Below are 56,397 nucleotides of genomic sequence, written 5' to 3' on the forward strand. Positions count from 1 at the left end.
AGGTCTGCGTGAAGGTGCGCAAGCACCCGGTCGACTGCGGTGACCGGGCCGGGTTCATCGTGAACGCGCTGCTGTTCCCCTACCTCAACAACGCGATCAAGATGGTCGAGGAGCACTACGCGACGCTCGACGACATCGACGCGGCGATGAAGCTGGGCGGCGGCTACCCCATGGGGCCCTTCGAGCTCCTGGACGTCGTCGGCCTGGACGTCTCGCTCGCCATCGAGAAGGTCCTGCACGGCGAGTTCCGCGACCCGGGCCTCGCCCCGGCGCCGCTGCTGGAGCATCTGGTGGCCGCCGGCTGCCTCGGCCGCAAGACGGGGCGTGGCTTCCGCGAATATGCCCGCCGCTGAGCCGGGAGCCGGGTGGGGCAGGTGGGGCGGGCTGCTGGGACCCTCCGGCGACCCGCCCCCACAGGCGCGCCCGCCCGCACCGATGGGTTACGTTCACCTCATGTCCCAACCCGCCAAGTCCCCCCGTTCCTCCGCCTCGACGGACGCCCCGGAGAGTGCCGCCGGCACCCGGGCCGCCGCCCAACGGCTCAAGATGCGCCGCGAACTGGCCGCAGCGGCCATGGAGCTGTTCGCCACGAAGGGGTACGAGGCGACGACGGTCGACGAGATCGCGGGGGCCGCCGGGGTCGCCCGGCGCACCTTCTTCCGGCACTTCCGCTCCAAGGAAGAGGCCATCTTCCCGGACCACGACGACACCCTCGTCAGGGCCGAGGCCGTCCTCAATGCCGCGCCCGCGCACGAGCACCCGCTCGACACCGTGTGCCGCGGCATCAAGGAGGTCATGAAGATGTACGCGGCGAAGCCGGCGGTCTCCGTGGCGCGCTACCAGCTGACCCGTGAGGTGCCCACGCTCCGCGAGGCCGAGATCGCCTCGGTGGCCCGCTACGAGCGGCTTTTCACGCGCTATCTGCTGGGCCATTTCGACGAGCGCGATCACCACGTGGGCAATGACGACCCGCTGCTCGCCGAGGTCGCGGCGTCCGCCGTGGTGACCGCGCACAACCATGTGCTGCGGCGCTGGCTGCGCGCGGACGGGCAGGGCGACGTGGAGTCGCAGCTGGACCACGCGTTCGCGATCGTACGGGAGACCTTCGGCACCGGGATCGGTGCGGGGCGGACCGCCGGGGCCGAGGCCGGGAAGACCCCCGCCGCCTCGGTCTCCAGGGAGGGCGAGGTGCTGGTCACCGTGGCCCGCACCGACGCGCCCCTGGACGAGATCATGCGGACCATCCAGCAGGCGCTGAAGGAGCACTGAGCCCGGCGCCCGGCCCTGCCGACCGCTCAGCCCTCGGCGGGCTGCACAGGGGCTCCCGCGTACCAGGGCGGGGCCGCGGCGCCCTCGCTCCACGCGGTGAGCTCGTCGGGGCCGACGCAGACGATGCCGCACTGCGCGGCGTAGTCGAGGGCGGGCTCGGTGAATTCGCCGGTGCTGACGAGGAGGGCCACCTCGGCCTCGTGCACCGCGTAGCAGGTGCCGCCGAAGCGCTGGAGATCCTGCGAGCCGACCTTGTTGTCACAGGTGTACCTCTTGCACTGTACGACCAGACGGCGGCCGTCCGGGGTGGTGGCCAGCACGTCCGCGCCCAGGTCGCCTGCGCCTCCGACGACTTCGGCGTCCAGACAGCCGTCCCGCCGGCAGAGAGCGGCGACGGCCTCCTCGAAGTCGTACGGATCCATCGCCGCGTAGTCGACCGGCGGCTCCACGGGAGCGGGGAGCGGGGCGGCTTCGGCCCCCGGCATCTCCTGCTCCGGCATCTCCTGTTCCGGCATCTCCTGCAGGGCGGCGTCCACCACCTCGTACGCGGTCTCGACGGCCGCCTCGGCCGCCCTGGCCGCCGCCCTGCGGCTGCGGCGCATGCGCAGGAGTGCCCAGACGCCGGCCGCCAGCAGGACGGCCGAGGCCACGGCGGCCACCGGGTGCCGTTCGGCGCTCTTCAGCGCCGTGCGCACCGCGAGTCCGCCGCCGCAGATCAGGAGCGCGAGCAACGCGAAGCCGAACGCCGTCCGCCGGAGGTCGAAGCCGGGCCGACGGCCCTTCCGGACACCTCTGCGCGTCTGTATCCCCATCGCGTCCCACCCCTTGTCCACTGCCGGAACTTCAAGATCACTTCCATCTGCCCCGCGCCCGCCGGTTGACGCACGGGCCGGGAGAAACCCGGTGGTCGCGCCGGGGCGGAGGTGCTCGGATGCACGGATGGAACCTGACGAGATGCTGGCCCTCTTCGATCACGAGATGCGCGAACACGCCCGCCCCGACGGCCCGGGGGTACGGGTCGAGCGCGAGCCCGACACCGTCCGCCAGGTCGGCTCGGCGGACGACTGGAACGGTGTCGTCTGGACGGCCCCCGACCTCGACGCCGTACGGGCGGAGGCGGCGATCGCGGCGCAGGTGGAGCACTTCACCGCCCTCGGGCACGACGAGTTCGAGTGGAAGCTGTACTCCCACGACCGGCCCGCCGACTTGGGCGCGAGGCTGCTGGCCGCGGGCTTCGTCGCGGAACCGCCGGAGACGCTGTTCGTCGCCCCGGTCGCCGGCCTGACGGCCGAGGTGGAGCTCCCCGAGGGCGTACGCCTGCGGGACGTGACCGACGCGGCGGGAGTGGAACTGATGGTCAGGGCGCACGAGCTGGCCTTCGGGACCGACGGTTCACGGCTGCGCCATCAGTCCCTGGCCCGCCTCGCGGATGCCCCGGACACCTTCGTCGCGGTGGTCGCCACGGCGGGCGGCGATCCGGTGAGTTCGGCCCGGATGGAGCTCCACCCCGGCACCGGCTTCGCGAGCCTCTGGGGCGGGGGCACGGCCGCCCCATGGCGGGGCAGGGGCGTCTACCGGGCCCTGATCGCCCACCGGGCCCGTATCGCCGCCGCGCGCGGCTGCCGCTTCCTCCAGGTCGACGCGGCGGATCGATCCGCCCCGATCCTGCGCCGGCTCGGCTTCACGGCCCTGGGCACGACGACGCCGTACGTGTACCGCACCGCGCCGTAGCACGCAGAAAAGAGGGAGCAACGCGACATACCACCCATGATGTTGCTCATGCGTGCCTACGAGATGACAACTGAGAGAAATTGTTGGCACTGGGTGCCTTGCCAGCTGTCACGCAGTGCCATACGTTGAAGGCGTCCGGGCGGCCGGCGTGCAGAGATCACTCGTACGCCGGCTGTCCCCGCAGACCACGTGTCCGCGCGCCCGGGCGCCTGCGTCACAGGCAACCCCTTCTGCTCCACCGAGCAGGCCGAAAAGCACCACCCGCCGAACCGACGGCACACCTCCACACCGCACCGCTCCCCTGACCACAGGGGTCCTCCGAGCGTTTCCCTCGACGCCGGAGACCCGATCTGCCGGAGGCATCACCGTGAAGGAAATCCTGGACGCGATCCAATCGCAGGACAGCACGGCCGCGGACTTCGCGGCCCTGTCCATCCCCGAGTCGTACCGCGCGGTGACCGTGCACAAGGACGAGGCCGAGATGTTCGCCGGTCTCGCCACACGCGACAAGGACCCCCGCAAGTCGCTGCACCTGGACGAGGTGCCCGTGCCCGAACTCGGGCCCGGCGAGGCGCTCGTCGCCGTCATGGCGAGCTCGGTGAACTACAACTCCGTCTGGACCTCCATCTTCGAGCCGGTGTCGACCTTCGGCTTCCTGGAGCGCTACGGCAAGCTCAGCGACCTCACCAAGCGCCACGACCTGCCGTACCACGTCATCGGATCCGACCTGGCGGGCGTCGTCCTGCGCACCGGCGCCGGGGTGAACGCCTGGAACCCGGGCGACGAGGTCGTCGCACACTGCCTCTCGGTCGAGCTGGAGTCCTCCGACGGCCACAACGACACGATGCTCGACCCCGAGCAGCGCATCTGGGGCTTCGAGACCAACTTCGGCGGCCTGGCGGAGATCGCACTCGTCAAGTCCAACCAGCTGATGCCGAAGCCCAAGCACCTCAGCTGGGAGGAGGCCGCGTCCCCCGGCCTGGTCAACTCGACCGCGTACCGCCAGCTCGTCTCGCGCAACGGCGCCGGCATGAAGCAGGGCGACAACGTGCTGATCTGGGGCGCGAGCGGCGGGCTCGGCTCCTACGCCACCCAGTTCGCGCTGGCCGGCGGGGCCAACCCGATCTGCGTCGTCTCCAGCCCGGAGAAGGCCGAGATCTGCCGGTCCATGGGCGCGGAGGCGGTCATCGACCGCAACGCCGAGGGCTACAAGTTCTGGAAGGACGAGCAGACCCAGGACCCCAAGGAGTGGAAGCGCTTCGGCAAGCGGATCCGCGAGTTCACCGGCGGCGAGGACATCGACATCGTCTTCGAGCACCCGGGCCGCGAGACGTTCGGCGCCTCGGTCTACGTCACCCGCAAGGGCGGCACGATCACCACCTGCGCCTCCACCTCGGGCTACATGCACGAGTACGACAACCGCTACCTGTGGATGTCGCTCAAGCGGATCATCGGCTCCCACTTCGCCAACTACCGCGAGGCGTGGGAGGCCAACCGCCTGATCGCCAAGGGCAAGATCCACCCGACGCTCTCCAAGGTCTACTCCCTGGAGGACACCGGCCAGGCCGCGCACGACGTGCACCGCAACCTGCACCAGGGCAAGGTCGGCATCCTCGCGCTGGCACCGCGCGAGGGTCTGGGCGTGCGCGACACCGAGCTCCGCGAGCAGCACATCGACGCCATCAACCGCTTCCGCAACGTCTGAGGTCCACCATGACCGAACGTCAGAAGGACCGGCCGTGGCTCATGCGGACGTACGCCGGTCACTCGACCGCCGAGGCGTCCAACGAGCTGTACCGGCGCAACCTCGCCAAGGGCCAGACGGGTCTCTCGGTCGCCTTCGATCTGCCCACGCAGACCGGCTACGACCCCGACCACGTCCTGGCCCGTGGCGAGGTGGGCAGGGTCGGCGTGCCCGTGTCGCACCTCGGTGACATGCGGCGGCTGTTCCAGGACATCCCCCTGGAGCAGATGAACACCTCCATGACGATCAACGCGACCGCCATGTGGCTGCTGGCGCTCTACCAGGTGGTCGCGGAGGAGCAGGGCGCCGACCCCGACAAGCTCCAGGGCACGACGCAGAACGACATCGTCAAGGAGTACCTGTCACGGGGGACGCACGTCTTCCCGCCGGTCCCGTCGCTGCGGTTGACGACGGACATGATCACGTACACGGTCAACCGGATCCCGAAGTGGAACCCGATCAACATCTGCAGCTACCACCTGCAGGAGGCGGGGGCCACTCCGGTCCAGGAGATCGCGTACGCCATGTCGACGGCCATCGCGGTGCTCGACGCCGTGCGCGACTCGGGCCAGGTGCCCGAGGAGAAGTTCGGCGACGTGGTCGCCCGTATCTCGTTCTTCGTGAACGCGGGGGTCCGCTTCATCGAGGAGATGTGCAAGATGCGCGCCTTCGGCCGCATCTGGGACCGGGTGACCCGCGAGCGGTACGGCATCGAGAACCCCAAGCAGCGCCGCTTCCGCTACGGCGTACAGGTCAACTCCCTGGGGCTCACCGAGGCGCAGCCGGAGAACAACGTCCAGCGCATCGTGCTGGAGATGCTGGCGGTCACCCTCTCCAAGGACGCCCGCGCCCGCGCGGTGCAGCTGCCCGCGTGGAACGAGGCCCTGGGGCTGCCGCGCCCCTGGGACCAGCAGTGGTCACTGCGCATACAGCAGGTACTCGCGCACGAGAGCGACCTGCTGGAGTACGAGGACATCTTCGCCGGTTCGCATGTCATCGAGGCCAAGGTCGACGAGCTGGTCACGGAGTCCCTGGCCGAGATCGACCGGATCCAGGAGATGGGCGGCGCGATGGCCGCCGTGGAGTCCGGCTACCTGAAGTCGGAGCTCGTCTCCTCGCACGCCGCACGACGGGCGCGGATCGAGGGCGGTGAGGAGAGGATCGTCGGCGTCAACATCTACGAGACGACCGAGCCGAACCCGCTGACCGCCGACCTCGACGCCGCGATCATGACGGTGGATCCCGAGAACGAGGCGCGGGTCGTCGCCGCGCTGCACGAGTGGCGCGACAACCGCGACGAGGCCCGGGCGACCGAGTCCCTGACGGCCCTGAAGAAGGCCGCGGCGGGCACCGCGAACATGATGGAGGCGACCGTCGAGTGCGCACGGGCGGGCGTCACCACCGGTGAGTGGGCCTGGGCCCTGCGCGATGTGTTCGGCGAGTTCCGGGCGCCGACGGGCGTCTCGTCCGCTCCGGTGGCCGTCGCCGCCGAGGCGGGGACCCCGCTCGCGCTGGTCCGTGAGAAGGTCGCCCGCACCGCCGCCGACCTGGGCATCGGACGGCTGCGTCTGCTGGTCGGCAAACCCGGCCTCGACGGGCACTCCAACGGCGCCGAACAGATCGCCGTACGCGCCAGGGACGCCGGCTTCGAGGTGGTCTACCAGGGCATCAGGCTGACGCCCGAGCAGATCACCGACGCGGCGCTGGCCGAGGACGTGCACTGTGTCGGTCTGTCCATCCTGTCCGGCTCGCACGCCGAGCTGGTGCCGGACGTGCTGCACCGGCTGCGTGAGGCCGGCGCCCCTGACATCCCCGTCATCGCCGGCGGCATCATCCCCCCGGCCGACGCGCACACCCTCATCGAGGCCGGCGTCGCCGCCGTCTTCACCCCGAAGGACTTCGGCATCACCGAGATCATCGGCCGTATCGTCGACGAGATCCGGAAAGCGAACAAGCTCGACCCTCTGGAGGTCTCCGCATGACCACGCCCGTGAACCGTCTGCGCCCGCGCCGCTCCTGTCTGGCCGTGCCGGGCTCGAACCCGCGGTTCCTGGAGAAGGCCCAGGGCCTCCCGGCCGACCAGGTGTTCCTGGACCTGGAGGACGCGTGCGCGCCGCTCGCCAAGGAGGGCGCCCGGCACCACATCGTCGACGCGCTCAACAACGGCGACTGGACGGGCAAGACCCGGGTCGTGCGGGTCAACGACTGGACGACCCACTGGACGTACCGCGACGTCATCACGGTCGTCGAGGGCGCGGGGCCGAACCTCGACTGCATCATGCTGCCGAAGGTCCAGGACGCGCAGCAGGTCGTCGCGCTGGACCTGCTGCTGACGCAGATCGAGAAGACGATGGGCTTCGAGGTCGGCCGGATCGGCATCGAGGCGCAGATCGAGAACGCCAAGGGCCTGGTGAACATCGACGACATCGCCGCGGCCTCCCCGCGCCTGGAGACGCTGATCTTCGGCCCGGCCGACTTCATGGCCTCGATCAACATGAAGACGCTGGTCGTCGGCCAGCAGCCGCCCGGCTACCCGGCGGACGCGTACCACTACATCCTGATGCGCATCCTGATGGCGGCGCGTACGCACGACCTCCAGGCCATCGACGGCCCGTTCCTCCAGATCCGCGACGTGGACGCCTACCGCGAGGTCGCGGGCCGTGCGGCGGCTCTGGGCTTCGACGGCAAGTGGGTGCTGCACCCCGGTCAGGTCGACGCGGCGAACGAGGTGTTCTCGCCCTCGCAGGAGGACTACGACCACGCCGAGCTCATCCTCGACGCCTACGACTGGTGCACCTCCGAGGAGGGCGGCAAGAAGGGCTCGGCGATGCTCGGCGACGAGATGATCGACGAGGCCAGCCGCAAGATGGCCCTGGTCATCGCGGGCAAGGGCCGTGCCGCCGGAATGCAGCGCACCTCCAAGTTCGAAGCTCCGGAGGCCTGATATGCAGTTCGGACGCACCTATGAGGAGTTCGAGGTCGGTGCTGTCTACAAGCACTGGCCCGGGAAGACGGTCACGGAATACGACGACCACCTCTTCTGCCTGCTGACCATGAATCACCACCCGCTGCACATGGACAGCAACTACGCCGAGAACACGACGGATTTCAAGAAGAACGTCGTGGTCGGCAACTACATCTATTCGCTGCTGCTCGGCATGTCCGTTCCGGACGTCTCAGGAAAGGCGATCGCGAATCTGGAGGTGGAGTCGCTGAAGCACGTGGCGCCGACCTTCCACGGCGACACGATCTACGGCGAGACGACCGTGCTCGACAAGACTCCGTCGAGGTCCAAGGACGACCGCGGCGTCGTTTACGTGGAGACGAAGGGCTACAAGCAGGACGGAACGCTGGTCTGCGTGTTCCGCCGCAAGGTGATGGTCCCCACCGCGACGTACATCGAGGCACGCGGCGGGGAGCAGCCCGGCCGCCCCGAGATCGATCAGCCGACGAGCAAGAACGTGGAGAAGTAGCCATGAGCCGACTCGCACAGACCGCCGGTCTGACGGACGTCCAGCAGGAAATTCTCTCCACGGTGCGGGATTTCGTGGACAAGGAGATCATTCCTGTCGCGACCCAGCTGGAGCACCGCGACGAATATCCGTCGGACATCGTCGAAGGGCTCAAGGAACTCGGCCTGTTCGGACTGATGATCCCGGAGGAGTACGGCGGTCTGGGCGAGTCGCTCCTCACGTACGCGCTGTGCGTGGAGGAGATCGCCCGTGGCTGGATGAGCGTGTCGGGCATCATCAACACGCATTTCATCGTGGCCTACATGCTGAAGCAGCACGGCACCCAGGAGCAGAAGGACACGTTCCTCCCGCGGATGGCGCTGGGTGAGGTCCGGGGCGCGTTCTCGATGTCCGAGCCGGCGCTGGGCTCCGATGTCTCCGCCATCTCGTCCAAGGGCGTCAAGGACGGCGACGAGTACGTCCTGAACGGCCAGAAGATGTGGCTGACGAACGGCGGATCCTCCACACTCGTCGCGGTTCTGTGCAGGAGTGACGAAGGACACCCCGAGGGCACGGCGCCGCACAAGTCGATGACGACTTTCCTCGTGGAGAAGGAGGCCGGTTTCGGAGAGGTCCGCCCCGGTCTCACCATCCCCGGGAAGATCGACAAGATGGGCTACAAGGGCGTCGACACGACCGAGCTCATCATGGACGGACTGCGCATTCCGGCCAATCGTGTGCTGGGCGGCACCACCGGCCGAGGTTTTTACCAAATGATGGACGGCGTGGAGGTGGGGCGCGTAAATGTCGCCGCGCGTGGCTGTGGCGTCGCACAACGTGCATTCGAGCTGGGCGTGTCGTACGCCCAGCAGCGTCAGACCTTCGGAAAGCCCATCGCTCAGCACCAGGCGATCCAGTTCAAACTGGCCGAAATGGGCACCAAGGTCGAAGCGGCCCATGCGATGATGGTGAATGCGGCCCGCAAAAAGGACTCCGGGGAGCGGAACGACCTGGAGGCAGGGATGGCGAAGTACCTCGCCTCCGAGTACTGCAAGGAAGTCGTCGAGGACGCCTTCCGTATCCACGGCGGTTACGGCTTCTCCAAGGAGTACGAGATCGAGCGCCTCTACCGTGAGGCTCCGATGCTGCTGATCGGTGAAGGTACCGCCGAGATCCAGAAAATGATCATCGGTCGCCGGCTGCTCGAGGAGTACCGGTTCCAGGGCTGATATGTCCCTTACGAGGTGATTTGGTGGCGAAGAACATCACACCCGGTCAACCCCGTCGGGAGCCTTTCAGCTGTCCGACTCGGCTGCTGGCTTGCCCAGTTGCCGCTCGCACCCGATAGCATCGCCGGAAAGCCGCCGTCCCCCCGTTGCCAGCGCGGCATCATCCGCTACGAAGGTCATCCATGCCCGACAGCCAAATCTCTGCATCCCGCGGCGGGGTCCGCCTTGCGCGCGGAGCATCGCCGTGGCTCCTCCCGACCGTCGCCACCGCCGCCCTCAGCCTCGCCCGGGCCCGCAGGTCCGGACGCTGGGCGGCCGTGGCCGTGCCCACCACCGCGCTCGCGGCGGGCATGCTGTGGTTCTTCCGCGACCCCGAGCGCGAGATCACCCAGGGCCGCGTCATCTCGCCGGCCGACGGCGTGGTGCAGAGCATCATGCCGTGGAAGGACGGGCGCACCCGCGTCGCGATCTTCATGAGCCCGCTGAACGTTCACGTCAACCGGGCTCCGCTGGCCGGCACCGTGACCTCCGTGGAGCACATCCCGGGTGGGTTCGTCCCGGCGTTCAACAAGGAGAGCGAGAACAACGAGCGCGTTGTCTGGCACTTCGACACCGAGCTCGGCGACATCGAGATGGTGCAGATCGCGGGAGCGGTCGCCCGTCGTATCGTGCCCTACATCCCGCAGGGCACGAAGGTGGAGCAGGGCGAACGCATCGGTCTGATCCGCTTCGGCTCGCGCGTGGACATCTACCTTCCGGAAGGTGTCGATGTCGCGGTCGAGGTCGGCCAGGCCACGACCGCGGGGGTGACTCGAATTGACCGTGATTGATCCTGATACCCAGGCGAGCTGGGTGCCCGAGGCGGAGGAGCAGGACGACGCCGAGGACATGCCGCTCTCGATGCGGCTGTCGATAGCGGACACGCTCACCCTCGGTAACGCCACGTGCGGTTTCATGGCGGTGTACTTCACCACCACCGGGATCCTCATCCCGCACCTCACGGGCAGCGACGAGTCGGGCATGGCCAGGCACTCCGCGGCGACCGCGGTGATCCTCATGCTCATGGCGGCCGTCTTCGACCTGTTCGACGGGCTCGTGGCGCGCAAGCTGCGCTCCTCGCCGATGGGCGCGGAGCTGGACAACCTCTCGGACCTGATCAGCTTCGGCCTCGCACCGGCGTACTTCGTCCTGGTGTACGGGATGGTCGCGGACGACGCGCACCAGCGGGTGTCGGCGCTCGCGGCGATCGTGGTGCTGCTGGCGGTGGTGCTCAGGCTTGCGCGGTTCTCGTGCGTGACCTTGAAGGACGGCATGTTCCAGGGCATGCCGAGCCCCTTCGGAGCGCTCACGGTCGTCTCGATCGTGCTGCTGGAGCTGCCCTTCGTGCCGACGCTGCTCGCGATCATCGGAGTGGCGTGGCTGATGGTCAGCCGGGTCGAGTACCCGAAGCCGCGGGGTGTCCTCGCGGTGGCGATGCTCAGCTGGATCGTGGCCGCGATGGGGCTCCTCGCCGCATGGGCGTTCGACGCCCCCGGCGGCCAGCTGCTCCTCCAGACCGGCTGCGCGCTGCAGGTCGTCCTGGGGGCGGTGATCCCGCTCTTCGCCACGGCACGGCGGGTGAACACCTTCCGTGACAACCGGCGCGAGGCCCGGGCGGCGCAGCTCCCGTAAGCACGCGGTACACGGTACGACGAGGGCCCCGGATGCTCCCCGGCATCCGGGGCCCTCGCGCGTGCGGTGGCCGGGCCGTCCGCAGCCGGCGGCGAGTACGTACGTACCCGATGCGGCAGCGGGTGCGCGGCCGCGCCTCACGGGGGACGCTGGGGAGCATGCAGGACCACGCAGCCTCTGTCGCCGCCACGGGTTCGGGCACGGAGTCGCTCGGCAGTGCCGTGACGCACGTCGTGCAGGAGACCGGCGCGTCCGTGGCGATGCTGTACCTGCTCCCCCAGGACGACACCACCCTGCACCTGACGGTGCTGTCGGGGGTGCCCGGCCAGCTGGCCGTGCCGTGGACCCGGGTGCCGCTGTCCGCCCCGATCCCGGTGGCCGACGCCGTACGCCTGAGGTGCCTGATCTGGCTCGGCAGCCAGGAGGAGCTGGCCCTGCGGTATCCGCGTCCGGCCCTCGTCCTGCCGTACCGGTTCGCGCTGGGCGCCGCCCCGATCCGCACCGGCACCGTCGACCGGGGCGGGCTGGTGCTGCTGTGGCCCGGCTCCCACCCCCCTCAGCTGGCACCCGAGGAGCGGGAGGCCGTCGTCAGGGGCTGCCACGGCATCGGCATGCTCCTCCAGCAGGCCGAGAGCAGCGGCTATCCGATCTCGCCCGGCGCCCAGCCGCACGTGCTGCCGCCGCCGGAGCCGCCCACCCCCGGGCCGGACGAGGCCAGGATCATCGCGGAGTTCGTGCGGCGGCTGCCGGGCGGGAGCTGCGCGCTGTCGATCGAGGGAAGGGTGGTCTTCCTCGACGCCGCCGCCGCCGATCTGCTGGGGACGCGGGCCGAGGACATCCTGGGCACCCTGCCCTGGGAGTCGCTGCCCTGGCTGGACAACCCCGCCGTCGAGGACCACTACCGGGCAGCGGTCATCGGCCGTCAGCGGACGTCCTTCACCGTGGTGCGGCCACCGGACCGCTGGCTGTCCTTCCACCTGTTCCCCAGCTCCACCGGCATCAACGTCCGGATCGTGCCCACCGCGCGGCCGGGCCCGCAGGACGTCCCGGCGCCCTCCCTGCCCAACGACTCCGCCGCACCCAGCCGGGCCACCGCGCTGTACCACCTGATGCACCTGGCGGCGACGCTCACCGAGGCCGTCGGCACCCAGGACGTGATCGGCCTGGCGGGCGACCAGCTGATGCCGGCCTTCCGCGTCCAGACGCTCATCCTGATGACGTCCGTCGAGGGGCGGCTGCGGATCGACGGACGCCGCGGAACCCATCCCGCACTCATGGACCGCTTCGACGGCGCTCCCCTGACCTCGCCCACGCCTGCCGCGCACGTGCTGACGACGGGCATCCCCGACTTCTACTCCACCTTCTCCGAGCTGGAGCGCGCCTACCCCTCGGCGGGCCTGCGCAACGCGGTGGAGGCCTGCGCCTTCCTCCCGCTGATCGTGTCGGGGCACCCGGTGGGCTCGCTGGTCCTCGCCTACGACCGGCCGCACCCCTTCGAGGCCGAGGAACGCGCCCTGCTGACCTCGATCGCGGGGCTGCTCGCCCAGGCCCTGGACCGCGCCCGCCTCTACGACACCAAGGACCGGCTCGCGCACAGCCTGCAGGCCCACCTGCTGCCCCACAGCCTGCCCAGGATCCCCGGCCTGGACGTGGCGGCCCGCTACCTGCCCTCCACCCGGGGCATGGGCATCGGCGGCGACTTCTACGACCTGATCCGGCTCGACGACACGACGGCCGCCGCGGCCATCGGCGACGTACAGGGCCACAACGAGAACGCCGCCGCGCTCATGGGGCAGGTCCGTACCGCCGTGCACGCCTCCGCGGGCGCGCCGCCCGACGAGGTGCTCGCGCGTACCAACCGTCTGCTCACCGATCTCGACCCGGGCCTGTTCACCAGCTGCCTCTACATCCATCTCGACCTCGCCCGGCACGTCGCCCGCCTGGCCACCGCCGGGCATCCGGCCCCGCTGCTGCGGCAGCCGGACGGGCAGACCGACGTCCTCAAGCTGCCGCCCGGGCTCCTCCTCGGCATCGACCCCGCGTCCTCCTACCCGACGGCCGAGGTGCCGCTGCCGCCGGGCGCGGCGCTCGCCCTGTACACCGACGGGCTGGTGGAGGCTCCGGGCGTGGACTTCGACGACGCCGCCGCCGAGCTGGCCGCGAACTTCGCCCTCGCGCTCGACCAGGACATGGAGTCCGTCGCCGGCGCGCTGGTGCGGTACGCGAAGCGGGCCACGCCCGGCACCGACGACATCGCGCTGCTGCTCATCAACGCGCTGCTGACGGACGGCTGAGGACGGGCCGGGGTCCGGGGAGGGTGGAGAGCCCTGGGGCGCCGAGGCGGTGGGGTGTCATCGGCGCCCCAGGGCGGTCGGGGGGCGGTGGTCCCGGGGCTCGGGATCAGCCGCCGTACAGGTCGTTCAGGCTGATGCCGGTGGTGCTGCCCTCGCCGCCGAGCCGGACCTCGTGGTCGAGGCCGACGAACTTCCCGCCGGACTGCCAGAGGGCGGGCTTGAGCACGGCGTACTTGGCCTCGTCCCAGGTCGCCCAGTCGTAGCCCAGCAGGCCCCCGGTGTCACCGGAGTTGGGATTCAGGCACCAGAAGGTGTGGTGGATGCCGTTCTCCACCATCAGATCGCGCAGGGCGGTCATCCACTTCTGGTTCGGGCCGCCGTCGAGGTGACCGCCCCACTCCCCGACGAAGAGCGGCGCGGTGCCGTCCTTGTGCAGGTAGAGCCAGTTGGGGTCCCAGACGTCGCGCTCCAGCGTGGTGCGGTCCCACTCCCCCTCGAACCAGGGCTGCTGGTACACCAGTGGCCCGTAGTCGTGCGGGGAGTAGACGAGCTGGTCCTGCTGCGCGCCGAGGTCGACCGGGTGGTCCTTCGCCCCGCGCAGGTTCCCGCCCCACCACATGCCGTGGTAGTCGGCCGCCGAGGTGGAGGACCAGTCGGTCCCGTCCTTGGGGTAGATCTCGATGCCCTCGCACATGACGAGGACGTGCGGGTTGATCGCGAGGATGCGTTTCCCGGCGGTCTCGCAGGTGTACTTGAAGTTGTCCTGGTCGGTGGAGCCGTCCCACTTGGCCCGCGGGCTGTCGGACTGCTTGCCGTGGGGCTCGTTCTTGACGTCCATCGCCACCAGGGTGTCGTTCTCCCTGTAGCGGGCGGTCACCCATTCCCAGGCGGAGTAGAACTGCTCGGTGGTGATCGTGCCTTTCCACCACACGGGGTGGATGTGGCCGGAGTTGTCGGCCTCCGCGCTGTGGACGTCGAGCATCACCTTGATGCCGTACTTCTCCGCCACCCCCAGGAAGGCGTCGAAGACCCCGAGGGTCGTGAGCCCCTCCAACTCCGGGTTGGCCCAGGTGTTGACGGCGCTGGAGGGCGCCGCCCGGCCGTCCTTCCACTCCAGCAGGAGCTGGGTGGAGATCGGCACCCGGACGATGTTGATGCCGCGCTCCGCCATCTGCCGGGTGACCGTGTCCAGGTTGGCGGACCACAGGCCGTGGAAGACCCGCTCGGTCGCGTTGAAGCCGAACCAGTTGGCACCGGTGAGCCAGACCCGGTCGCCCCGGTCGTCGACGATCCGGTTGCCCTCGGTGTGCAGCCAGTCCGTGCCGGTGCCGGCGGCGGGTGCCGTCGCGGACTCGGCGCGGGCCGCCCGGGGGCCGTCCGGCGCCCCCGCGGCCTGCGCGGAGCCCGTGCCGGACAGCGTCATCAGGAGGGCGGTCGCGGTGACGGCGGCGGCCGTCGCCCTGGCCAGCCGTTTTCTCATCCGTGGCTTCATCCGTTGTCGCCTTTCATGGGGGTGAGGCGGGCAGCGGAGGTGGGAGCGCTCCCATTCCGTTGGTCACATGAAGCCAGCGCGACGGAACGCCTGTCAATGGGCATGACAAGCTTCACCTCTTGAAGACGTATGCCCTCCCGGGACGCTCGGCATTCCCGCCGCTGAGTCACTTATTTGAGCGATGAAGACGAAATCTTGCGCAGCACCGTGGACTTCTTTACGGCGATGCTCCTAGCCTGTGGGACGTCCGAAGAGCCCCACGAGCCGCAAGGACGACCCACACGTGACCCCACCACTCGCTGGACCACGTCTGCTCAGACGCTCCCTGTCCGCCTCCCTCTCCCTCGCACTCGTCGCCGCGGGCACCGCCGCGGCGGTGGTGCTGGCCGGCGCTCCGCCCGCGCAGGCCGCCGCCGTCCCCGCGCCGTCGCCGGTCGGGATATCCGGCCGGGGCGCCACCGTCCCGTTCAAGGAACAGGAAGCCGAGTACGCCGCCACCAACGGCACCCTGATCGGCCCCGACCGCCTGTACGGGGCCCTGCCGTCCGAGGCGTCCGGCCGACAGGCGGTGACCCTCGACGCCGTCGGTGAGTACGTCGAGTTCACGCTCACCGCCCCGGCGAACGCCATGACCTTCCGCTACTCGCTGCCGGACGACGCGGCCGGGGCGGGCCGGGACGCCTCGCTCGACCTGCGGGTCGGCGGCACCTCGCTCAAGAGCGTGCCGGTGACCTCGAAATACGGCTGGTACTACGGGGGTTACCCGTTCAACAACAACCCGGGCGACAGCAACCCGCACCACTTCTACGACGAGACCCGGACCCTGTTCGGATCGACCCTGGCGGCCGGTACGAAGGTCAGGCTCCAGGTCACCTCCACCGCCGGCTCACCGTCGTTCACCATCGACCTGGCCGACTTCGAGCAGGTCGGCGCCCCGGTCGGCAAGCCCTCCGGCGCGCTGGACGTGGTGGGCGACTTCGGCGCCGACCCGACGGGGGCCGCCGACTCCACCGCGAAGATCCAGGCCGCGGTGGACGCGGGACGCTCCCAGGGCAAGGAGGTGTACATCCCGCAGGGCACGTTCAAGGTCCAGGACCACATCGTCGTCGACAAGGTGACCCTGCGCGGCGCCGGACCCTGGTACAGCGTGCTGACCGGACGCCACCCCACGGACCGCAGCAAGGCGGTCGGCGTGTACGGGAAGTACGCGGCGCAGGGCGGCAGCAGCAATGTCACGCTGAAGGACTTCGCCATCATCGGCGACATCCGTGAGCGGGTGGACAACGACCAGGTCAACGCCATCGGCGGGGCCATGTCCCACTCGGTCGTCGACAACGTCTGGATGCAGCACACCAAGTGCGGTGCCTGGATGGACGGCCCGATGGACGACTTCACCATCCGGAACAGCCGCATCCTGGACCAGACGGCCGACGGGGTGAACTTCCACTACGGCGTCACGAACTCCACGGTGACCAACACCTTCGTCCGCAACACCGGGGACGACGGTCTGGCCATGTGGGCGGAGAACGTCCCGAACGTGAAGAACAAGTTCACCTTCAACACGGTGATCCTGCCGATCCTCGCCAACAACATCGTGACGTACGGCGGCAAGGACATCACGATCTCCGACAACGTCATGTCGGACACCGTCACCAACGGCGGCGGGCTGCACATCGCCAACCGCTATCCGGGCGTCAACTCCGGCCAGGGCACGGCTGTCTCCGGTACGCACACCGCCGCCCGCAACACCCTGATCCGTACCGGGAACAACGACTTCAACTGGCGCTTCGGCGTCGGCGCGATCTGGTTCAGCGGGCTCAACGAACCGATCAGCGGCGCCACCATCAACATCACCGACAGCGAGATCCTGGACAGCTCCTACGCCGCGATCCATCTGATCGAGGGCGCGAGCAACGGGCTGCACTTCGAGAACATCAAGATCGACGGTGCCGGTACGTACGCGTTGCAGATCCAGGCCCCGGGCACGGCCTCGTTCGAGAAGGTCGTCGCCACCCACATCGCCCAGTCCAACCCGATCCACAACTGCGTGGGCAGCGGCTTCCAGATCACCCGGGGGGCCGGGAACTCGGGGTGGTACGCCGATCCGCCCGCCTGCACCGGTGTCTGGCCCGACCCGGTGTGGACCAACGGCGGGGTCCCGGGCGGCGGCGGCCCCACCGACCCGACGGATCCGACCGATCCGACGGACCCGACCGATCCGCCCGAGGAGACGGGCAACCTCGCTCAGGGGCGTCCGGTCACCGAGACGAGCCACGCCGATGTGTACGGCGCCGGCAACGTGGTGGACGGCAACGCGAGCAGCTACTGGGAGAGCCGTAACAACGCGTTCCCGCAGTCCGTCACCGTGGACCTCGGTGCCGCCAAGGCGGTCAAGCGCCTGGTGCTGAAGCTGCCCCCGGCCGCCGCCTGGGCGAAGCGCACCCAGACCGTCGGCGTCACGGGCAGCACCGACAACTCGGCGTACAACACGCTGAAGTCGCCCGCCGGGTACACCTTCGACCCGTCGAGCGGCAACACGGCGACGGTGACACTGACCGGGACGCCGGTCCGCTATCTGCGGCTGACGTTCACCGCCAACACCGGCTGGCCGGCGGGCCAGTTGTCCGAGCTGGAGGCCTACACCGGCTGACCGCGCACACGGACGGGCCCGGCCCCCACGGCCGGGCCCGTCGCTGTGCGGGGAGGGTCAGGGCTTGAGCGCGAACGACTCGGCGGCCGGGGCCACCTCGGCCGGGCGGACCACCTTGAGGCCGCCCGGGGTCTTGGCGTCCGGCTTCATGACGACGGTCTGCCGGGTGGAGGGCGCCGCGGGGTCGGTGAAGTCGTGCGCGATCCCGAAGTCGGCGCCGAAGTCCTTGACGGTGAGCAGGGCCTTGTCGACACCCTCGCGGGTGAGGTCCTTGGACGCGCAGGCCTTCTTCAGCGCCTCGCCGAACACGGACGCGGCGTTGTACCCGGCGATGACGCCGTTGTCGAGGCCGTCCTCGGGGTACTGCGCCGCGTACGCCTCGGCGAGCTTCGCCGGGCCTTCCGCCGCGTCCCCGATGGGCAGGGTGGAGGCGCCGATGTAGTAGTCCTTCTGCAGCGCCGCGCCCGCCTGGGTCGCCAGGAGCTGCGGGGCGTACGCCGAGTTGTTGCCGACGACCGGGACCTTGAAGCCGGTGGCCGCGGCGACGCCGACCAGGGAGGCCGCCTGGCGCGGTCCCGCGCTGATGACGACCGCCTTCACGCCGGCCTGCTTGAGGGCGGAGACCTGGGCGGTCATGTCGTTGTCGGTCGGCTTGATCTTCTGCTCGACGACGGTCAGGCCCGCCTCCTTCGCCGCGTGCTTGGAGCCGGCCAGGGCGTTCTCGCCGTAGTCGCCCTCGAAGTAGACGTGCCCGATCTTGTCGCCCTTGGCGATGCGCTTCCCGTCGAGCAGGAAGTCGATCAGGTTGATCGTCTCGACGTCGTACGTGGCGCCGATGACACGGACGTACTTGGAGCCGACCAGGTTCGCCGACCAGGCCTGGGGCAGGACGATGCCCTTGTCCTGGCCGTCGATGCGCGACTCGACGGCGGAGACGAACGGGGAGCCGATGAACTGGGTGAAGCCCAGCACCTCCGGTTCGAGCTCGGTGTAGGCGCTGATCGCCTTCTGCGGGTCGTATCCGTGGTCGCGGACGGACAGTTCGACCTTCCGGTCGCAGATGCCGCCGGCCTTGTTGGTCTCCTTCACCCAGAGCTGCTGGGCCTGGGTGACGCTCTTGCCGAGCGAGGCGTACACCCCGGTCATGTCGGTCAGCGCCCCGAGGGTGATCTTCGAGTCGGTGACGCCCTGCCCGGTCTTCACCCCGCTCCCGTCCGCGGCGCCGTCGTCGGAGGACTTCGCCTTCCCGCTGCATCCCGCGAGAGTGAGGGTGAGGGTGAGAGCCGCGACGACGGCTCCGGCAACACGTGGCTTCATTTCTTCTTCTCCCCTGGATTCTTCGGACGTGCAAGGCCGCCGGGCAGGAACAGGACGACCGCGACGACCGCGGCGCCGTACAGATAGCGGGACGCCTCGCCCGGTGCGACGCCGCCCGTACCGGGGGCGGACACCAGGGGGAGGGAGTCGCTGTAGTGGGTGAGCACCTGCGGGAGCAGCGAGACGAACGCGGCGCCGATGACGGCTCCCGCGACGCTGCCGAGCCCGCCTATGACGATCATGGCGAGGTATTCGAGGGACAGGATCATGCCGAAGTACTCGGGTACGGTCCGCTGGAAGACCAGGGCGAGCAGGACGCCCGCGAGGCCCGCGTACATCGAGGACAGGACGAAGACGCCGGCCCGGTACCTGGCGACCGGGACGCCCATCACGCCGGCGGCGATCCGGTGGTCCCGGATGGCGTTGAGCGCCCGGCCGGGCCTGCCGCGCAGCACCCCGCGGGCGAAGAGACCGCCGGCCAGCAGGGCCGCAAGACCCAGGTACCAGAGCTTCTCGGACGAGTGGAAGGGCACGGCGGCGACGACCACCTCGGTGTCGTCGAAGGTGAGGCCGAAGAGCGAGAGGGGCGGCACCGGGCGGCCGTTGAAGCCGCCGGTCAGCGAGTCCGCGTTGAACAGCACGTGCTGGCCGATGAAGATCAGCGCGAGTGTGGCGATGCCGAGGTAGGCGCCGCTCAGCCGCCCCGCGATGGGGCTGAAGAGTCCGCCCGCCGCGCCCGCCAGGAGCACGGCGAGGACGGCCGCGAGCCAGGTGGGCAGGCCGAGGCCGGTGAGGGCGTGGCCGTTCTCCGTACCGCTCTCCCCCGCCAGGACGCAGTAGCCGTACGCGCCGACCGCGAGGAAGAAGGCGTGGCCCATGGAGAGCTGGCCGGTGGAGCCGGTGAGGAGGTTGAGGCCGATGGCCCCGATCGCGGCGGCCATGGCGAACAGTCCGGCCTGGAGCCAGAACCGGTCCAGGTAGAAGGGGAAGAGGAGGAGCAGCACCGAGCAGGTGAGCCAGAGGTAGGGGGCGGGCCGGCGCAGCCGGCCGGTGAGGGCTGCCGCCGGGGTGACGTCCTTGATGGCTTCAGACACGGGACAGCTCCTTCGTGCCGAGGAGTCCCGCCGGCCGGACGAGCAGGACGACCACCATCACCAGGTACGGGGCGAGGTCGCCGATGCCGCGTCCGAGGAAGGAGAGGTCGCTCTGGTAGCCGGTGGCGAGCGACTCGGTCACTCCGACGACGAGCCCTCCGACGAGTGCCCCGGTGGTCGAGTCCAGGCCGCCGAGTATCGCGGCGGGGAAGGCCTTGAGCGCGGCGAGCGAGGTGGCGCGTTCCAGGCCGGGGGTCGGGAACACGGTGAGGAAGAGCGCGGCGACGGCGGCGAGCGCCCCGGCGACCGCCCAGGCGGAGAGCGAGACCCGGCCGAGCCGGATGCCCATGAGTGCGGCGGTCCGCGGATTCTCGGCGGCGGCCCGCATGGAGACGCCCCACGAGGTGAAGCGGAAGGCGAGCAGGAACACCGTGATGAGCAGTCCCGCGACGAGGAACGCCGCGATGCGGGTCTCGGCGAGGGTGACGCCCCCGACGGTGACGACGTCGTCGCCCCACGGGTCGCCCAGCGACAGGACGTCCGTGCCCATGCGGCGGGTGAGTTCGATGGTGAGGAGGATGTCGACGCCGATGGTGACGATGGCCAGGACGCTCTGGTCGCTGCCCCGGTAGCGGCGCATGACGAGGAACTCGACCGCCGAGCCGACGACGGCGGCGCCCGCGATCCCGACGCCGAGCGCGGGCCAGAAGCCGATGTCGTCGTGGAGTACGGCGGTGACGTAACCGCCGGCCAGGAGCAGCGAGGCATGGGCGAAGTTGACGACCTCGGTCGCCTTGAAGATGACGACGAAGCCCAGGGCGATCAGTGCGTAGACCGAGCCGATGGACAGGCCGCCGAGGAGGAGTTCGATGAAGGTGGTCATTCCTGTGCCCCCAGGTAGGCCTGCACGACGGCCGGGTCGTTCTGCACCTCGGCGGGTGTGCCGGCCGCGATCCTGCGTCCGAAGTCGAGGACGGTCACGGCGTCCGCGAGCCGCATCACCACCCCCATGTCGTGTTCGACCATGACGATCGAGATGCCGAGGCTGTCGCGCACTCCGGCGACGACGGCGGCGGTGCGCCGCCGCTCGTCGGCGGTCATGCCGGCGATGGGCTCGTCCAGGAGGAGGACCTCGGGTTCCATGCAGAGGGCGCGGCCGAGCTCGACGAGCTTCTGCTTCCCGTACGGGAGGGCCGCCGCGGGGAAGTCGAGTTCCTCGTCCAGGCCGATGAACTCGGCTATCTCCCGCACCCGTTCGCGATGGAGCGCGGCCTCCCGGGTCGCGGAGGGGAGCCGCAGCCCGGAGGCCAGGAACCCGGCGCGGGTGAGCCGGTGCCGTCCGAGCATGAGGCTCTCGGCGACGGTGGCGTGCGGGGGCAGGGCCAGGTTCTGGAAGGTGCGGGCGACGCCGTGGCCGGCGATGGTGTGCGGGGCGAGGCCGGTGAGTTCGGTGTCGCCCAGGTGCACGCTGCCCGAGGTGGCGCGGTAGACGCCGGAGAGCACGTTGAACGTGGTGGACTTGCCCGCGCCGTTGGGCCCGATGACGGCGTGCACGCTGCCCGGTTCGACGGTGAAGGAGACCGCGTCGAGGGCGGTGAGTCCGGCGAAGCGCACGGTCACGTCGCGCACGGTGAGCGGGGCCGGGGCGGTCGTCACGCGGACCACCTGCTCAGGGTGCGGGTGACGTCCTCGGCCCGGGCCGCGTCCTCGGCGGCCGTCTCGTCGACGACGCCGAGATAGCGCCGGCGTACCTCGTCGGAGGCGGCGAGTTCGCCGGCCGGGCCGTGCAGGGCGACCTCGCCGACGTCCAGGACGTACGCGGTGGAGGCGAGCCGCAGCGCGATGGCCGCGTTCTGCTCGACGAGCATGACGGAGGTGCCGCCCGCGTTGATCTCCTGGACGGTCTCGGCGATCCGGGCCGCCATCAGCGGGGCGAGTCCGAGGGACGGCTCGTCGAGCAGCAGCAGGCGGGGTCCGGCCATCAGGGCGCGGCCCATCGCCAGCATCTGCTGCTCGCCGCCGGACAGCAGTCCGGCCCGCTGGTGCGCGCGGTCGGCGAGCACGGGGAACAGTTCGTGCACCCGCCGGAGGGCCGTGGCGGCGGCCTTGCGCCCGCCGCGCGCCCCGAGTGCGCCCGCCCGCAGATTGTCCGCCACCGTCATACGGGCGAACACCTGCCGCCCTTCCGGTACCTGGATCACTCCCGCCGCCACCACCTGGGCGGGGCGGAGCCCGTCCAGGGGGCGGCCGTCGAAGCGGATGGTGCCCGTGCCCGTGCCGCGGTGGAAGCCGAGGGTCCGCGACACGGCCCGCAGCAGCGTGGTCTTGCCGGCGCCGTTGCCGCCGAGTACGGCGGTGATCGCGCCGGCCGGCACGTCGAAGGAGACGTCGCGCAGTGCCCGTACCGGGCCGTAGCCCACGGACAGTTCGCGGATCTCGAGCGTTGCCATGCGTCCTCCTCCTTCCGACTGGTCGTCGTGGTGCCACAGACCAGCAGCGGGCGCGGCGTGCGTCCACGGTCCCGGGCCCGATCGCTGCGGGTGACCAGTCTTCGGGCGCGCGGGTTGTGCCGGTGCACAGCGGCGGGTGGTCCGCCGTCGTGCCCGGTGCGGCCGGTGGCATCCTCACCAGCCATGAGCGGACCGGCTGCGGAAAACGGCGGGGACATGCGGCGGCGCGGTGGCGCGCGGGGCCGGGCGCTGCTCGACGCCCTGCTGGAGGGCCGGTCGGACCCGGGGCTCGCGGCGCGCGCGGCGAGCGGTCTCGGTCTGCCGGAGCGGGGCCGTTACGTGGTGGCGGCGCTGACGGCGGGCGGATGCGGGCCGGCGGCCGGGGCGTTGGAGGCGGACGGTCTGCCGTTCGTCCTGCGGAGGCTGAGGGGCCGGGAGGTCCTCGTCGTCGCTCTGGGTGACCGGGATCCGGCGGCGCTCGCCGCGTTGCTGGCGCGGTGGTGCCGGGGCCCGGGCGGGATCGGTCCGGTGGCCGAAGGGCTGGCGGGGCTGGGGGCCGCCCGCCGGCTGGCCGAGGTGGCGCTGCTGACCTGTCCGCCCGGCACGTCGGAGGTCGTACGGCTGGAGGAGCGGCTGCCCGCGGCGCTGGTGGTGAGCCAGCCCCAGCTGTCGGCGCGACTGGTCGAGGACGTCCTGGGCCCGCTGCTGGCGGTGGCCCCGGCGGACCGGACGCTGCTGCTGCGGACGTTCGAGGCGTGGCTGGAGTGCGGGGGGTCGGCGGGCCGGGCGGCGGGGCGGCTGTACTGCCACCGCAACACCGTGCTCAACCGGTTGCGGCGGCTGGAGCGGCTGACCTCACGGTCGCTGGCGCGGCCTCGGGAACTGATCGAGATGACGCTGGCGCTGGACGCGTTCAGACTGACCGCGCCGCGGCCATGAGGGGGTGCGGGGCATCCCCCACACCCCCTCCTGACGGCGCGTCAGGACAGGAAGTCGCGGGCGATCGCCTCGGCCGCGCCTTCCAGCAGGGGTCCGGCCTGCGCCATGCAGACGGCGGGGTCCGGCTCCAGGTCCGTCAGGGCGTAGGCCCGGCTGATGCCCGCGTCGGCCAGTGCCTCCGGCGGCAGGGCGAGACGTCCGCACACCGCGACGGTCCGCACGCCCGCGGCGCGTGCCGCGGCGGCGACACCCGCCGGGGCCTTGCCGTGCAGGGTCTGCTCGTCGAGCGATCCCTCACCGGTGACGACGAGCGTGGCCCGGGCCAGCGCGGGGGCGAAGCCGAGGACATCGAGCATGACGTCGATCCCGGGGCGGAAGCGCGCGCCCAGCGCGACCAGGGCGCCGTAGCCGATGCCGCCGGCGGCGCCCGCTCCGGGCAGCTCGGCGGTCTCGGGTCCCAGCACGGACGCGTAGTGGGCGAGCGCCGCGTCGAGGACCGCGATGTCGTCCTCGGTGGCGCCCTTCTGCCGCCCGTAGACCTCGGGGGCGCCCTTCGGGCCGGTCAGCGGGTTGTCCACGTCGCTGGCCAGGATCAGGTCGACGTCCGCGAGCCGGGGGTCGAGCCCCGACAGGTCGGCCTCGGCCAGCGCGGCGAGCGCGGCGCCGCCGGGGCCGACGGGCTTGCCGTCGGCGTCCAGGAAGCGCGCCCCGAGGGCGGCGAGCATGCCCGCGCCGCCGTCGTTCGTGGCACTGCCGCCGACGCCGAACACGATCGTCCGGGCGCCCGCGTCGAGCGCCGCCGCCAGCAGTTCCCCGGAGCCGTACGTGGTCGCCGTGAGCGGGGCGAACTCCCCCGCCGGCAGGTGCTGGAGGCCCGAGGCCTCCGCCATCTCCACCACGGCGGTGGTGTCCCGCACCGCGTACGCCGCCGTGACCGGGGTCCCCAGCGGTCCGGTGACCCGCGCCTCGCGGCGCTCGAACCCGGCGGCCACCGCCGCCGCGACCGTGCCGTCGCCGCCGTCCGCGACGGGCAGGGTCTCGACCCGCACCCCGGGGACGACGCGCCGAAGCCCGGCCGTCACCCGCTCCGCGACCTGTACGGCCGTGAGCGATCCCTTGAACTTGTCAGCCGCCACGAGCACGTGGGCGGTCTCCATCGCTGCTCCGTCCGTCACCTTGCATCCCTTGCTTTCGAACAGGCAGTCGCGCCGCCCCGACCCTATCCGGACCACCCCTGATCTGCCCATGGCTGTCCGAAACCGCGTGACCGGGCCCTACGCTGCCTCCGTGACCACCTCTGACTACGCCACCTACATCGCAGGCCTCCCCCGCGTGCTGGCCGGGGCCGCCACCCTGTTCAGGGACGAACGGGACCGGGTCCTGCTCGTCGAGCCGAACTACCGCGAGGGCTGGGCACTGCCCGGAGGCACCGTCGAGTCGGACGAGGGGGAGACTCCGCGCCAGGGCGCGCGCCGGGAGACGGCGGAGGAGATCGGCCTCGACGTCGCTCCCGGCCGGCTCCTCGCGGTCGACTGGGTGCGCGGCGTGGGCCGCCCGCCGATCGTCGCCTATCTCTACGACGGCGGGGTCCTGGCGCGGGAGCGGTTCGACGCCATCCGGATCCAGGAGGACGAGCTCCTCTCCTGGCGGCTGGTGGACCGCGCCGACCTCGCCGCGTACCTGCCGGACCGGCTCGCACAGCGGGTCATGGCGGCGCTGGAGGTGCTGGACTCCGGCGCGGGAGCGGCCGAGCTGGAGGACGGTGCGCCGGTCACGGCGTGAGCGGGCGCGCGGGCCCGCCGTAATGCCGTCGCGGACGCGGGGGTGCCGTCCGTAGGCTCGGGGCCATGACTCTCGTCGCGATCCTCAGCGGCGCCGGCATCTCCACGGACTCCGGCATCCCCGACTACCGCGGTCCGCAGGGCCTCTGGCGCAAGGACCCGGAGGCGGAGAAGCTCGTCACGTACGACTTCTACATGGCCGATCCGGAGATCCGCCGCCGCTCCTGGCAGATGCGCCGCACCAGTGCCGCGTGGAACGCCGAGCCGACCCCGTACGACGAGCTGGCCGAGGAGACGGTCCGCGAGCCCATCGGGACGGCGCTGCCCGCGCTGCTGGAGCGGCTGGCCTCGGACCGGGGATGAGCCGCCCTCCGGCGGACCGTCAGGCGTGGCCGGTGCCGTAGAAGCGCACGTGGTCGACCGTCATCGACGCGGGGGACGGGGTCGAGGAGTCGGGAGGGCCGGGCCAGTCGCCCCCGACGGCGACGTTCAGCACCAGGTGCATGTCCTGTTCGAAGACCCAGTCACGCGGGGAGGGCAGCTCCGCCGGGGTCAGCACGAAGTACGGCTCCCCGTCGACGGACCAGGTGATACGGCGCGGCTGCTTGTCGACGGCGTAGGTGTGGAACCCCTCCGAGGCGTCGGCCGCGAGGGTGGTGGAGCCGCCGACGCCGTTCTCGTTGAAGTACGTCGGCCCGTGCGCGGTGCCGTACACCGTGCGCGGTTCCCCGCCGACCACCTCGCAGATGTCGATCTCTCCCTGTCCGGGCCACTCGACCCCGTTGTCGCCCAGCATCCAGATCGCCGGCAGCAGTCCGGTGCCGACGGGCAGCTTCGCGCGGACCTCCACGCGTCCGTGCGTGAGCGCGACCTTGCCCGCGGTGGTCAGCCGGGCCGATGTCCAGGTGCAGAACTCCTGCGTGTAGCAGGGCAGATCGGACCCCGTGGGGGCGGGCCTGGCCGAGATCACGAGGTGGCCGGCGCCGTCGAGGGCGGAGTTGGCCGCGTCGTCCGTGTAGTACTGCAGCTCGTTGTTGCCCCAGCCCTCGGCGTCCCGGTTCCCGGTCTCGGTCGTCCAGGCCCCTTCCGGGGGCCGGGTGCCCGCGGCCCCGTCGAATTCGGCCTGCCAGAACGGCTCGTCCCCGGCCGTGGCGGGACCGGCGGGCCCGGGCGCGGATCCGCATCCGCCCAGCAGTCCGCCCAGCAGTCCGGCGAGCGCCGGCACGAGTGCCGCGCGGGTCCACCGGCAGGCCGTCCGGCTCCCGCCGGGTGACCGGTCCGTCACGCCCCCTCGCCGTCCAGTCCGGCGCGGATCCGGCGGGAGGGGCTGAAGGTGTAGAGGTCCAGGATCTCCGGCGGGTCCGCGAGGCCGGGGCCGCCCTCCCCCGCCCAGGTGGCGATGTCGGCGACGGCGTGCGGATCGTTGACCAGGCCGAGCCAGACGGGGCGGCCGCCGGCGCGGCGCCCTTCGGCGGACGGCTGTACGACGATGACGTTGCCCTGTTCGCAGGCGTCCAGGCACTCCACGGCGCGCACGGTGGCGGCCCCGTCGAGGGACCGGCGCAGGTGGGCGAGCTGGCCCGCGTGGTCCACTCCCGGGATCTTCGGGGTGCCGCAGCAGCAGCCACGGCAGACGCTCACCGTGGGCCGGGACGGGCCGGCACCGGCGGCGGTCTTGCGCGGTCGGTGGCTCATGCGGGGGCACTCCCGGGGGCATCGTCGCTGATCACCGTAGGACTGTACCGAGCCGCGCCTCCGCCGCTCGGGTGAGGTAGTGTGGACGGCTGCGAAGGGGAGTAGCCCCGCAAACCGGTCGTCGACACACTGGAACCTCCGGGTTCCCGGTGGCCGGGCCCGTGGATCCTTACGGGCGGGCGAGACCTTCGGTCAGGTATGACACACCCGCGTCCTGCGGGTGCTGCGGTCATGCCGGGCCGAGTGGTCCTCCGAAAAGCCCGAGCGGCACTTCGCGGAGATCCGGGGCCCGGCTCTCACAGAAAGCCACCCGGAATGCATCTCGACCCCCTGGCGATCGTCACCGCCTTCGGGCTGATCTTCCTCGCGGAGCTCCCCGACAAGACGATGTTCGCCTCGCTGGCCATGGGCACCCGCATGCGCCCGCTCTACGTCTGGTTCGGTACGTCGTCCGCGTTCATCGTGCACGTCGCCATCGCGGTCGGGGCGGGCGGGCTGATCGGTCTGCTGCCCGACTGGATCGTCAAGGTGGTCTCGGCCTCCCTCTTCGCCTTCGGCGCGTTCATGCTGCTGCGCAGTGGCGGCGGGGACGACGACGAGGACGAGGAGGTCAGGACCGTCACCGGCTTCTGGCCGGTCTACTCGACCGCCTTCATGGCGGTGTTCATCAGCGAGTGGGGCGACCTGACCCAGATCACCACCGCGAATCTCGCCGCGAGCAACGGCGCCTGGCCCACGGCCATCGGGTCGGCCATCGCCCTGATGTCGGTGTCCGCGCTGGCGCTGCTGGCGGGGCGGTTCATCGCCAAGCGGGTGCCGCTGAAGACGGTGCAGCGCATCGGCGGTCTCTGCATGCTCGGTCTGGCGATCTGGACGGTGGCCGAGATCTTCGTCGGCTGACCCGGCACCTCCCGCCCGTCACGCGGCACCGGCTCGCCGGCCCCCGCACCTCCCACGCCGTACCGGCTCTCAGAACAGCGCCGGTACGGCGTCGTGCGTCCCCCGCTCGAAGGAGAGCAGCCGCTGCTTGCGCTCCAGCCCGCCGCCGTAGCCGGTGAGGCCGCCGGAGGCCCCGATCACGCGGTGGCAGGGGACGATGATGCCGACCGGGTTCTTGCCGTTGGCGAGGCCCACCGCGCGGGAGGCGCCGGGCTTGCCGAGGTTTTCGGCCAGTTCGCCGTAGGAGCGGGTCTCGCCGTACGGGATGCGCCGGAGCTCGGCCCAGACGCTGCGCTGGAAGGGCGTGCCGTGCAGGTGCAGCGGCAGGTCGAACTCGGTGAGCTCGCCGGCGAAGTAGGCGTCCAGCTGGCGGAGAACCTCCGGGAAGGGCCCGGGGTCCGGGGGGCCGAAGGTCTCCTCCGGCGGGCGGTGCCGCTGCCCGGTCATGTAGAGGCCGGCCAGGACGCCGTCGGTGGCGACCAGGGTGAGGGGCCCGTACGGGCTGTCGGCGACCGTGTGCTGCCGGGCCGGGGCGGGTGAGGCGGTCATCGTGCGTCCTTCGGGGTTGTGTCCGGTCGGACGGGCAGGTGGTTGATGGGATGGTCGTCGACCGTCCACAGGTACTGCACGGCGTACGCGCGCCAGGGGCGCCAGCGCTCGGCACGGGCGGTGAGCGCCGCGGGGGTCGCCGGGAGGCCGAGGTGCCCGGCCGCTCTGCGGATCCCGAGGTCGGTGGGGAGGAAGGCGTCCGGGTCGCCGAGGGCGCGCATCGCGATGACCTCGACGGTCCAGGGGCCGAAGCCCGGCAGCGCGGCCAGTTCCGCGCGGGCCCTCTCCCAGTCGGTGCCCTCGTCCAGGCGCAGGGACCCGTCGGCGAGCGCGGCCACCAGGGTGGTGAGGGTGGTGCGCCGGCTGCGTGGCAGGGCGAGGGTCGCGGGGTCGAGTCCGGCCAGTGCCTCGGGGCCCGGGAAGAGGTGGGTCAGGCCGCCTTCGGGGTCCTCGACCGGGGTCCCGTGGGCGGCGGCCAGGCGGGCCGCGTGGGTGCGGGCGGCGGCGGTGGAGACCTGCTGGCCGAGGACCGCGCGTACGGCGAACTCCGCGGCGTCGACCGTACGCGGCACCCGGCGCCCCGGACCGGCGTCGACCAGGGGGGCGAGCAGCGGGTCCGCGCGCAGCTGGTCGTCGACGGCGACCGGGTCGGCGTCCAGGTCGAGGAGTCTGCGGCAGCGGCTGATGGCCTGGGTGAGGTCGCGCGGGTCGCTGAGGGAGAGCCGGCAGTCGATGTGGCCCGCCCCGGGGGACAGCGCCACGATGCCGTGGCCGTGCGGGAGGGTGAGCGTGCGGCGGTAGGCACCGTCGCGCCACTCCTCGACCCCGGGGACGGCGGTCGCGGCGAGGTGCCCGAAGAGGTTGCTCGGGTTGAGCGGGGCGCGGTACGGGAGCCGGAGCGCGATGACACCCGGGGGTGCCGGTGTGCGGGCGCCGCGTTCCGCCCGGGCGCGCAGTTCGCCCGGGGTGAGCGCGTAGACCTCGCGGACGGTGTCGTTGAACGTACGGATCGAGGCGAACCCGGCCGCGAAGGCCACCTCGGCCATGGGGAGCGCGGTCGTCTCGATGAGAACCCGGGCGGTCCTGGCGCGCTGGGACCTGGCCAGCGCCAGCGGTCCCGCGCCGAGCTCGGCGAGGAGCTGGCGCTCCACCTGCCGCGCGGAGTATCCGAGCCGGGCGGCGAGCCCCGGCACGCCTTCGCGGTCGACGACGCCGTCCTGGATGAGGCGCATGGCCCGGGCGACGGAGTCCGCGCGGGCGTTCCACTCCGGGGAGCCGGGGCTGGTGTCGGGCCGGCACCTTTTGCAGGCCCGGAATCCGGCCTGCTGACAGGCGGCGGCGCTCGGGTAGAAGGTCATGTTCCGGACCTTCGGCGGCACGACGGGGCAGCTGGGACGGCAGTAGATCCGGGTGGTCAGGACCGCGGTGAAGAACCAGCCGTCGAAGCGGGCGTCCTTCGACTGGACGGCCCGCACGCAGCGCTCGGTGTCGGTGTGCATGCTCCAAGCATCGGGCACGCGAGGGCCGGAAGGCTGGCGGAAATCCGACATCGACGTCGTACGGACAGCCCGGCTCGACCGCTCGCTCGCGTTCATACTTTTGAACATCTATCACGTACACGCATATTGACGCGGTCACGACAGACACCTACGGTCGCAGAAAGCGCTTGCTCCCCCCTCATCATGGTGTCCGCCACACCCGCCGTTCACACATCAGAACTCCCGGGCGGACCGGACGCCGAACCGATCTGGAGAGAACGATGCAGAAGAAGAAGCTCTTACTCGCGTCCGTCGGCCTGCTCACCGGCTCGCTTCTCGCCCTGCCCGGCACCATGGCGCAGGCCACCTCCGCCCCCACTGCCGCCGTCGGCTCCCGTACCGTCGGCGCCCTGGCCGCCGACGCCCTGTACGTGGCACCGGACGGCGACGACGACGCGGCCGGTACGGAGTCGGACCCGACGACGCTCTCCTCGGCGATCAGCCGTGTCACGCCGGGCGGGACGATCTATCTGCGCGGCGGCACCTACGCTCACTCCCGGACGGTCACCATCCCGCCGGGCAACGACGGCTCGGCGAGTGCCCGCACGACGCTGGCCGCCTACCCGGACGAGACCCCGGTCCTGAACTTCTCGGCCATGAGCGAGGACCCGGCCAACCGCGGGCTCGCCGTGAACGGCGCGTACTGGCACATCGACGGCCTCGTCGTCGAGCACGCCGGGGACAACGGGATCTTCGTCGGCGGCAGCCACAACGTCGTCGAGCACGTCGTCACACGCTTCAACCACGACTCGGGCCTGCAGATCTCGCGGATCGCCTCCGACACCCCCGACGACGAGTGGCCCTCCGACAACCTCATCCTGAGCTCGGAGTCCCACGACAACGCCGACTCCGACGGCGAGGACGCCGACGGCTTCGCCTCCAAGCTCACCTCGGGCCCCGGGAACGTCTTCCGCTACACCGTGTCCCACAACAACATCGACGACGGCTGGGACCTCTACACCAAGTCGGAGACGGGTCCCATCGGCCCGATGACCATCGAGGACTCCCTCTCCTACGACAACGGGACCCTCTCCGACGGGACCGTGAACTCCGACGGCGACCGCAACGGCTACAAGCTGGGCGGTGACGGCATCGAGGTCGACCACGTCGTCCGGCGCAACATCGCCTACAACAACGGGCACCACGGGTTCACGTACAACAGCAACCCGGGCTCGATGAGCGTGTCGGGCAACGTCAGCGTCGACAACGCCGAGCGCAACTTCTCCTTCGACAAAGGCACTTCGGTGTTCCGCGACAACGTGTCCTGCCGCAGCGGCGACGGCTCCAACGACAAGACGGTGGGCGACGCCGACAGCTCCAACCAGTTCTGGACCGGCTCGAACGGTTCGGCCTGCTCCGCCTACGCCGGCGCGATGGACTGGTCGTTCGCGGCGGACGGCTCCCTCGTCGTGACCTTCGGCGGCAAGAAGGTGACGCCGTAGTCCCACGCCTGGTCCTCACCGCGGAGGGGCGCACCCGGCACAGGCCGGTGCGCCCCTCCGCGCCGGTGCGGACCCCGCTCGGTACGATCACGCGGTCCGGGTCCCGAAGAGCTCTCCACGGCTCGCGGCCCCTTCCCGCGCGTCCGTCACCGCGGCCCCACGGCCCCTGTGCCACCACCGAGTTCGGAGTTCAGGCAGTGCTTTTCGACATCACCCGCGGCGGGCTCGCCGACACCTTCGGCGAGGGCCGGCTCGCGACGCTGCCCGCGACCTCCTTCCCGCCCTCCGCCGCGGCCACCGAGGGCGCCCGGCTCCTGCGGACCGTCGGAGCACCCACCGGGACGCTCCTGCTGCGTACGCCCGACGAGCGCACCGGCCGGCTGCACCTCGTCCAGGACCTCGTCCACCCCGAGGACTTCGAGGACGCGTCACGGGACGCGGGCACATGGCCCGTCATCGGCTGGCTGCTCAACGCCCATCTGGCCCTCGATCCCGGTTCCGGCGGGGTGCACGCCTTCGACCCGGACGAGGGGACGGTGCGGCGACTCCACACGGACGTCTCCTCCCTCGTCCAGGTCACCCTCCGGTTCCAGCTCCTGCTCGACACGTTCGCCTTCGGCGACGACGAGGAAGCCGGCTTCGAGCGCCTGGAGGACGAGGTCGGGCGCATCCGTCAGGAGACGAGCGCCGTCGATCCGCTCCCCTTCCAGGACGACGAGACCCTCTGGTGGGTGATCGGCGACGAGATCGCCGGAGGCCAGCGCTTCGAGGGCGACAGCCCGGCAGGCCGGGCGCTGTACGGCTGACGGAGGCGTCGGGCACCGCCGTAGGGATCGGATACCGTCCTGAGCATGACGACTGCCATGACCGGGACGGTCGATGACGTGAACGTCGGGAGCCTGCTGCGCGGCTGGCGCAAGCTGCGGGGCGTCACCCAGCTCGAACTGGCGCTGAAGGCGGACAGTTCGGCGCGGCACATCAGTTTCATCGAGACCGGCCGGTCCACGCCGAGCCGCTCCATGGTGCTGCACCTCGCCGAGCACCTCGCCGTGCCGGTCCGTGACCGCAACGCGCTTCTCATGGCCGCGGGTTACGCCCCGTCGTACCCGGAGACCTCACTGACCTCGCCGGCGATGACCACCCTCCGGGCCGGTCTCGACCAGCTGCTGACCGCCTACGAGCCGTTCCCCGCCCTGGTGATGGACGGGATGTACGACGTGGTGAGCGCGAACAAGGGCGTGCAGACGCTGCTCGACGGGGTGGCGGCCCACCTCCTGGAGCCGCCCCTGAACGCCATGCGCCTGACACTGCATCCGCAGGGCCTGGCCCCGCGGATCCACAATCTGGGCGAGTGGCGTGCCCACCTGCTGGAACGGATGGACCAGCAGGCCACGCTGCGCTCCTCGGACGCGCTGCGCGACCTGTACGAGGAGGTCGCCGCCTATCCCGCGCCGCCCGGCAGCACCCGCACCGGGCCGGCCGGCGGGCAGGCCCCGGCCGCTCACCCGTACGCGCTGCCGCTCCGGATCGAGGTGGGCGGACGGGTGCTGTCGTTCATCTCGACCGCCACGACGTTCAACACCCCGATGGATGTGACCGTCTCCGAGCTGGCGGTCGAGACGTTCCTGCCCGCCGACCCGGAGACGGACGCCGCCCTCCGGGCCGCGGGCTGACGGCGGATCACGCCCCGGGCAGGCGGTCCAGGAAGCCCGCGACATGGGCGATCCGGCCGTCCTCGGCGAGCGTGATCACGTCGAAGCCCGCGGCGGGGGCGGACCCGTCGGCGGTGGACACCAGGTCCCAGGTGAAGCGCACCAGGTGGTGGTGCGCATCCGGCGTACCGGTGAGCTGGAACGTGAACCCGGGGAACTGCTGCTGGGCGCCGGTGACGGCCGCCGCGATCCCCTCGTGGCCCCTGGCCTCGCCCAGCGGGTCCGTGTAGGTGCCGTCCTCGGTGAACGCCGAGGCGACCGCCTTGGCCAGCTCGTCGGGGGTGGCGGCGTTCCAGGCGGCGAAGTAGCGCTCGACTGCGTCCTGGTGGATGGTCACGGCGGTGTCCTCTCGTCGGTGCCGGCGCACCCGGGCGGTGCGTCCGCAGCAGGACCGGTCGTTCCCGTCCCGCGTACCGACAGCCTGGCGCGGCCGTCCGGGACGGTCGATTACCGCTGAGGTAATGCGCGCCCCGCCGGCGGTCACCCGGCCGGGGCGTCCGGGTCCAGGGCGTACAGACGCGGCAGGTTGACCACGATGGCCTCCTGGGTGCTGCGGGCGATGACGACCACGGCCTCCTCGGTGGGATCCGGGTTCTCCTCGCGGTGCGGCACGAACGGCGGGACGAAGATGTAGTCACCGGGCGAGGTGCGCAGCCGTACCTCCTCGGGCTCCTCCCCGGAGTCGTCCAGGAAGACGAACTCGGGGTGTCCGCTGACCACATGGATGGCGGTCTCGGACTCCCCGTGGTGGTGGTCGGAGGAGGAGGTCGCGGGAGCGACGTGGGTCTGGCCCATCCAGAGCTTCTCGGAGCCCACGGTCTTCCCGCTGACGGCGCTGAACCGGCGCATGCCGCCGGTCTGCGCCGTGTCCCCGTCGAGCGCGTCGGCACGGATGTGGTGCAGACGGGTGCGCAGGGGTGCCGCCGGGCGGCCGGGGGCTTCGTGGAGATGAGGGTGGAACCCTTCTCCGGGGGTCGTCAGCGGCTCGCTCATGGCTGGGACGTTAGGTCGGTGCCGAAAAGGATGTCAAGAGGTGTCCTTTCTGCTTCACCTGCGGCAATGTTCCCGCAACACTGGGCGCGGCGCCGGAGCGGAACCGCCGAGGAACCTCGCCCGGGGTCCCTCGCCGGGGCATGATGTGGGCATGCATATCTCCGCGAAGGCGGACTACGCCACGCGCGCCCTTCTGGAGCTCGCGAGTGATCCCGGCCGTCCGCTCTCCTGCGAGGCCATCGCCTCCTCGCAGGAGATTCCGTTCAGGTTCCTGAAGTCCGTGGTGGGCGAGCTGCGCCGGGCCGGCCTGGTGCGCAGCCAGCGCGGCTGCGAAGGCGGCTACTGGCTGGGCAGACCCGCCGACGAGATCGCCCTGCTCGACGTCGTACGCGCCGTGGACGGTGAGCTGATCACCCTGCGGGGCCAGCCGCTGGCCGGGCTCGACTACCCCGGCCCGGCGGTGGGCCTGCCCGGGGTGTGGAGGAGGGTCGAGTCGGACGCCGCGGCGGTTCTCGGGGCGCTGACGCTGGCGGCGCTGCTGCCCGCCGGGGCGCGCGAACAGCCCTCCGTGATCGGTGCCGCGTGACCGGCGGGCCGGACGCCCCGCCGGTCGAGGTGGTGGAGTACACCGACCCGATGTGCCCCTGGGCCTGGGGCTCGGAGCCCGTCTTCCGCAGGCTGCGGACCGCGCTGGCCGGCCGGGTCCGCTGGCGGCGCGCGTACGCGATCCTCTTCGACGACGAGGACGACCCGGCGCCCGATCCGGCGGCGGAGACCGCGTACTACGCCGGTTACGTCGAGCGGATCACCTCCCACACCCATGCGCCCCGCGCGGCCCGGCTGAGCCGTGTCGCGGCCAGTTCCTGGCCCTCGTCGCTCGTGGCCGTGGCCGCCGAGCTCCAGGGCGCCGACATCGCCGAGCGGGTGCTGCGACGGCTGCGGGAGACGGTCTTCGTGCTGGGCGAGCCGGCGGACACCCTGGAGGCCGCGGTGGCCGCCACGCGCGGTGTCCCGGGGCTGGACCAGGACCGGCTGACGGCCGACGCGGGCTCTTCCGGCGTCCTGGAGCGGGTGCGCGCCGACCGTGCGGAGGCTCGCCGGCCGGTCCCCGACGTCCTGTCCGTGCACGGCGGATCGCCGCACCCCGGCGCGGCGAAGGAGACCTTCGACGGCGGGTACCGCTACGCGCTGCCGACGCTTCTGCTGCGCACCGGGCCGGTGTACCGCGCGGTCCCCGGCTGGCGGCCGTACGAGGCGTACGCGGCGGCCGTCGAGGAGCTCAGGCCGGGGCTGCCGGGCCCCTCGGCGCCGCTCTCCCCGTCCGAGGCGCTGGAGCGCCACAGGAGCCTGACGGAACCGGAGCGCCCACTGCTGGCGGAGGGGGTGTGGCCGCCGCCCGGCGCGGTTCCGCTGGGGACGGGGAACGGCCTTCTGTGGCTGCATCCTGACGAGGCATCAGTGCATCCCGCCGCCGCCCGGATCCCTCCCGCACCGCTCTGAGCTGCGGTTGAGCCCCGTCCCGCTGAATGAGACACCAATGGGTGTCCATTGACAGCCGAGGACGCGTGCCGCCAGGATGAGCCCATGCTCACGACGCACCCCGGTGTGGTGTGCCGCTACGTGGACCTGCGGCGCACCTCCAGCGCACTCTGTCGCTGACCGCTCACCACCCTCGTTCCACAGGCGCCGCCTGACCTCCGTCGGCAGCACCGGCCGCCCTTCCGGCCGCTGATCCGTGCCTGTGCCCCGCGCCGGCTCCCCGCCTTCCGTCGCACCTGTTCGTCGTCACCCCGTCCGGGGCCGTGAGTTCCTCGACTCCCCCGCTCGGGCACGCTCCTGCCCTGCCGTGCGCCGTCACCACGACGGCGCACGCCCGCACACCCGACGACGGTTCACGCGAGTGCCGCGCTCCCCCTCACGCTCCTCCGCCTCCTCCTGCCCTTTTCCGGGCCGGACCCCATCAGAGAGAACGAGATGTCCGCACGCCTCACGATCCGCCGCCGACCGGACGCCCGGTCGGCCCGACAGGCGGGCGGCCTGAGGGTCGCTGCCCTCGGAACCGCCTTCGTCGCCCTGCTCGCGCCGGCTCTGAGCGCGTGCGGCGGCAGCGCCTCGTCGTCGTCCGGCGGCGCCACCCTGAAGTGGGCCTCCTCCTACTTCCCGGCCCACTGGGATCCGGTGGTGTCCGGCAGCGGTGCGCAGTTCCGCGAACTCGCCCTGGTGTACAGCTCGTTGACGCGCACCGACGAGGAGGGGAAAGCCGTCCCGGATCTGGCCGAGAGCTGGGAGTACAACGCGAAGGGTGACGGGATCACCTTCCACGTACGCCCCGGGCTGAAGTTCAGCGACGGCGAGCCGGTCGACGGGGCGGCCGTGAAGGCCGCGATCGAGCGGGCGCAGAAGCAGAAGAACTCCGCGCTCTTCGGAGACCTGACGTCGATCGGTTCGGTGAAGGCCACCGGTCTCGACGTCACCCTCGATCTCACCCAGGTCGACTACCAGATACCGCAGTTGCTCGGCGAGCGCGTCCTGCAGATCGCCAGTCCCAAGGCCGCCGCGAACCCCACGAAGCTGGACCAGAACCCCGTCGGCGCCGGGCCGTTCGTCATCGAGCAGCTGGTCCCGGGCACCAAGGCGGTCCTGCGGAAGAACCCCGACTACTGGGACGCGGAGAACATCCACATCGACGATGTCGAGCTGGTCTCCGCCCCCGACGCCTCCACCGTGGTCTCCGGACTGCGGACCGGGGTGTACAACTTCGCCGACCTCGACCCGAGCCAGGCCTCCGCCGCGGAGAAGGCGGGCCTGGACGTGTTCTCCCAGCCCGGCTTCAACGCCTCCAACATCAGCCTGAACGTGAACAAGGCGCCGTTCGACGACGACAGGGTCGTCGACGCGCTCCGCTACGCGGTCAACCGCAAGGAGTTCGTGGACAAGCTGACGTTCGGTCATGGGGAGGCCACGGACCAGCCCTTCCCCAAGGGCTATGTGGCCTACGACGCGAAGTCGGAGAACGCCTACCCCTACGATCCGGCGAAGTCGAAGAAGCTCCTGGCCGAGGCGGGCCACAAGCCCGGCGACATCAAGCTGAACCTGGTCATCCCGGCGGAGGACCCGCAGGCCGAGATCGTCCAGTCGCAGCTGGCGGCCGTGGGCATCAAGGTCACCATCAAGATCGACAAGAACTGGGCCACCCCGTTCTTCGCCAAGGACCTGGCCTTCTCGCTGTACTCGACGACGGGCCGCGACTCCGCGGTGCAGACCCTCACCGCCCACTTCGGCCCGAACGGCCCGCTGAACCTGAGCACCCCGTACGAGCCGGACGGCTTCAAGGAGGCCGTCGCCGAGGTCCGTCAGACCCCTCTGGACGCACCCGACTACGCGCAGGTGCTCCAGGCGGCGACGCGCGCGGGTCTGGAGAGCAAGGCGCTGATCTTCACCTTCTCCTCGCCCAACCTCTTCGCCAAGAGCAAGGCCCTGTCCGACCTGCCGAAGAACCCGGCCCACATCGACTGGACCGGCGTGAAGATCTCCGGCTCGTGACCCGTCCATCCACTGCAGAGAGGGGGCAGACCCCATGACGACGACCACGCCGGAGGCCGTTCCCGACCGCCGCCGCAGGGTCGCCACGGCCAGGGCGCGGCACGCCGCGGGGCGGGTGGCGGCCGCCCTGGGCCGCTCGGTCGCGATCTTCGTACCGGTGTTCCTGGTGGCGACCTTCGTGACGTTCGCCCTGCGGTCGCTGAGCGGCCTCAGCCCGGCCCGTATCCAGCTGGGCGAGGAGGCGACCCCCGAGGCGATCCAGCGGATCGAGGCCGAGTGGGGACTCGACCAGCCGTTCCTGAGCCAGTACGCGAACTGGTTCACGGATGTCTTGCACGGGCAGCTCGGCACCAGCTGGGTCAACGGGGCCGACATCTCCACGCTGATCGGCCTCGGTCTGGGGGTGAGTCTCTCCGTCGCGGTGTTCGCGCTGGTCATCGGGGTGGTCGTGGGCTTCCTCCTCGGCACGGTGGCGGCGCTGCGGCGCACCACCCCCGTCGACCGGGCGATCACGGGCTTCGTCACCGTGATCTCGGTGATGCCGGCGTTCGTCGTCGGCATCGTGCTGGTGGCGGTCCTCGCGGTGGGGCTCGGGCTGTTCCCGTCGGCCGGCTACGTCCCGGCCGAACAGGGCATCGGCCCCTGGCTGGCCCACATCACGCTCCCCGCACTCGCGCTGAGCTTCGACGTCATCGCCGATGTCGCCCGCCAGCTGCGGTCCGGCCTCATCGCGGCGTACGGCGAGAACTATGTGACGGGCGCCGTGGTCCGGGGCCTGAGCCCGCGTCGGATCTTCTTCGCCCATGTCCTGCGCAACGGCCTCGGGCCCGCCCTCGCCACGATGGGCCAGAAGTTCCCGGCGCTGGTCGGCGCCTCCGTCGTCACGGAGTGGATCTTCGGCCTCCAGGGCTTCGGACGGTTCGCCAACGACTCGGCCCAGGCCGGTGACGTGCCGGCGGTGCAGGGCGTGCTCGTGGTGTCGATCGTGCTGGTCGTCTCCTTCAACCTGATCATCAACCTGGTGCTGGCGCGTGTGATGCCGGCATCCCAGCGGGGGGTCTGACGATGCTGCGCCGTGTCCTCTCACTCACCTCCGGCCGGATCGCCGTGGGCATCCTCGTGCTGATCGCCCTGCTCGCCGTCTGCGGTCCGTGGCTCGCCCCGCAGGATCCGCTGGCCACCAGCGACAACACCCTGGCATCGGCCTCGGGCGCCCACTGGCTGGGGACGGACTACCTGGGCCGTGATGTGTTCAGCCGCCTCCTGGACGGCTCGCGGATCAGTGTGCTCGGTTCGCTGGAGGTCGCCCTGATGGCTCTGGTCGTCGGGGCCGTCCCGGGCATCCTGTCGGTCTACTCGGGCCGGGTCTTCGAATGGCTGACCCTCCGGCTGGCCGACACCCTGGTGGCCCTGCCGTTCCTGCTGTTCGCCATCGCGGTGATCGCGCTCCTCGGCAACGGCATCACCCAGGCCATGCTCGTCACGGGCGCCCTGGTCTCCCCGCTCTTCTACCGGGTGTCCCGGGCGGCCACCCTGGCCGTGGCCCGCTCGCCGTACGTGGAGGCCGCGATCATCTCCGGGGCCTCGGTCGGCTGGGTCGTACGCCGCCATGTCTGGGTCAAGGTGCTGCCGCCGATCGCGGTGGCCCTCGCGCAGACCGTCGGCGTGGGCTTCGTCATCGTCTCCAGCCTGACCTTCCTCGGGATCGGCGTCCAGCCCCCGGCTCCCACCTGGGGCGGTCTGCTCGCCTCCGACCTGGGCTACCTCAGCCACCAGCCCTGGGCCCCGGTGGCGCCCGCCCTGCTGATCATGGTCACCGTCTGGGCGTGCAACCTGCTCGCCGACGCCATCCGCGACGTCTCCGGTGAGGCGGGCCGCGCCCTGGTCAAGCGGCGCGACGCCTCATCCCGTACGGGCTCGTCCGCCCCCGTCCCCGTGGGAGGTTCCCGATGAGGACGCTGTCCCAGAACACCGCCGCCGGCACAGCCCCGCAGCAGGCGCCGCCCGTCCCCGCCGCTCCCCCGGTGATCGCCGTACGCGACGTACGCATCAGCGACCTGGCCACCGGCCGGGAGATCGTCCACGGCGTCGGCTTCGAACTCACCCCCGGCAGGACGGTCGGCATCGTCGGCGAGTCCGGCAGCGGCAAGACGCTCACCTGCCGGGCGGTGCTGGGCATCCTGCCCCCGCACTTCGAGGTCTCGGGAGGATCCGTCGAGATCGACGGCACCGACATCGCGTCCCTGACGCCCCGGCAGTGGACCGCCCTGCGCGGCACCACGATCGGCGCCGTCTTCCAGGACCCGGCGTCCTACCTCAACCCGTCGATCCGGGTGGGCGCCCAGATCGCCGAGGTCATCCGGGTCAAGAAGGGCGTGAAGCGGCGCGAGGCCCGCCGGCAGGCACTCGAACTGCTCGGGGCGGTACGGCTGCGGGACCCGGAGCTGGTTTACGGCCAGTACACCTACGAGCTGTCGGGCGGCATGCTCCAGCGCGTCCTGATCGCCGCGGCGATCGCCGTGGAGCCCCGGGCCCTCATCGCCGACGAGGCGACGACCGCCCTCGACGTCACGGTCCAGGCCGAGATCCTCGACCTGCTGGCCGAACTGCGCGAGCGCACCGGCCTGGCGCTCGTCGTCGTCTCCCACGATCTGGCCGTCGTCGCCCAGTTGTGCGACGAGGTGCTGGTGATGCGGCAGGGCGAGGTGGTGGAGCAGGGCCCGACGCGGTCGGTGCTGCACGACCCGCAGCACCCGTACACCCGGCTGCTCATGGCCGAGCACGAGCAGTACGGCCTGGACAAGTTCCTCACCCCGAAGGAGGCGTCATGACCACCGCGTCGCCCGAGGCCGGCCCCGCCGCCGGGGAGACCGCCGCGCCGGCCCCCGTCCTGGCCGTCGAGGGCCTGGAGGTCCGTTACGGCCGGGGCCGCCGGGGCCGGAGCGCCCTGCGGGGCGTCTCGCTGAGCGTGGCGCCCGGGGAGACCGTCGGCGTCATCGGCGAGACGGGCTCGGGGAAGTCCACGCTGGCCCGCGCCGTGCTCGGCCTCGTACGCGCCTCGGCCGGCTCGATCCGGGTCGGCGGCGAGGAGGTCACCGGGTACGGCAACCGCCGGTGGCGCGCCCTGCGCCGCCGGGGCGTCGTCCAGTACGTCTTCCAGGACCCGCTGCGCAGCCTCGACCCGGACCTCACCGTCGAGGACTCCCTGACCGAACCGCTCCTCGTCCAGGGGGTGCCGCGCAAGGAGGCGATGGAGCGGGCACGCGCGTTCCTGGACCGGGTCCACCTCTCCGAAGAGCTGCTCGGGCGGCTGCCGGGCGAGCTCTCGGGCGGCCAGCGCCAGCGCGTCGCCGTGGCCCGCGCCCTGGTCACGGAGCCCGCCCTGGTCATCCTCGACGAGCCGGTCAGCGCCCTGGACTCCGCCAACCGCGTCCAGGTCCTGGAGATCCTCAAGGAGCTCCGCGCCGCCGGGACGTCCCTCGTCTTCATCTCGCACGACCTCGGCTCCATCGCGGGGACCGCCGACCGCATCGCCGTGCTCTACAGGGGGGAGCTCGTCGAGGTGGGCGCCGCCCGTGACGTCGTCAACCACCCGCGACACGTGTACACGCGCCTGCTCGTGGGTTCCGCGCCGACGCTGCACTCGCGGACCGCCGACCGCTCCGAGCGGGAGGCCCTGCGCGCACAGCTGGCCGGCTGACCGCCCGGCACCCGCCCGTCCCCCCGCACCACTGAGAGGAACACCCATGTCCCGCAGGATCCATCTCGCACTGCACCCTTACGGCGTCGGCGGCCCCGGCCAGCACGGCCTGTGGAAGGACCCGCTCGTCGCGAAGAACGCCAGCATCGACATCAACTACTACATCCAGCAGGCGCAGGCCGCCGAACACGCCCTCTTCGACGCGCTGTTCGTCGTCGACAGCCAGTTCATCAACTCCACCTACCCGTCGCACTACCTGAACCGGCTGGAGCCGCTGACCCTGCTCTCCGCCGTCGCCACCCACACCAAGCACCTCGGCCTGGTCGGCACGGCGAGCTCCACGTACAACTCGCCGTTCAACCTGGCCCGTCGGTTCGCCTCCCTCGACCACATCAGCGGCGGGCGCGCCGGGTGGAACGTGGTGACCAGCTTCGACACCGGTACGTCCAGGAACTACGGGCTCGACGAACACCTCGACTACACCACCCGCTACGGCCGCGCCCTGGAGTCCGTGCGGGTCGCCCAGGGGCTGTGGGACTCCTACGAGGACGACGCCTTCCCGGCCGACGTGGAGCGGGGCGTCTTCCTCGACCCGTCCAGGCTGCACGCGCTGGAGCACGCCGGGGAGCACTTCAAGGTCGCCGGGCCGCTCAACATCTCCCGGTCGCCGCAGGGGCAGCCGGTCATCTTCCAGGCCGGGGTCTCCGAGGAGGGCCGCGACCTCGCCGCACGCGTCGCCGAGGGCATCTACGCACCGGGCGGCACGCTGGAGTCGGCGCAGGAGTACTACGCGGACATCAAGAGGCGGACCGCCGCCTACGGTCGCGACCCCGACCACATCAAGGTCTTCATCCACGGCGGCCCGATCGTCGGCGCCACCGACGAGGAGGCCCGGCGCCGGGAGCGGGAGATCTTCGAGGAGGACAACGACTTCGCGAGCAACCTCGCGCTCCTGGGCCGGTCCTTCGGCGCGTACGACTTCAGCGTGCACGATCTGGACGCGCCGTTCCCGGACGTCGCCCACCTCGCCGAGAAGGGCGGCCGGACGGGCGCCGGGAAGATCATCGAGCGCGCCAGGGCCGAGGGTCTGACGTTGCGTCAAGTAGCGGACTCCGTCAACGCGTTCAAGCGTTCCCCGTTCGTCGGGGCGCCGGAGACCGTCGCCGGCACCATCGAGAAGTGGTACGACGCCGGCACCCTGGACGGCATCAATCTGGCCTTCCGCAACAACGACGACCTCGACCGCTTCGTCGACGGTGTGGTGCCGCTCCTCCAGAAGCGCGGCCTCTTCCGGACCGAGTACGAGGCCGACACCCTGCGCGGCAATCTCGGGCTGCCCGTGCCGGAGAACCGCCACACCGTCGCGCGCCGGTCCGTGAGCAGCTGATGCGGCCCATGAACCCCCACCGTCCCGCGCACCCCCACCGGTCCGCGAACCTCAACCGCCCCCACCCGCACCCGCGGTCGCATGCGTCCGCGCAGGAGACCTGAGATGACCGAGTACACCGACTTCCACGCCCCCGAGGGCCTCCGCACCCGGGGCACCGTCCTCGTGGTGCCCGGCCGGGGCGAGACCCGGGCGACCTACACCCGGCTCGGCAGGCGGCTGGCCGCCGACGCCTACCGCGTCCGCGTCATCGACGCCCCCGACCTCGGCGCCGACGACCTGAGCGGCGCGCTGACCCGCTTCGGCGACCGGCTCGCCGGCGCCGCCGAGGACGCGGCCGGTGACGAGGACGGCTTCGTCCGGCCGCTGGTGCTGGTGGGGGCGGACACCGGTGCCGCCGCCGTCGCCGCCCTCCTCGGCAGGCCGGACGCACCGTCGGCCCTGCGGCCGGACGCCGTCGTCCTCGCCGGAATCCCCGGCGGCAGCGCCGCCCCCGTCGGCGGCTGGGAGGACGAGCTCGACGTGCGTACCGCCTGCCCCGCCCACCGGGGCACGCTCACCGGCGACTCCGGCATCCGGCGCGGCGCGCTCGACGAGGCGGTGCCCCAGGCCCTGCTCGCGGCGGCGTACGGCGGTGGCATCGACGTCCCGGTGCTGCTCCTGACCGGCGACGCCGATCCGCTCGCGGACCGCGAGGCCCTCGTGCGTACGGCGAAGTCGCTGCCGCGCGCCCGGCTCTCGGTGGTGCGGGACGCGCACCACGACGTCCTCAACGACATGCAGCACCGTTCGGTGGCGGCGGAGGTCGTCACCTTCCTGGAGACCGTGCGCAACGCGCTGGTGCCGGTCGTCACGGTCGATTCGAGCGCCTGGTAGCACCGCCCCGTCCGGTACGTCCGTCCTGTAGAGAAAGGTCCCCTCATGGCCACCATCCTGTCCGTGTCCGGCAGCCCGTCCGCCACCTCCCGCACCGCCCGGCTCCTGCGTCATCTGGACGACCGGCTCCGGCAGCAGGGCCACGACGTGACGCCGCTGGACGTACGCACCCTGCCCGCCGAGGCGCTCCTCGGCGCCGACTTCCGGCACCCCGCCGTCGTCGAGGCCACCGCTCTGTTCGAGCAGGCCGACGGTGTGGTCATCGGCACCCCGGTCTACAAGGCCGCCTACTCCGGGCTGCTGAAGACGCTGCTGGACCTGCTCCCGCAGTTCGCGCTGACCGGCAAGACCGTGCTTCCGCTGGCCACCGGGGGCAGCACGGCCCATGTGCTGGCGATCGACTACGCGTTGCGCCCGGTGCTCAGCTCGATGGGCGCGGCGCACATCGTCCCGGGGTGGTTCACGCTCGACAAGGACATCACCGCCGGCGAGGACGGCACGCTGACCGTCGCACCCGGTACGGCCGAGGCGCTCGCCCAGGTGACCGACACCTTCTCCCGGGTGCTCGGCGGCCGTACGACCGTGCTCGCGGCGGCCGGCTGAGCGGCTCCGGCTCTCAGCCCGCCCTCAGGCGGCGCCACACCGCCCTGGCCGCGTGGTGTCCCGACATGCCGTGCACTCCCGGGCCGGGCGGGGTGGCCGACGAGCAGAGGAAGACGGCGGGGTGCGCGGTGGCGTAGGGCACGCGGGCGAGCTTGGGCCGGAGCACCGTCTGGAGGCCGGTGAACGCCCCGGTGGCGATGTCCCCGCCGACGTAGTTGGCGTTGCGCAGGGCGAGGGTGGGCGGTCCGGCGACCGCCCGTGCCAGGACGAGGTCGCGGAACCCGGGGGCGAACCGCTCCAGTTGCCGCTCGATCACGTCGGTGGCGTCGCCCTCCCAGCCGGACGGGACATGCCCGTACACCCAGAAGACATGGCGGCCCTCGGGGGCGCGGGTCGGATCGACGATGCTGGGCTGCGCGGTGATCAGGAAGGGGACGCGCGGGGGGCGGCCGGCCACGGCGGCGCGCAGGGCCGCGTCGATCTCGGCGGCGGAGGGGCCGACATGGACGGTGCCGGCGCGCCGGGCCTCCTCCGCCGTCCAGGGGACGGGGCCCGACAGCGCGTAATCGATCTTGAAGCAGGAGGGCCCGTAGCGGTAGTGGTCGTAGGCGCCGCCGAGTCCGGCGATCCGGGCGAGCGCGGTCGGTGAGGTGTCGAAGACGTACGCCCGCGCGGGGGGCAGTTCGTCGAGGCGCCGGACCTCGACCCCCGTACGGACGGTGCCGCCCTGTTCGCGCAGGAAGGCCGCGAGGGCGTCGGAGATGGCCTGCGAGCCGCCGCGCGGCACCGGCCAGCCGTTCTCGTGCGCGGCGAGCGCGAAGAGCAGGGCGATCCCGCCGGTCGCGATGCCGCTCGCGGGGGCGATGGCGTGCCCGGCGAGGCCCGCGATCAGCCCGCGCGCCTTCTCCCCCCGGAAACGGCGGGAGAGCAGCGTGGCCGGCTGGACCGCGTCCAGTCCGAAGCGTGCCCAGCGGTAGGGGTCCTTGGGCAGGCCGTCCCAGGGGGTGCGCAGGAAGTCCTGGGCGAGGGTGTCCCAGTGGCCGGTGTAGGGGGCGACCAGCCGGCGGTAGGCGCCGGCGTCCTCCGCGCCCAGCGACATGGCGGTCTCGCCGACGGATCCGGTGAGCACCGCGGCCGATCCGTCCGGGAAGGGGTGGGCGAGGGAGAGGGGCGCCTGAAGCCATTCGAGGCCGTGCCGGGCCAGCGGCATGGCCCGGAACGCCGGGGATCCGATGCCCAGGGGGTGCACGGCGGAGCACGGGTCGTGGCGGAAGCCGGGAAGGGTCAGCTCCTCGGTGCGGGCACCGCCCCCGACGGTGTCCCCCGCCTCGAACACCTCTACGGCGAATCCTCGGCGCGCGAGCTCGACGGCGGCTGTCAGCCCGTTCGGGCCCGCCCCCACGACGACGGCATCCAGCATCGATGGCACCTTCGGACTCCTTCGTCAGCCGATGGCCAGGGCACCCAGGATATTCATGTACGCCGACAACGGACCCCCGGGTAGCCTCGCGCTCGATGACGCCCGCACACGCACCCTCTCCCTCCGTCGCCGCGATGGCCTCCCGGCTCAGCCGGCTGTCGGGCATCGAGGCCGTCGCCCTGGGCGGCAGCCGGGCCCGCGGCACCCACCGCCCCGATTCCGACTGGGATCTGGGCCTGTACTACCGGGGCGTCCCCGACCTGGAGGCGCTCACCGCTCTGGCGTCCGAGGTCCAGGGCGCACCGGCCGAGGTGGCGGGCCCCGGCGGGTGGGGGCCCTGGGTGAACGGCGGCGCGTGGCTGACCGTGGACGGAGTCGCCGTCGACTGGATCCTGCGCGATCTGGACCGGGTGGAGTCGGTGTGGTCGGACTGCCGTGAGGGCCGGTACGAGGTGGGCGTCCAGCCCGGCCACCCGCTGGGCTTCTGGTCCCCCTGCTACGTGGGTGAGGTCGCCCTCGGCCGGGTGCTGGAGGACCCGGGCGGTGACCTGGCATCCCTTCAGGAGGCGGTGCGCGCCTACCCGGAGCCGCTGCGCCGGGCGCTGACCGCCGCGGTGTGGGAGTCGGACTTCTCCGTGGCCTCCGCCCGCAAGTCGGCCCCGTCGGGGGACACGCTCCATGTGTCCCTCTGTCTGGCGAAGGCCTTCGGGGTGCTGGCCCAGGCCCTGCACGCCCACCACCGCGTCTGGTGCCTGAACGAGAAGGGGGCGCTCGCCTCCGCCGCATCTCTGCCCGGCACCCCCGTGGACTTCGCGGACCGGGTGTCGGCGGCCCTGCGGGGCCTGGACGCGGCCGCCGTGGAGACGGCGGCGGGGGTCGTACGTGACGTCCGGGCGGTGCTGGACGGCGACTCGCCGGCCACGGGCGGGAGCGGCGTACACCCGGACGGGTGAACCGCCGAAGTGCGTGGTGGGTGCAACCGTTCGACGGCCGGGAGCGTCTGATCTTCAGGTAAGTGATGTGCCGGAGACGGCATTCACACCGCACGCCACGACGAGGGAACTTCTATGACTCACACTCTTCCCGGCCGCCGTCCTTCGCGCGCCGCGGTCGGTGTACTCGCCGCCGCCACGCTGACCGGGCTCGCTTCCTTGCCCGCCGTCGCAGTGGCGGCGGAGCCGGACCTCGGGATCGGGAAGCTGGCGCCGATCACGGGTGCGCAGCCGGGCAGCGGCGTCGACGTGCCGTTCTCGGTGCTGAACAAGGGCACCGAGGAGGTCGGCAAGGTGTGGGTGACCTACACCGTCACCTCGGGCCTGGCCGCGGCGGACTCCTACGGGAACTGCCTGTACTCGACCGAGTCGTCCGCCGACGAGGAACCGGAGAAGGCCGTCGCGGTGTGTGCCGTCGAGCAGCCGCTGAAGCCCGGTGTCCTCTACGTGCCGGAGCAGCCGATCGGCCTGAAGGCGCAGGACAGCGCGCTGTACGACAAGGTCCGTGTGAGCGTCGACGCGACGGATCCGGGATCGTCCGACAACGGGGGGTCCGACCCGGTGCCCGGCACGGGCGCCCCGCTGAAGCTGGTCGAGAAGGGGGAGGCGACCGACGCGGACCGGGCGGGCCACGGCGAGGCGTCCTCCTCCGCGGACGTCACCGCCGTCAACACCGCCGACTTCGCGGTGACCGGCGCCCGGCTCCAGGGCAAGGTGGGCGACAAGGTCACCGCCTCGGTGAAGTTCGTCAACGACGGCCCGGCCTGGGTCTATCGCGAGCTGGGCCAGGGGGCCGCCACCGTCGACGTCCGGATACCGCCGGGCACGTCGGTCGTGAAGGCGCACGACTTCTGCAGCCCGGTCTCCAAGACGCACTACACCTGCGGGACCTCGCAGTCGTGGGTGAACCCGGGTCGCGGCGAGACGTACCCGTTCGTCCTGCGGATCGACAAGACCGTCGAGGGTGCGACCGGGAAGGTCTCCTTCGCCGGGGCGGACAGGCCGTTCGACGAGAACGCCGCCAACGACACCGCCGACATCGTCGTCGACGCCGGCGCCGGCACGACGGGCGGCTCCTCGACCGGTGGCTCCACGTCCGGCGGCTCCTCGACCGAGGGATCCTCGACGGGCGGTTCCACGTCCGGTGGTTCCACGTCCGGTACGTCCGGCGGTTCCTCGTCCGGCGGTTCCACGTCGGGCGGCTCCGTCCCGCAGACGGCGACGGGCGGCAACCTCGCGGCGACCGGTTCCAGCTCCTCGCTCCCCCTGGTGGGAGCGTCGGCGGCGGCGCTGGTCGCGGGCGGCGGGATCTTCTACGCCGTCCGGAAGCGGGCGGCCGGCGTCAGGTAGGGCACGTACGAAGTGAGTCGTGGCCGGTACGGAACACCCGTACCGGCCACAGCCGTTCGTGGGCCGTGGTCAGCCTTCGCCGCCCGCCCTCAGCGCCTGGAGGATCCTCCCGGCCGTGGCCTCGTCCCTCGCCGCGGTGAACGGCAGATCGTTTCCTCCGGTGATGCGGTACGGGACTCCGGAGAGCGTCGACTGGGCGCCGCCCGCCTCGGTGACCAGGAGGAGGCCCGCCGCGTGGTCCCACGCGAACTCCCAGTTGAAGGCGACGGCGTCGGAGGCGCCGCACGCGACGGCCAGATATTCCAGGCCCGCCGATCCGCACGCGCGGGCGTCGATGCCGTCGGTCCGCAGCCCGAGCAGGGCGCGCTTCTGGGCGTCGGAGGTGTAGTCGGGGTGCGACATGGCCACCTTGAGGACGGCGCCGGGCGCGGGCGAACCGCTGCGCACCGTGGTGCCGTTGAGCGTGGCACCCCGGCCCCGCACCGCGATGGCCAGCTCGTCGAGGACGGGGGCGTACGTCCACGAGGCGTACACCTCGCCGTGCAGCGCCAGGGCCACCAGGGTGCAGAAGCCGGGTTCGCCGTGGACGAACTGCCGGGTGCCGTCGACCGGGTCGACGATCCACACGGGTGCGTCGCCGCCGAGGGCGTCGTAGACGGCGGGGTCGGCGTGGACGGCCTCCTCGCCGACGACCACCGAACCGGGCAGCAGCCGGGTCAGGGCGTCGGTGAGGTACTCCTCGGCCAGCCGGTCCGCGGCGGTGACCAGGTCGTGCGGGCCGCTCTTCTCGACGATCTCGTGGGCGGCCAGCTGCCGGTAGCGCGGCAGGATCTCGGCGGCGGCCGCCGCGCGCACCACGGCTTCCACCTCGGCCAGCTGTCCGGCTTCCCCGGCGGTCCCGTACACGAAGTCATCGATCATGACTCCAGCTAAGCACGGCCCGCCGGGGGCGCTCCGGGCAGGAGGTCAGCGGCCGACCGCGTACCCCTGCATGCCGCGCGGATTGGCGGCGGCGGACAGGACTCCGGTCTCCGGGTCCCGGGCGACGGCGCACATCCGGCCCTCGGACCACGGGTCGCCGACGGTCACGTCATGGCCCCGGCGCCGCAGCTCTTCGACGACCTCCGGGTCCATGCCCTCCTCGACGGTGACGCTGCCGGGGCGCATCCCGCGCGGGAAGAAGGAGCCGGGGAAGCTGTCGTTGTGCCAGTTCGGGGCGTCGATGGCGCCCTGGAGGTCGAGGCCGCCGCGGACCCGGGCGCGCAGCGCCACGGCGAGGAAGAAGTGCAGCTGCCACTGGTCCTGCTGGTCGCCGCCGGGGGTGCCGAACGCCATGACGGGCACGCCGTCGCGCAGGGCGAGGGACGGCGTCAGGGTGGTGCGCGGGCGGCGGCCGGGGGTCAGGGTGTTCGGCAGGCCCTCGTCGAGCCAGGCCATCTGCAGCCGGGTGCCGAGCGGGAAGCCCAGCTCGGGCACGACCGGGTTGGACTGGAGCCAGCCGCCGCTGGGCGTGGCGGCGACCATGTTGCCCCAGCGGTCGACGATGTCGAGGTGGCAGGTGTCGCCGCGGGTCGAGCCGTCCTTGGCGACGGCGGGTTCGCCCACGCGGTCGGCGGTGACCGTCGGCTCGCCCGCGCCCTCCTTCGCGACTGTGGGCTCTCCGGCGCCGGCCACCGGGATGCCCATGGCGTCGAAGCCCGACTCGCCGGCGGCGACGGCGTGGGCGTGCGCGCTGAGCACCGGGGTGCGGCCCCCGGGGCTGCCGGGGCGCAGCTCCAGGGAGGCGGTGTCCTCGATCAGGGCGCGGCGCTCGTCGTTGTACGCGTCGGAGAGCAGCGTGCCGAGCGGGACGTCGGTGGCGTCGCCGTACCAGGCCTCGCGGTCGGCCATCGCCAGCTTGCACCCCTCGACGAGCAGGTGGACGTAGTCGGCGGAGCCGTAGGCGGGGAGCTCGGGCGGGAGGAGGGCGAGCTGCTGGAGGAAGGCGGGGCCCTGGCTCCAGCCGGCCGCCTTGGCCAGCGTCCAGCCGTTCCACTCGTAGGTGGCGGGCGCCTCGTACGTCGCGGACCAGCCCGCCAGGTCGGCGGCGGTGAGGGTGCCGGTGTGGCGGGTGCCGCTGGTGTCCATGGTGGGCACGGCGGCCTGGCGGACCAGCGCCTCGGCGATGAACCCGGTGCTCCAGACGGCGCGGGCGGCGTCTATCTGGGCCTCGCGGTCCTCGCCGCCCTTCTCCTCGGCCTCGGCCACGAGGCGGCGCCAGGTGGCGGCGAGGGCCGGGTTGCGGAACAGCTTGCCGGGCTCGGGGGCCTTCCCGCCCGGGAGGTAGACCTCGGCGGAGGTCGGCCACTCGGTCTCGAAGAGCTCGCGGACGGTCTCCACGGTCTGGCCGACGCGCTCGACGGGGGCGTGGCCGTCCTCGGCGTAACCGATCGCGTAGCGCAGGACCTCGGCGAGGGTCTTCGTGCCGTGGTCGCGCAGCAGCAGCATCCAGGCGTCGAAGGCGCCCGGTACGGCGGCGGCGAGCGGGCCGGTGCCGGGGACCAGGTCGAGGCCGAGCGAGCGGTAGTGCGCGGCGGAGGCGCCCGCCGGGGCGGGGCCCTGGCCGCACAGCACCCGTACCTCGCCGTCCTTCGGCGCGAGGATCATCGGGACCTCCCCGGCCGGGCCGTTGAGGTGCGGTTCGACGACGTGCAGGACGAAGCCGGCGGCGACGGCCGCGTCATAGGCGTTGCCGCCGTCCTCCAGGACGGCCATCGCGGACTGCGAGGCGAGCCAGTGGGTGGAGGACACCATGCCGAAGGTGCCCTGGAGGGTGGGGCGGGTGGTGAACACGGGTGCGGCTCCTTGCTGCGGCGTGCGGAATTTCTGTGGTGCCTTGCGGATCGTACGTACGGGACGCGGGCCCCGGACAGGGCAGGTCAGACGGCGGCTGCGTCCGGGGCGGTGCCGTCGTCGGTGACCAGGTGGCAGGAGACCTGCCGGCCGCCGGGGACCTCGCGCAGGGCGGGGACCTCGGTGCGGCACCGGTCGACGGCGAGGGGGCAGCGGGTGTGGAAGCGGCAGCCATCGAACACGCGGCCCGTAGGGCCTCCGGCCGGGGTGGTGGTCGGGCGACGGGCGGGCGGGTCGAGGGGGCTGGGGAGTTCTCCGTGCAGCACGATGCGTTCGCGGGAGCGCTGGGCGACCGGGTCGGGGACCGGGGCGGCGGAGAGCAGGGCCTGGGTGTAGGGGTGCTTGGGCGCGGCGAACAGCTCGGCCGTCGGGGCCTGTTCGACGATCTGACCGAGGTACATCACGGCGATCCGGTCGGCGAGGAACTCGACGGCGGCCAGGTCGTGGGTGATGAACAGGCAGCCGAAGCCCCGGTCGCGCTGGAGGTCGGCCAGCAGGTTCAGCACGGACGCCTGGACGGAGACGTCGAGCGCGGAGGTGGGTTCGTCGGCGACGACCAGGTCGGGGTCGCAGGACAGGGCGCGGGCGATGGAGATGCGCTGGCGCTGCCCGCCGGACAGCTCGTGGGGGTGCCGGTCGGCGTGCTCGGGGCGGAGCCCGACCTGGCCGAGGAGCTGCTCGACGCGTTCCCGTACGGCTGCTCTGTTCTGTCGGCGGTCCCGGCGGTGCAGCCGGATGGGCTCGGCGATGATCTGGCCGACGGTCATGCGCGGGTCCAGCGAGGACGACGGGTCCTGGAAGACCAGGTGGAAGTCCTTGCGCAGGGGGCGCAGCGCGCGGCGGGAGAGGTGGCTGACGTCGGTGCCGTTGATGTGGACGGTGCCGGCGGTGGGTTCGTCGAGGCGTACGGCGCACCGGCCGACGGTCGACTTGCCGCTGCCGGACTCGCCGACGAGGCCGACGACCTCGCCGCGGCCGATGGTGATGGAGACCCCGTCGACGGCCCGGACGGTGCCGCCGCCGGAGGCGCCGAAGTGGCGTTCCATGCCGCTGATCTCCAGGACCGGCGGCGGCGTGGTGTCGGCGCCCTCGCGCGGGGCGGGGACGGTCTGTGCGGTGGTCACTCTCCGGCCTCCTGGGCTGCGGCGCTGGTTCCGGGGCCGGTCCCGGTGTCGGTGTCGGCCTCGGCGTACGGGTGCCAGCAGGCGGCCCGGTGCGAGGCGTCCGCTCCGGCCTCCCGGTCGACGGCGCGGAGGCCGGGGCGGCTTCCGGTGCAGGTGTCGTCGGCGCGGGAGCAGCGGGGTGCGAACGTACAGGCGTCGGGCTGGCTGTCCAGGCTGGGGACCAGGCCGGGGATCTCGGGCAGCCGGCGCTTGCCCTCGCCGCCGGGCCGCAGCACGGCGCCGAGCAGGCCGCGGGTGTAGGGGTGCCGGCCGGCGGCGAACAGGTCGTGCACCGGGGCCTGTTCGACGGCGCGCCCGGCGTACATCACGAGCACCCGGTCGGCCGCGTCGGCGACGACCCCGAGGTCGTGGGTGACCAGGACGATGGCGGTGCCGAGGCGTTCGCGCAGGGACTGGAGTACTTCGAGGATGCCGGCCTGCACGGTGACGTCCAGTGCGGTCGTCGGTTCGTCGGCGATGAGGACGGCCGGGTCGCAGGCCACCGCGATGGCGATCATGACGCGCTGGCGCATGCCGCCGGAGAGCTGGTGCGGGTACTCGTCGATCCTGCGGGCGGGCGCCGGGATCCCGACGAGTTCGAGGAGTTCCACGGCGCGGGCCTTGGCCTCCTTGCGGCTCAGCCCCTGGTGCCTGCGCAGCACCTCGCCGATCTGCCGGCCGATGGTGAGGACCGGGTTCAGCGAGGTCATCGGCTCCTGGAAGATCATCGCGATGTCCTTGCCGCGGACCTTCTGGAGTTCCTTCTCGGACGCGCCGACCAGCTCGCGTCCGCCGAGCCTGATGGAGCCGCCGATGCGGGCGGTCGGCGGGAGCAGGCCCATGGCCGCCATCGAGGTGACGGACTTCCCGCAGCCCGACTCCCCCACCACGGCGAGGACCTCGCCGGGTGCCACGTCGTAGGAGACGCCGTCGACGGCGTGCACGGTGCGGGTGTCGGAGTGGAAGGAGACCGACAGGTCGCGCACGCTCAGCGCGGGTTCGGCCGGCGTCTTCCGTACGGGTTCGAGGACGGTCTCGGTCATCGGGTGGCTCCTCGGGGGTCCAGGACGTCACGCAGGCCGTCGCCGAGCAGGTTGAAGGCCAGCGTCGCCGCGACGATCGCGAGGCCGGGGAAGACGGCTAGCCAGGGTGCGGGCGCCAGGAAGGACTGGGCGCCGGAGAGCATCACACCGAGCGAGGGGTTCGGCGGCTGGACGCCGAGGCCGAGGAAGCTCAGCAGCGCCTCGCCGATGATCGCGGCGGGGATGCCCACGGTGGCCTGGACGATGAGGGCGGAGGTGGCGTTGGGGAGGATGTGCCGGAAGAGGACGGTGCCGTCGCCGCCCCCGTTGGCCACGGCCGCGGCGACGTAGTCGACGTGCTTGAGCCGCAGGGTCTCGGCCCGGGTGATCCGGATGACGGCGGGGATCTGCGAGATGCCGATGGCGATGGTCGCGTTGGTGAGCGACGGGCCGAGGATCGCGGCGAGTCCGACGGCGAGCACCAGGAAGGGGAACGCCAGCATGGTGTCGGTCAGCCGGGACACCGCGGTGTCCGCGAACCGGCCGTAGTACCCGGCGAGCAGCCCCAGCGGTACGCCGACGAGGAAGGCCAGCACCACGGCGACGAGCCCGACCTGCATGGACGCGCGGGCGCCGTGGACGATGCGGGAGAGCTGGTCGCGCCCGAGGTCGTCCGTGCCGAGCCAGTGCGCGGCGCTCGGCTCGGCCAGTACGTTGCCGAAGTCGGGCTGCGACGGGTCGTACGGGGCGACGAGCGGGGCGAACAGGGCGGTCAGGACGAAGACGGCGGCGATGATCCCGCCGGTGAGGGCGAGCTTGTTCCTGCGCAGGGCCCGCAGCTTGCCGCCGCCGGCCTTCCGCTCGCTCGCCCGGGGTGGGGTGGGGAGCGCTGTGGTCGCGGTGGTCACCGGGCACCTCCGAGCCGGATGCGCGGGTCGATGACCGAATAGACCACGTCGACCAGCAGGTTGATGAGGATGTACGCGGCCGAGGTGCAGAGCACCACGGCCTGGAGTGTCGCGTAGTCGCGGGTGAAGACCGCGTCGATGGTGAGCTTGCCGAAGCCGGGGAGGACGAAGATCTGCTCGGTGACGACGGCCCCGGAGATCAGGTGTCCGAGCTGGAGGCCGAGCACGGTCACGACGGTGACCAGCGAGTTGCGCAGCGCGTGCCCGCCGACGACGGATCCCCTGGACAGGCCCTTGGCGCGGGCGGTCCTGACGTAGTCGGCGGAGAGCGAGTCGAGCATCGCGGCCCGGGTCTGCCGCATGACGACGGCGGCGAGACCGGATCCCAGCACGATGGCCGGCAGCACCATGCGGCGCAGGTTGTCGACGGGATCGGTGCCGAAGGGTACGTAACCGGAGGCGGCGAACACGGGGATGGCGATGGCGAATCCGAGGACGAGGACGATGCCGAGCCAGAAGGTCGGGATGGAGAGGCCGATCAGCGCGATGGCGTTGGCGAGCCACTCCTCCGGCTTTCCGCGCCGCACGGCGGCGACCACTCCGGCGCCGATGCCGACGACGATCGCCAGGAGCAGGGAGAGCGCGGCCAGTTCCAGCGTGACCGGCAGGGCCTGGCCGATCGCGTCGGCGACCGGGAGCCCCGTACGGGAGGAGGTGCCGAGGTCGCCGGTGAGGGCGTGCCCGATGAACCGCCCGTACTGGATGACGACGTTGTCGTTCAGCCCGTAGCTCTCCCGGATGGCGGCGAGCGCCTCGGGGCTGCGTTCCTCGCCGGCCAGCGCGAGCGCCGGGTCTCCGGGCAGCGCCCGGATGCCGGCGAAGACGACGACGCTGACGAGGAAGAGGGTGATGAGGGACTGACGCAGGCGCGTCAGCAGGTACTTCGTCATCGGGTGTACCCCGCATTCTTGACCCGGACCAGTCCGTCGCCGTAGACGTGGATGCCCGCGATGTCCTTGCCGGCGACGACGTAGTTCTTCTGCCGGTAGAGGTAGATCAGGGCGTGGGCGTCCTGGACGCGCCGGGTGAGCTCGTCGTAGATCTCGGTGCGCCGTGCGGGGTCCGCGACGCTGCGGCCCTCGGCGATCAGCTTGTCGATCTCCGGGTCGCCGAGGCCGTAGGCGTTCATGGCGCCCGCGGTCTTCAGGAAGTTGGAGACGTTGCCGTCCGGGTCGAGCCGGCCGGACCAGCCGCTGGTGAAGACGTCGTAGTCGCCGGCGTCGGTCTCGGCGAGCATGGTGGCGTACTCGGTGGGGCGCAGCGACAGTTCGAAGCCGGCCTCCTTGACCATGGCCTGGAGCACCTGTCCGACGCGCCCCTGCTCGGGGGTGGTGGACGTCTTCAGCTCGATCTTCACCGGGGTCTTCACCCCGGCCTCCTTCAGCAGTTCCTTCGCCCGGTCGACGTCGCGCCGGGGACAGTCCTCGGGTGCGACGCCCGGGGCGATGGCGGACTGCGGGGAGATGGGGCCGCAGGCCGGCTCGTACATCCCCTGGAAGACGACCTTGTTGAGCAGGTCGCGGTCGATGGCCAGCTCGAACGCCTCGCGGACCCGGACGTCCCGGGCGATCGGGGTGTCGATCTTCCCGGGCTTCTGCCCGAGGCCCTTGACGTTGCCGACGTTGAGGCCGATGCCCTGGTAGCCGAGCGAGGGCGAGTTGAAGAGCTGGAGCTTCGGCTCGGTCAGGGCGCTCTGTACGTCGACGGGGGCCATCTGGTCGCCGACCTGGAGGTCGCCGGAGCGCAGGTTGGCGAGCCTGACGTTGCCGTCGGGGATCGGCTTGTAGATCACGCCGTCCAGGTGGACCCGGCCGGCGTCGTAGTAGTTCGGGTCCTTCTCCAGCACGATCCGGTCGCCGCCGGTGCGCTCGACGAAGCGGAAGGGGCCGACGCAGGAAGGGTGGTTGGTGAAGTTCTTCCCGTACTTCTTCAGTGCGGTGGGTGACATCACCATCCCGGACCGGTCGGCGAGCACACCGGTCAGCGGGACGTAGGGGTGGTCGAGCGTCAGCCGGACGGTGAGCGGTCCGGTGGCCTGCGCCTCGGTGACCGGGGCCAGCTCGGTGGAGCGGGCCGATCCGGGGAGATCGCGGTGGCGCAGCAGCGAGGTGACGACCGCATCCGCGTCCAGCCGGGTTCCGTCGCTGAACTTCAGCCCGGGGCGCAGCTCGATGGTGACCGTGCGGCCGTCGGCCGAGGTGGTCGGGAGCGACGCGGCGAGCTGCGGCACGAAGGTGCCGTCCTCGTCGATGTCGTAGAGCTTCTCGCACATGCCCGCGAAGACCGTGCGGCCCACGAGGGTCTGGGCCAGGGTGGGATCCAGTTTGTCCGGATCCGAGTTGAGGGCGACGGTGAGTGTCCCGCCGTCGCGTACGGACCGGTCATCGGTCATGCGCACACCACCGACTTCGGTCGCCGAGGACTGCAACGACGCGCAGCCCGAGGTGAGGGACACCAACGCAACCGCCACCAGGGCAACCGCTTTTCGGCGCACGGGGGC

52 protein-coding genes and 1 pseudogene (1 of these 53 only partly in view) are annotated in these 56,397 nt (G+C 71.8%); 31 read left to right on the plus strand and 22 right to left on the minus strand.

Translation table 11 applies throughout. The features are described 5' to 3' along the window. Together ACZ607_RS06030 and ACZ607_RS06035 are read left to right on the plus strand one after the other, a co-directional pair. On the plus strand, window positions 1–353 hold the 3' portion of the coding sequence (locus tag ACZ607_RS06030; protein WP_469732205.1) for a 3-hydroxyacyl-CoA dehydrogenase family protein. It extends 1,429 nt beyond the left edge of the window; only the last 353 of its 1,782 coding nucleotides appear in the window; its start codon lies beyond the left edge, outside the window; the stop codon is at window positions 351–353. A gap of 100 nt (window positions 354–453) precedes the next feature. Then, the gene (locus ACZ607_RS06035; protein ID WP_469732207.1) at window positions 454–1,269 is read left to right on the plus strand and encodes a TetR family transcriptional regulator; all 816 of its coding nucleotides are present in this window, start codon (window positions 454–456) and stop codon (window positions 1,267–1,269) included. Window positions 1,270–1,295: 26 nt separating this feature from the next. On the opposite strand, the gene ACZ607_RS06040 is transcribed toward ACZ607_RS06035, so the two are convergent. Next, window positions 1,296–2,081, minus strand: coding sequence for a restriction endonuclease (locus ACZ607_RS06040; protein ID WP_469732209.1), 786 nt, complete (start codon window positions 2,079–2,081; stop codon window positions 1,296–1,298). Window positions 2,082–2,208: 127 nt separating this feature from the next. Between ACZ607_RS06040 and ACZ607_RS06045 the strand changes: the two genes are divergently transcribed. The 9 genes from ACZ607_RS06045 to ACZ607_RS06085 all read left to right on the plus strand — a co-directional run bounded on the left by ACZ607_RS06045 (window position 2,209) and on the right by ACZ607_RS06085 (window position 13,390). After that, window positions 2,209–3,000, plus strand: coding sequence for a GNAT family N-acetyltransferase (locus ACZ607_RS06045; protein WP_469732211.1), 792 nt, complete (start codon window positions 2,209–2,211; stop codon window positions 2,998–3,000). 367 nt (window positions 3,001–3,367) lie between these two features. Beyond that, window positions 3,368–4,705, plus strand: a complete 1,338-nt coding sequence (gene ccrA / locus ACZ607_RS06050; protein WP_469732213.1) for a crotonyl-CoA carboxylase/reductase — start codon at window positions 3,368–3,370, stop codon at window positions 4,703–4,705. 8 nt (window positions 4,706–4,713) lie between these two features. Next, window positions 4,714–6,726, plus strand: coding sequence for a protein meaA (locus ACZ607_RS06055; protein ID WP_469732215.1), 2,013 nt, complete (start codon window positions 4,714–4,716; stop codon window positions 6,724–6,726). Continuing rightward, window positions 6,723–7,688 carry an HpcH/HpaI aldolase/citrate lyase family protein gene (locus ACZ607_RS06060; protein WP_073748756.1) on the plus strand — a complete coding sequence of 322 codons (966 nt, stop codon included), beginning with the start codon at window positions 6,723–6,725 and terminating at the stop codon, window positions 7,686–7,688. Before ACZ607_RS06055 ends, ACZ607_RS06060 begins: the two co-directional genes overlap by 4 nt. Window position 7,689: 1 nt before the next feature. After that, window positions 7,690–8,217, plus strand: coding sequence for a MaoC family dehydratase (locus tag ACZ607_RS06065; RefSeq protein ID WP_469732217.1), 528 nt, complete (start codon window positions 7,690–7,692; stop codon window positions 8,215–8,217). 2 nt (window positions 8,218–8,219) lie between these two features. Continuing rightward, window positions 8,220–9,425: an acyl-CoA dehydrogenase family protein gene (locus ACZ607_RS06070; protein ID WP_469732219.1), complete on the plus strand. Its 1,206-nt coding sequence runs from the start codon at window positions 8,220–8,222 to the stop codon at window positions 9,423–9,425. A 182-nt stretch (window positions 9,426–9,607) separates the two neighbouring features. Continuing rightward, the gene (locus tag ACZ607_RS06075; RefSeq protein ID WP_362544658.1) at window positions 9,608–10,255 is read left to right on the plus strand and encodes a phosphatidylserine decarboxylase; all 648 of its coding nucleotides are present in this window, start codon (window positions 9,608–9,610) and stop codon (window positions 10,253–10,255) included. Between the two features lie 22 nt (window positions 10,256–10,277). After that, a complete protein-coding gene (pssA, locus tag ACZ607_RS06080) occupies window positions 10,278–11,096 on the plus strand; it encodes a CDP-diacylglycerol--serine O-phosphatidyltransferase (RefSeq protein WP_014049394.1) in 819 nt (272 codons plus the stop codon). 158 nt (window positions 11,097–11,254) lie between these two features. Then, window positions 11,255–13,390 (plus strand): SpoIIE family protein phosphatase, encoded by a 2,136-nt coding sequence (locus ACZ607_RS06085; RefSeq protein ID WP_469732221.1) that lies wholly within the window; start codon window positions 11,255–11,257, stop codon window positions 13,388–13,390. Window positions 13,391–13,496: 106 nt separating this feature from the next. On the opposite strand, the gene ACZ607_RS06090 is transcribed toward ACZ607_RS06085, so the two are convergent. Continuing rightward, window positions 13,497–14,870, minus strand: coding sequence for a glycoside hydrolase family 5 protein (locus ACZ607_RS06090; RefSeq protein ID WP_469732223.1), 1,374 nt, complete (start codon window positions 14,868–14,870; stop codon window positions 13,497–13,499). Between the two features lie 295 nt (window positions 14,871–15,165). On the opposite strand from ACZ607_RS06090, the gene ACZ607_RS06095 reads away from it, so the two are divergent. Beyond that, window positions 15,166–17,532: a galactose-binding domain-containing protein gene (locus tag ACZ607_RS06095; protein ID WP_469732225.1), complete on the plus strand. Its 2,367-nt coding sequence runs from the start codon at window positions 15,166–15,168 to the stop codon at window positions 17,530–17,532. Between the two features lie 57 nt (window positions 17,533–17,589). Here the strand turns inward: ACZ607_RS06095 and ACZ607_RS06100 are convergent, their stop codons facing one another. From ACZ607_RS06100 to ACZ607_RS06120, 5 genes are read right to left on the minus strand one after another with little or no spacing between them, the layout of a single operon-like run. After that, on the minus strand, window positions 17,590–18,849 hold the full coding sequence (locus tag ACZ607_RS06100) for an ABC transporter substrate-binding protein (protein ID WP_469732227.1): 1,260 nt from the start codon (window positions 18,847–18,849) through the stop codon (window positions 17,590–17,592). Then, complete coding sequence (locus tag ACZ607_RS06105) at window positions 18,846–19,943, minus strand: branched-chain amino acid ABC transporter permease (protein WP_469732228.1); 1,098 nt, start codon at window positions 19,941–19,943, stop codon at window positions 18,846–18,848. The genes ACZ607_RS06100 and ACZ607_RS06105 overlap by 4 nt, the downstream gene beginning before the upstream one ends. After that, window positions 19,936–20,826, minus strand: coding sequence for a branched-chain amino acid ABC transporter permease (locus tag ACZ607_RS06110; protein WP_469732230.1), 891 nt, complete (start codon window positions 20,824–20,826; stop codon window positions 19,936–19,938). Before ACZ607_RS06110 ends, ACZ607_RS06105 begins: the two co-directional genes overlap by 8 nt. Continuing rightward, on the minus strand, window positions 20,823–21,608 hold the full coding sequence (locus ACZ607_RS06115) for an ABC transporter ATP-binding protein (protein ID WP_469732231.1): 786 nt from the start codon (window positions 21,606–21,608) through the stop codon (window positions 20,823–20,825). Before ACZ607_RS06115 ends, ACZ607_RS06110 begins: the two co-directional genes overlap by 4 nt. Next, window positions 21,596–22,393, minus strand: coding sequence for an ABC transporter ATP-binding protein (locus tag ACZ607_RS06120; protein ID WP_469732233.1), 798 nt, complete (start codon window positions 22,391–22,393; stop codon window positions 21,596–21,598). The genes ACZ607_RS06115 and ACZ607_RS06120 overlap by 13 nt, the downstream gene beginning before the upstream one ends. 183 nt (window positions 22,394–22,576) lie before the next feature. Between ACZ607_RS06120 and ACZ607_RS06125 the strand changes: the two genes are divergently transcribed. Next, window positions 22,577–23,332: a PucR family transcriptional regulator gene (locus ACZ607_RS06125; protein ID WP_469732235.1), complete on the plus strand. Its 756-nt coding sequence runs from the start codon at window positions 22,577–22,579 to the stop codon at window positions 23,330–23,332. Window positions 23,333–23,373: 41 nt separating this feature from the next. Here ACZ607_RS06125 and ACZ607_RS06130 read toward each other — a convergent pair whose 3' ends face one another. Next, on the minus strand, window positions 23,374–24,489 hold the full coding sequence (locus ACZ607_RS06130) for a glycerate kinase (protein ID WP_469733404.1): 1,116 nt from the start codon (window positions 24,487–24,489) through the stop codon (window positions 23,374–23,376). A 130-nt stretch (window positions 24,490–24,619) separates the two neighbouring features. Here ACZ607_RS06130 and ACZ607_RS06135 point away from each other — a divergent pair, with 130 nt between their 5' ends. Continuing rightward, window positions 24,620–25,114 (plus strand): NUDIX domain-containing protein, encoded by a 495-nt coding sequence (locus ACZ607_RS06135; protein WP_469732237.1) that lies wholly within the window; start codon window positions 24,620–24,622, stop codon window positions 25,112–25,114. A 65-nt stretch (window positions 25,115–25,179) separates the two neighbouring features. Beyond that, a pseudogene (locus ACZ607_RS06140) lies at window positions 25,180–25,384 on the plus strand (Sir2 family NAD-dependent protein deacetylase); the annotation flags it as partial. Window positions 25,385–25,495: 111 nt separating this feature from the next. On the opposite strand, the gene ACZ607_RS06145 reads toward ACZ607_RS06140, so the two are convergent. After that, window positions 25,496–26,398, minus strand: a complete 903-nt coding sequence (locus ACZ607_RS06145; protein ID WP_469732239.1) for a glycoside hydrolase family 16 protein — start codon at window positions 26,396–26,398, stop codon at window positions 25,496–25,498. Continuing rightward, entirely contained in the window at window positions 26,395–26,808 is a 414-nt protein-coding gene (locus ACZ607_RS06150; protein WP_469732241.1) for a (2Fe-2S) ferredoxin domain-containing protein, read from the minus strand. Before ACZ607_RS06150 ends, ACZ607_RS06145 begins: the two co-directional genes overlap by 4 nt. A 315-nt stretch (window positions 26,809–27,123) precedes the next feature. Between ACZ607_RS06150 and ACZ607_RS06155 the strand changes: the two genes are divergently transcribed. Further along, the gene (locus tag ACZ607_RS06155; protein ID WP_469732242.1) at window positions 27,124–27,708 is read left to right on the plus strand and encodes a TMEM165/GDT1 family protein; all 585 of its coding nucleotides are present in this window, start codon (window positions 27,124–27,126) and stop codon (window positions 27,706–27,708) included. Between the two features lie 69 nt (window positions 27,709–27,777). On the opposite strand, the gene ACZ607_RS06160 is transcribed toward ACZ607_RS06155, so the two are convergent. After that, on the minus strand, window positions 27,778–28,296 hold the full coding sequence (locus tag ACZ607_RS06160) for a methylated-DNA--[protein]-cysteine S-methyltransferase (protein WP_469732244.1): 519 nt from the start codon (window positions 28,294–28,296) through the stop codon (window positions 27,778–27,780). Then, entirely contained in the window at window positions 28,293–29,795 is a 1,503-nt protein-coding gene (locus tag ACZ607_RS06165) for an AlkA N-terminal domain-containing protein (protein WP_469732246.1), read from the minus strand. The genes ACZ607_RS06160 and ACZ607_RS06165 overlap by 4 nt, the downstream gene beginning before the upstream one ends. A gap of 260 nt (window positions 29,796–30,055) precedes the next feature. On the opposite strand from ACZ607_RS06165, the gene ACZ607_RS06170 reads away from it, so the two are divergent. The 3 genes from ACZ607_RS06170 to ACZ607_RS06180 all read left to right on the plus strand — a co-directional run bounded on the left by ACZ607_RS06170 (window position 30,056) and on the right by ACZ607_RS06180 (window position 32,949). Further along, window positions 30,056–31,276 (plus strand): right-handed parallel beta-helix repeat-containing protein, encoded by a 1,221-nt coding sequence (locus ACZ607_RS06170; RefSeq protein WP_469732248.1) that lies wholly within the window; start codon window positions 30,056–30,058, stop codon window positions 31,274–31,276. Between the two features lie 197 nt (window positions 31,277–31,473). Beyond that, the gene (locus tag ACZ607_RS06175; RefSeq protein WP_469732249.1) at window positions 31,474–32,082 is read left to right on the plus strand and encodes an SUKH-4 family immunity protein; all 609 of its coding nucleotides are present in this window, start codon (window positions 31,474–31,476) and stop codon (window positions 32,080–32,082) included. Window positions 32,083–32,139: 57 nt separating this feature from the next. After that, on the plus strand, window positions 32,140–32,949 hold the full coding sequence (locus tag ACZ607_RS06180; protein WP_469733406.1) for a helix-turn-helix domain-containing protein: 810 nt from the start codon (window positions 32,140–32,142) through the stop codon (window positions 32,947–32,949). Window positions 32,950–32,956: 7 nt separating this feature from the next. Here the strand turns inward: ACZ607_RS06180 and ACZ607_RS06185 are convergent, their stop codons facing one another. Together ACZ607_RS06185 and ACZ607_RS06190 are read right to left on the minus strand one after the other, a co-directional pair. After that, on the minus strand, window positions 32,957–33,325 hold the full coding sequence (locus tag ACZ607_RS06185; protein WP_469732251.1) for a nuclear transport factor 2 family protein: 369 nt from the start codon (window positions 33,323–33,325) through the stop codon (window positions 32,957–32,959). Between the two features lie 143 nt (window positions 33,326–33,468). After that, entirely contained in the window at window positions 33,469–33,981 is a 513-nt protein-coding gene (locus ACZ607_RS06190; protein ID WP_469732253.1) for a cupin domain-containing protein, read from the minus strand. A 151-nt stretch (window positions 33,982–34,132) separates the two neighbouring features. On the opposite strand from ACZ607_RS06190, the gene ACZ607_RS06195 reads away from it, so the two are divergent. The 10 genes from ACZ607_RS06195 (at window position 34,133) to ssuE (ending at window position 44,090) form a co-directional block, all read left to right on the plus strand. Continuing rightward, window positions 34,133–34,567, plus strand: a complete 435-nt coding sequence (locus tag ACZ607_RS06195) for an RrF2 family transcriptional regulator (protein WP_469732255.1) — start codon at window positions 34,133–34,135, stop codon at window positions 34,565–34,567. 50 nt (window positions 34,568–34,617) lie between these two features. Further along, window positions 34,618–35,481, plus strand: a complete 864-nt coding sequence (locus ACZ607_RS06200; RefSeq protein WP_469733408.1) for a DsbA family oxidoreductase — start codon at window positions 34,618–34,620, stop codon at window positions 35,479–35,481. Window positions 35,482–35,955: 474 nt separating this feature from the next. After that, window positions 35,956–37,524, plus strand: coding sequence for an ABC transporter substrate-binding protein (locus ACZ607_RS06205; RefSeq protein ID WP_469732257.1), 1,569 nt, complete (start codon window positions 35,956–35,958; stop codon window positions 37,522–37,524). Window positions 37,525–37,558: 34 nt separating this feature from the next. Beyond that, entirely contained in the window at window positions 37,559–38,587 is a 1,029-nt protein-coding gene (locus ACZ607_RS06210; RefSeq protein WP_469732259.1) for an ABC transporter permease, read from the plus strand. Window positions 38,588–38,589: 2 nt separating this feature from the next. After that, window positions 38,590–39,477, plus strand: coding sequence for an ABC transporter permease (locus tag ACZ607_RS06215; protein WP_469732261.1), 888 nt, complete (start codon window positions 38,590–38,592; stop codon window positions 39,475–39,477). Beyond that, the gene (locus ACZ607_RS06220; RefSeq protein ID WP_469732263.1) at window positions 39,474–40,355 is read left to right on the plus strand and encodes an ABC transporter ATP-binding protein; all 882 of its coding nucleotides are present in this window, start codon (window positions 39,474–39,476) and stop codon (window positions 40,353–40,355) included. The genes ACZ607_RS06215 and ACZ607_RS06220 overlap by 4 nt, the downstream gene beginning before the upstream one ends. Beyond that, the gene (locus tag ACZ607_RS06225) at window positions 40,352–41,224 is read left to right on the plus strand and encodes an ABC transporter ATP-binding protein (RefSeq protein WP_469732265.1); all 873 of its coding nucleotides are present in this window, start codon (window positions 40,352–40,354) and stop codon (window positions 41,222–41,224) included. Before ACZ607_RS06220 ends, ACZ607_RS06225 begins: the two co-directional genes overlap by 4 nt. A 46-nt stretch (window positions 41,225–41,270) precedes the next feature. After that, window positions 41,271–42,611 carry an NtaA/DmoA family FMN-dependent monooxygenase gene (locus tag ACZ607_RS06230; protein ID WP_469732267.1) on the plus strand — a complete coding sequence of 447 codons (1,341 nt, stop codon included), beginning with the start codon at window positions 41,271–41,273 and terminating at the stop codon, window positions 42,609–42,611. A gap of 105 nt (window positions 42,612–42,716) precedes the next feature. Beyond that, window positions 42,717–43,487 carry an alpha/beta hydrolase gene (locus ACZ607_RS06235; RefSeq protein ID WP_469732269.1) on the plus strand — a complete coding sequence of 257 codons (771 nt, stop codon included), beginning with the start codon at window positions 42,717–42,719 and terminating at the stop codon, window positions 43,485–43,487. 45 nt (window positions 43,488–43,532) lie between these two features. Continuing rightward, a complete protein-coding gene (ssuE, locus tag ACZ607_RS06240) occupies window positions 43,533–44,090 on the plus strand; it encodes an NADPH-dependent FMN reductase (protein WP_469732271.1) in 558 nt (185 codons plus the stop codon). Window positions 44,091–44,103: 13 nt separating this feature from the next. On the opposite strand, the gene ACZ607_RS06245 is transcribed toward ssuE, so the two are convergent. Continuing rightward, window positions 44,104–45,519, minus strand: coding sequence for a phytoene desaturase family protein (locus ACZ607_RS06245; RefSeq protein WP_469732273.1), 1,416 nt, complete (start codon window positions 45,517–45,519; stop codon window positions 44,104–44,106). 86 nt (window positions 45,520–45,605) lie between these two features. On the opposite strand from ACZ607_RS06245, the gene ACZ607_RS06250 reads away from it, so the two are divergent. Continuing rightward, complete coding sequence (locus ACZ607_RS06250; protein ID WP_469732275.1) at window positions 45,606–46,463, plus strand: nucleotidyltransferase domain-containing protein; 858 nt, start codon at window positions 45,606–45,608, stop codon at window positions 46,461–46,463. 114 nt (window positions 46,464–46,577) lie between these two features. Next, window positions 46,578–47,852, plus strand: coding sequence for an LAETG motif-containing sortase-dependent surface protein (locus ACZ607_RS06255; RefSeq protein ID WP_469732277.1), 1,275 nt, complete (start codon window positions 46,578–46,580; stop codon window positions 47,850–47,852). Window positions 47,853–47,921: 69 nt separating this feature from the next. On the opposite strand, the gene ACZ607_RS06260 is transcribed toward ACZ607_RS06255, so the two are convergent. From ACZ607_RS06260 to ACZ607_RS06290, 7 genes are all read right to left on the minus strand, one after another. Next, complete coding sequence (locus ACZ607_RS06260; protein ID WP_469732279.1) at window positions 47,922–48,773, minus strand: inositol monophosphatase family protein; 852 nt, start codon at window positions 48,771–48,773, stop codon at window positions 47,922–47,924. A 45-nt stretch (window positions 48,774–48,818) separates the two neighbouring features. Further along, entirely contained in the window at window positions 48,819–50,684 is a 1,866-nt protein-coding gene (locus tag ACZ607_RS06265) for a gamma-glutamyltransferase family protein (RefSeq protein ID WP_469732281.1), read from the minus strand. Between the two features lie 86 nt (window positions 50,685–50,770). Further along, window positions 50,771–51,790: an ABC transporter ATP-binding protein gene (locus ACZ607_RS06270; protein WP_469733410.1), complete on the minus strand. Its 1,020-nt coding sequence runs from the start codon at window positions 51,788–51,790 to the stop codon at window positions 50,771–50,773. 74 nt (window positions 51,791–51,864) lie between these two features. Continuing rightward, complete coding sequence (locus tag ACZ607_RS06275) at window positions 51,865–52,950, minus strand: ABC transporter ATP-binding protein (protein WP_469732282.1); 1,086 nt, start codon at window positions 52,948–52,950, stop codon at window positions 51,865–51,867. Beyond that, window positions 52,947–53,837 (minus strand): ABC transporter permease, encoded by an 891-nt coding sequence (locus ACZ607_RS06280; protein ID WP_469732284.1) that lies wholly within the window; start codon window positions 53,835–53,837, stop codon window positions 52,947–52,949. The genes ACZ607_RS06275 and ACZ607_RS06280 overlap by 4 nt, the downstream gene beginning before the upstream one ends. Further along, the gene (locus ACZ607_RS06285) at window positions 53,834–54,787 is read right to left on the minus strand and encodes an ABC transporter permease (RefSeq protein WP_322982868.1); all 954 of its coding nucleotides are present in this window, start codon (window positions 54,785–54,787) and stop codon (window positions 53,834–53,836) included. Before ACZ607_RS06285 ends, ACZ607_RS06280 begins: the two co-directional genes overlap by 4 nt. Next, window positions 54,784–56,289, minus strand: coding sequence for an ABC transporter substrate-binding protein (locus ACZ607_RS06290; protein WP_469732286.1), 1,506 nt, complete (start codon window positions 56,287–56,289; stop codon window positions 54,784–54,786). Before ACZ607_RS06290 ends, ACZ607_RS06285 begins: the two co-directional genes overlap by 4 nt. Between the last annotated feature and the right edge of the window lie 108 nt (window positions 56,290–56,397).

Source organism: Streptomyces sp. NPDC104381, assembly GCF_055583745.1.

Coding starts and splice junctions, on each gene's coding strand:
- ACZ607_RS06035 (WP_469732207.1), top strand. CDS start 454: ATGTCCCAACCCGCCAAGTCCCCCCGTTCCTCCGCCTCGACGGACGCC.
- ACZ607_RS06040 (WP_469732209.1), bottom strand. CDS start 2,081: ATGGGGATACAGACGCGCAGAGGTGTCCGGAAGGGCCGTCGGCCCGGC.
- ACZ607_RS06045 (WP_469732211.1), top strand. CDS start 2,209: ATGGAACCTGACGAGATGCTGGCCCTCTTCGATCACGAGATGCGCGAA.
- ACZ607_RS06055 (WP_469732215.1), top strand. CDS start 4,714: ATGACCGAACGTCAGAAGGACCGGCCGTGGCTCATGCGGACGTACGCC.
- ACZ607_RS06060 (WP_073748756.1), top strand. CDS start 6,723: ATGACCACGCCCGTGAACCGTCTGCGCCCGCGCCGCTCCTGTCTGGCC.
- ACZ607_RS06065 (WP_469732217.1), top strand. CDS start 7,690: ATGCAGTTCGGACGCACCTATGAGGAGTTCGAGGTCGGTGCTGTCTAC.
- ACZ607_RS06070 (WP_469732219.1), top strand. CDS start 8,220: ATGAGCCGACTCGCACAGACCGCCGGTCTGACGGACGTCCAGCAGGAA.
- ACZ607_RS06075 (WP_362544658.1), top strand. CDS start 9,608: ATGCCCGACAGCCAAATCTCTGCATCCCGCGGCGGGGTCCGCCTTGCG.
- ACZ607_RS06085 (WP_469732221.1), top strand. CDS start 11,255: ATGCAGGACCACGCAGCCTCTGTCGCCGCCACGGGTTCGGGCACGGAG.
- ACZ607_RS06090 (WP_469732223.1), bottom strand. CDS start 14,870: ATGAGAAAACGGCTGGCCAGGGCGACGGCCGCCGCCGTCACCGCGACC.
- ACZ607_RS06100 (WP_469732227.1), bottom strand. CDS start 18,849: ATGAAGCCACGTGTTGCCGGAGCCGTCGTCGCGGCTCTCACCCTCACC.
- ACZ607_RS06110 (WP_469732230.1), bottom strand. CDS start 20,826: ATGACCACCTTCATCGAACTCCTCCTCGGCGGCCTGTCCATCGGCTCG.
- ACZ607_RS06120 (WP_469732233.1), bottom strand. CDS start 22,393: ATGGCAACGCTCGAGATCCGCGAACTGTCCGTGGGCTACGGCCCGGTA.
- ACZ607_RS06125 (WP_469732235.1), top strand. CDS start 22,577: ATGAGCGGACCGGCTGCGGAAAACGGCGGGGACATGCGGCGGCGCGGT.
- ACZ607_RS06130 (WP_469733404.1), bottom strand. CDS start 24,489: ATGGAGACCGCCCACGTGCTCGTGGCGGCTGACAAGTTCAAGGGATCG.
- ACZ607_RS06150 (WP_469732241.1), bottom strand. CDS start 26,808: ATGAGCCACCGACCGCGCAAGACCGCCGCCGGTGCCGGCCCGTCCCGG.
- ACZ607_RS06155 (WP_469732242.1), top strand. CDS start 27,124: ATGCATCTCGACCCCCTGGCGATCGTCACCGCCTTCGGGCTGATCTTC.
- ACZ607_RS06160 (WP_469732244.1), bottom strand. CDS start 28,296: ATGACCGCCTCACCCGCCCCGGCCCGGCAGCACACGGTCGCCGACAGC.
- ACZ607_RS06165 (WP_469732246.1), bottom strand. CDS start 29,795: ATGCACACCGACACCGAGCGCTGCGTGCGGGCCGTCCAGTCGAAGGAC.
- ACZ607_RS06170 (WP_469732248.1), top strand. CDS start 30,056: ATGCAGAAGAAGAAGCTCTTACTCGCGTCCGTCGGCCTGCTCACCGGC.
- ACZ607_RS06180 (WP_469733406.1), top strand. CDS start 32,140: ATGACCGGGACGGTCGATGACGTGAACGTCGGGAGCCTGCTGCGCGGC.
- ACZ607_RS06190 (WP_469732253.1), bottom strand. CDS start 33,981: ATGAGCGAGCCGCTGACGACCCCCGGAGAAGGGTTCCACCCTCATCTC.
- ACZ607_RS06195 (WP_469732255.1), top strand. CDS start 34,133: ATGCATATCTCCGCGAAGGCGGACTACGCCACGCGCGCCCTTCTGGAG.
- ACZ607_RS06200 (WP_469733408.1), top strand. CDS start 34,618: ATGTGCCCCTGGGCCTGGGGCTCGGAGCCCGTCTTCCGCAGGCTGCGG.
- ACZ607_RS06205 (WP_469732257.1), top strand. CDS start 35,956: ATGTCCGCACGCCTCACGATCCGCCGCCGACCGGACGCCCGGTCGGCC.
- ACZ607_RS06210 (WP_469732259.1), top strand. CDS start 37,559: ATGACGACGACCACGCCGGAGGCCGTTCCCGACCGCCGCCGCAGGGTC.
- ACZ607_RS06215 (WP_469732261.1), top strand. CDS start 38,590: ATGCTGCGCCGTGTCCTCTCACTCACCTCCGGCCGGATCGCCGTGGGC.
- ACZ607_RS06220 (WP_469732263.1), top strand. CDS start 39,474: ATGAGGACGCTGTCCCAGAACACCGCCGCCGGCACAGCCCCGCAGCAG.
- ACZ607_RS06225 (WP_469732265.1), top strand. CDS start 40,352: ATGACCACCGCGTCGCCCGAGGCCGGCCCCGCCGCCGGGGAGACCGCC.
- ACZ607_RS06230 (WP_469732267.1), top strand. CDS start 41,271: ATGTCCCGCAGGATCCATCTCGCACTGCACCCTTACGGCGTCGGCGGC.
- ACZ607_RS06235 (WP_469732269.1), top strand. CDS start 42,717: ATGACCGAGTACACCGACTTCCACGCCCCCGAGGGCCTCCGCACCCGG.
- ssuE (WP_469732271.1), top strand. CDS start 43,533: ATGGCCACCATCCTGTCCGTGTCCGGCAGCCCGTCCGCCACCTCCCGC.
- ACZ607_RS06250 (WP_469732275.1), top strand. CDS start 45,606: ATGACGCCCGCACACGCACCCTCTCCCTCCGTCGCCGCGATGGCCTCC.
- ACZ607_RS06255 (WP_469732277.1), top strand. CDS start 46,578: ATGACTCACACTCTTCCCGGCCGCCGTCCTTCGCGCGCCGCGGTCGGT.
- ACZ607_RS06260 (WP_469732279.1), bottom strand. CDS start 48,773: ATGATCGATGACTTCGTGTACGGGACCGCCGGGGAAGCCGGACAGCTG.
- ACZ607_RS06270 (WP_469733410.1), bottom strand. CDS start 51,790: ATGGAACGCCACTTCGGCGCCTCCGGCGGCGGCACCGTCCGGGCCGTC.
- ACZ607_RS06275 (WP_469732282.1), bottom strand. CDS start 52,950: ATGACCGAGACCGTCCTCGAACCCGTACGGAAGACGCCGGCCGAACCC.
- ACZ607_RS06285 (WP_322982868.1), bottom strand. CDS start 54,787: ATGACGAAGTACCTGCTGACGCGCCTGCGTCAGTCCCTCATCACCCTC.
- ACZ607_RS06290 (WP_469732286.1), bottom strand. CDS start 56,289: ATGACCGATGACCGGTCCGTACGCGACGGCGGGACACTCACCGTCGCC.